The 57188-nt window shown below is 67.3% G+C and carries 47 protein-coding genes, 1 tRNA gene and 1 pseudogene (2 of these 49 only partly in view); 18 read left to right on the top strand and 31 right to left on the bottom strand.

The window, feature by feature from the left end:
- The 6 genes in view from IM543_20205 to IM543_20180 are tightly spaced (at most 53 nt apart) and all read left to right on the top strand, a layout consistent with a single transcriptional unit that may run on beyond the window.
- Positions 1-523 carry the 3' end of an NAD(P)H-dependent oxidoreductase subunit E gene (locus IM543_20205; protein ID QOY93833.1) on the top strand. 1211 nt of this gene lie to the left of the window's left edge, so only the last 523 of its 1734 coding nucleotides appear in the window; its start codon lies off the left edge, out of view; the stop codon is at positions 521-523.
- Complete coding sequence (gene fdhF / locus IM543_20200; protein ID QOY93832.1) at positions 520-3321, top strand: formate dehydrogenase subunit alpha; 2802 nt, start codon at positions 520-522, stop codon at positions 3319-3321. The genes IM543_20205 and fdhF overlap by 4 nt, the downstream gene beginning before the upstream one ends.
- On the top strand, positions 3318-4232 hold the full coding sequence (locus IM543_20195) for a formate dehydrogenase accessory sulfurtransferase FdhD (GenBank protein ID QOY93831.1): 915 nt from the start codon (positions 3318-3320) through the stop codon (positions 4230-4232). Before fdhF ends, IM543_20195 begins: the two co-directional genes overlap by 4 nt.
- Positions 4232-4939, top strand: coding sequence for an ABC transporter permease (locus tag IM543_20190; GenBank protein ID QOY93830.1), 708 nt, complete (start codon positions 4232-4234; stop codon positions 4937-4939). Before IM543_20195 ends, IM543_20190 begins: the two co-directional genes overlap by 1 nt.
- On the top strand, positions 4936-5601 hold the full coding sequence (locus IM543_20185; protein QOY93829.1) for an energy-coupling factor ABC transporter ATP-binding protein: 666 nt from the start codon (positions 4936-4938) through the stop codon (positions 5599-5601). Before IM543_20190 ends, IM543_20185 begins: the two co-directional genes overlap by 4 nt.
- Positions 5602-5654: 53 nt before the next feature.
- Positions 5655-6461, top strand: a complete 807-nt coding sequence (locus tag IM543_20180) for an extracellular solute-binding protein (GenBank protein ID QOY93828.1) — start codon at positions 5655-5657, stop codon at positions 6459-6461.
- A 24-nt stretch (positions 6462-6485) separates the two neighbouring features.
- Here the strand turns inward: IM543_20180 and IM543_20175 are convergent, their stop codons facing one another.
- The 4 genes from IM543_20175 to IM543_20160 form a co-directional block, all read right to left on the bottom strand.
- A complete protein-coding gene (locus IM543_20175) occupies positions 6486-7952 on the bottom strand; it encodes an AAA family ATPase (protein QOY93827.1) in 1467 nt (488 codons plus the stop codon).
- A 12-nt stretch (positions 7953-7964) separates the two neighbouring features.
- Positions 7965-8378, bottom strand: a complete 414-nt coding sequence (locus tag IM543_20170) for a hypothetical protein (protein QOY93826.1) — start codon at positions 8376-8378, stop codon at positions 7965-7967.
- Positions 8379-8458: 80 nt separating this feature from the next.
- Entirely contained in the window at positions 8459-9361 is a 903-nt protein-coding gene (locus IM543_20165; protein ID QOY93825.1) for a hypothetical protein, read from the bottom strand.
- Positions 9362-9538: 177 nt separating this feature from the next.
- Entirely contained in the window at positions 9539-10270 is a 732-nt protein-coding gene (locus IM543_20160) for a cytochrome b/b6 domain-containing protein (protein QOY93824.1), read from the bottom strand.
- Positions 10271-10358: 88 nt separating this feature from the next.
- Between IM543_20160 and IM543_20155 the strand changes: the two genes are divergently transcribed.
- Positions 10359-12647 carry a heavy metal translocating P-type ATPase gene (locus IM543_20155; protein QOY93823.1) on the top strand — a complete coding sequence of 763 codons (2289 nt, stop codon included), beginning with the start codon at positions 10359-10361 and terminating at the stop codon, positions 12645-12647.
- A gap of 3 nt (positions 12648-12650) precedes the next feature.
- Here IM543_20155 and rng read toward each other — a convergent pair whose 3' ends face one another.
- From rng to IM543_20110, 9 genes are all read right to left on the bottom strand, one after another.
- Positions 12651-14123 carry a ribonuclease G gene (gene rng, locus IM543_20150; protein QOY93822.1) on the bottom strand — a complete coding sequence of 491 codons (1473 nt, stop codon included), beginning with the start codon at positions 14121-14123 and terminating at the stop codon, positions 12651-12653.
- 210 nt (positions 14124-14333) lie between these two features.
- Positions 14334-14951 (bottom strand): septum formation inhibitor Maf, encoded by a 618-nt coding sequence (gene maf / locus IM543_20145; protein QOY93821.1) that lies wholly within the window; start codon positions 14949-14951, stop codon positions 14334-14336.
- Positions 14952-14965: 14 nt separating this feature from the next.
- On the bottom strand, positions 14966-15436 hold the full coding sequence (gene rlmH, locus IM543_20140; protein QOY93820.1) for a 23S rRNA (pseudouridine(1915)-N(3))-methyltransferase RlmH: 471 nt from the start codon (positions 15434-15436) through the stop codon (positions 14966-14968).
- 7 nt (positions 15437-15443) lie between these two features.
- Positions 15444-16139, bottom strand: a complete 696-nt coding sequence (gene rsfS, locus IM543_20135) for a ribosome silencing factor (protein ID QOY93819.1) — start codon at positions 16137-16139, stop codon at positions 15444-15446.
- A complete protein-coding gene (locus IM543_20130; GenBank protein ID QOY93818.1) occupies positions 16139-16897 on the bottom strand; it encodes a nicotinate-nucleotide adenylyltransferase in 759 nt (252 codons plus the stop codon). Before IM543_20130 ends, rsfS begins: the two co-directional genes overlap by 1 nt.
- Positions 16795-17718 (bottom strand): oxygen-dependent coproporphyrinogen oxidase, encoded by a 924-nt coding sequence (gene hemF, locus IM543_20125; protein ID QOY93817.1) that lies wholly within the window; start codon positions 17716-17718, stop codon positions 16795-16797. Before hemF ends, IM543_20130 begins: the two co-directional genes overlap by 103 nt.
- A gap of 88 nt (positions 17719-17806) precedes the next feature.
- Entirely contained in the window at positions 17807-19078 is a 1272-nt protein-coding gene (gene purD / locus IM543_20120; GenBank protein QOY93816.1) for a phosphoribosylamine--glycine ligase, read from the bottom strand.
- Between the two features lie 14 nt (positions 19079-19092).
- Complete coding sequence (locus tag IM543_20115) at positions 19093-19818, bottom strand: YebC/PmpR family DNA-binding transcriptional regulator (GenBank protein ID QOY93815.1); 726 nt, start codon at positions 19816-19818, stop codon at positions 19093-19095.
- Positions 19819-19962: 144 nt separating this feature from the next.
- Positions 19963-20736 (bottom strand): DUF2182 domain-containing protein, encoded by a 774-nt coding sequence (locus tag IM543_20110; protein ID QOY93814.1) that lies wholly within the window; start codon positions 20734-20736, stop codon positions 19963-19965.
- A 222-nt stretch (positions 20737-20958) separates the two neighbouring features.
- Here IM543_20110 and IM543_20105 point away from each other — a divergent pair, with 222 nt between their 5' ends.
- The 3 genes from IM543_20105 to IM543_20095 are packed head-to-tail and all read left to right on the top strand — an operon-like array spanning position 20959 to position 23290.
- Positions 20959-21891 carry an EamA family transporter gene (locus IM543_20105; GenBank protein ID QOY93813.1) on the top strand — a complete coding sequence of 311 codons (933 nt, stop codon included), beginning with the start codon at positions 20959-20961 and terminating at the stop codon, positions 21889-21891.
- A complete protein-coding gene (locus IM543_20100) occupies positions 21888-22301 on the top strand; it encodes a methylglyoxal synthase (protein QOY93812.1) in 414 nt (137 codons plus the stop codon). The genes IM543_20105 and IM543_20100 overlap by 4 nt, the downstream gene beginning before the upstream one ends.
- Positions 22302-22312: 11 nt before the next feature.
- Positions 22313-23290, top strand: a complete 978-nt coding sequence (locus tag IM543_20095; GenBank protein QOY93811.1) for a quinone oxidoreductase — start codon at positions 22313-22315, stop codon at positions 23288-23290.
- Positions 23291-23428: 138 nt separating this feature from the next.
- Here IM543_20095 and IM543_20090 read toward each other — a convergent pair whose 3' ends face one another.
- Positions 23429-24070: a DUF4136 domain-containing protein gene (locus IM543_20090; GenBank protein ID QOY93810.1), complete on the bottom strand. Its 642-nt coding sequence runs from the start codon at positions 24068-24070 to the stop codon at positions 23429-23431.
- Positions 24071-24254: 184 nt separating this feature from the next.
- Here IM543_20090 and pepN point away from each other — a divergent pair, with 184 nt between their 5' ends.
- From pepN to IM543_20075, 3 genes are all read left to right on the top strand, one after another.
- On the top strand, positions 24255-26903 hold the full coding sequence (gene pepN, locus IM543_20085) for an aminopeptidase N (protein QOY93809.1): 2649 nt from the start codon (positions 24255-24257) through the stop codon (positions 26901-26903).
- 145 nt (positions 26904-27048) lie between these two features.
- Positions 27049-28050 carry a class 1 fructose-bisphosphatase gene (locus IM543_20080; protein QOY93808.1) on the top strand — a complete coding sequence of 334 codons (1002 nt, stop codon included), beginning with the start codon at positions 27049-27051 and terminating at the stop codon, positions 28048-28050.
- A 97-nt stretch (positions 28051-28147) separates the two neighbouring features.
- A tRNA-Thr gene (locus IM543_20075) sits at positions 28148-28223 on the top strand.
- Positions 28224-28411: 188 nt separating this feature from the next.
- On the opposite strand, the pseudogene IM543_20070 reads toward IM543_20075, so the two are convergent.
- The 3 genes and pseudogenes from IM543_20070 to IM543_20060 form a co-directional block, all read right to left on the bottom strand.
- Positions 28412-30474, bottom strand: a pseudogene (locus IM543_20070) (TonB-dependent receptor).
- 44 nt (positions 30475-30518) lie between these two features.
- The gene (locus IM543_20065; protein QOY93807.1) at positions 30519-31964 is read right to left on the bottom strand and encodes a PepSY domain-containing protein; all 1446 of its coding nucleotides are present in this window, start codon (positions 31962-31964) and stop codon (positions 30519-30521) included.
- Positions 31965-32310: 346 nt separating this feature from the next.
- Entirely contained in the window at positions 32311-32667 is a 357-nt protein-coding gene (locus IM543_20060; GenBank protein ID QOY93806.1) for a DUF2946 domain-containing protein, read from the bottom strand.
- Positions 32668-33183: 516 nt separating this feature from the next.
- Here IM543_20060 and IM543_20055 point away from each other — a divergent pair.
- On the top strand, positions 33184-34029 hold the full coding sequence (locus IM543_20055; GenBank protein ID QOY93805.1) for a hypothetical protein: 846 nt from the start codon (positions 33184-33186) through the stop codon (positions 34027-34029).
- Between the two features lie 101 nt (positions 34030-34130).
- Here the strand turns inward: IM543_20055 and IM543_20050 are convergent, their stop codons facing one another.
- The 3 genes from IM543_20050 to IM543_20040 all read right to left on the bottom strand — a co-directional run bounded on the left by IM543_20050 (position 34131) and on the right by IM543_20040 (position 39179).
- Positions 34131-34637 carry a hypothetical protein gene (locus tag IM543_20050; GenBank protein QOY93804.1) on the bottom strand — a complete coding sequence of 169 codons (507 nt, stop codon included), beginning with the start codon at positions 34635-34637 and terminating at the stop codon, positions 34131-34133.
- 230 nt (positions 34638-34867) lie between these two features.
- The gene (locus IM543_20045; GenBank protein QOY93803.1) at positions 34868-37990 is read right to left on the bottom strand and encodes an efflux RND transporter permease subunit; all 3123 of its coding nucleotides are present in this window, start codon (positions 37988-37990) and stop codon (positions 34868-34870) included.
- Between the two features lie 13 nt (positions 37991-38003).
- The gene (locus IM543_20040; GenBank protein ID QOY93802.1) at positions 38004-39179 is read right to left on the bottom strand and encodes an efflux RND transporter periplasmic adaptor subunit; all 1176 of its coding nucleotides are present in this window, start codon (positions 39177-39179) and stop codon (positions 38004-38006) included.
- 177 nt (positions 39180-39356) lie between these two features.
- Between IM543_20040 and IM543_20035 the strand changes: the two genes are divergently transcribed.
- Positions 39357-40448, top strand: a complete 1092-nt coding sequence (locus IM543_20035; GenBank protein QOY93801.1) for a DUF1800 family protein — start codon at positions 39357-39359, stop codon at positions 40446-40448.
- Between the two features lie 197 nt (positions 40449-40645).
- Here IM543_20035 and IM543_20030 read toward each other — a convergent pair whose 3' ends face one another.
- The 9 genes from IM543_20030 to IM543_19990 form a co-directional block, all read right to left on the bottom strand.
- Entirely contained in the window at positions 40646-41398 is a 753-nt protein-coding gene (locus IM543_20030) for a 2OG-Fe dioxygenase family protein (GenBank protein QOY93800.1), read from the bottom strand.
- Positions 41399-41448: 50 nt separating this feature from the next.
- Positions 41449-43515 carry a TonB-dependent receptor gene (locus tag IM543_20025; GenBank protein ID QOY93799.1) on the bottom strand — a complete coding sequence of 689 codons (2067 nt, stop codon included), beginning with the start codon at positions 43513-43515 and terminating at the stop codon, positions 41449-41451.
- Entirely contained in the window at positions 43515-43967 is a 453-nt protein-coding gene (locus IM543_20020) for a hypothetical protein (GenBank protein QOY96775.1), read from the bottom strand. The genes IM543_20025 and IM543_20020 overlap by 1 nt, the downstream gene beginning before the upstream one ends.
- 65 nt (positions 43968-44032) lie before the next feature.
- A complete protein-coding gene (locus tag IM543_20015) occupies positions 44033-46462 on the bottom strand; it encodes a M1 family metallopeptidase (protein ID QOY93798.1) in 2430 nt (809 codons plus the stop codon).
- A gap of 117 nt (positions 46463-46579) precedes the next feature.
- Positions 46580-48946: a M1 family metallopeptidase gene (locus IM543_20010; GenBank protein QOY93797.1), complete on the bottom strand. Its 2367-nt coding sequence runs from the start codon at positions 48944-48946 to the stop codon at positions 46580-46582.
- Between the two features lie 131 nt (positions 48947-49077).
- A complete protein-coding gene (locus tag IM543_20005) occupies positions 49078-50226 on the bottom strand; it encodes a HupE/UreJ family protein (protein ID QOY93796.1) in 1149 nt (382 codons plus the stop codon).
- Positions 50226-51401, bottom strand: a complete 1176-nt coding sequence (locus IM543_20000; protein ID QOY93795.1) for a hypothetical protein — start codon at positions 51399-51401, stop codon at positions 50226-50228. Before IM543_20000 ends, IM543_20005 begins: the two co-directional genes overlap by 1 nt.
- 68 nt (positions 51402-51469) lie before the next feature.
- Positions 51470-51745, bottom strand: coding sequence for a hypothetical protein (locus IM543_19995; GenBank protein QOY93794.1), 276 nt, complete (start codon positions 51743-51745; stop codon positions 51470-51472).
- A gap of 12 nt (positions 51746-51757) precedes the next feature.
- On the bottom strand, positions 51758-53251 hold the full coding sequence (locus IM543_19990) for a DUF4331 domain-containing protein (protein ID QOY93793.1): 1494 nt from the start codon (positions 53249-53251) through the stop codon (positions 51758-51760).
- Between the two features lie 213 nt (positions 53252-53464).
- Here IM543_19990 and IM543_19985 point away from each other — a divergent pair, with 213 nt between their 5' ends.
- Positions 53465-54058, top strand: a complete 594-nt coding sequence (locus IM543_19985; protein ID QOY93792.1) for a sigma-70 family RNA polymerase sigma factor — start codon at positions 53465-53467, stop codon at positions 54056-54058.
- On the top strand, positions 54055-54756 hold the full coding sequence (locus IM543_19980; GenBank protein ID QOY93791.1) for an anti-sigma factor: 702 nt from the start codon (positions 54055-54057) through the stop codon (positions 54754-54756). The genes IM543_19985 and IM543_19980 overlap by 4 nt, the downstream gene beginning before the upstream one ends.
- 12 nt (positions 54757-54768) lie before the next feature.
- Here the strand turns inward: IM543_19980 and IM543_19975 are convergent, their stop codons facing one another.
- Together IM543_19975 and IM543_19970 are read right to left on the bottom strand one after the other, a co-directional pair.
- Positions 54769-55608 (bottom strand): phytanoyl-CoA dioxygenase family protein, encoded by an 840-nt coding sequence (locus tag IM543_19975; GenBank protein QOY93790.1) that lies wholly within the window; start codon positions 55606-55608, stop codon positions 54769-54771.
- A 118-nt stretch (positions 55609-55726) separates the two neighbouring features.
- The gene (locus IM543_19970; protein QOY93789.1) at positions 55727-56785 is read right to left on the bottom strand and encodes a hypothetical protein; all 1059 of its coding nucleotides are present in this window, start codon (positions 56783-56785) and stop codon (positions 55727-55729) included.
- A 233-nt stretch (positions 56786-57018) separates the two neighbouring features.
- Here IM543_19970 and IM543_19965 point away from each other — a divergent pair, with 233 nt between their 5' ends.
- A protein-coding gene (locus IM543_19965; GenBank protein QOY93788.1) for a hypothetical protein crosses the window boundary here: on the top strand, positions 57019-57188 show its 5' portion. The gene runs 1324 nt beyond the window's last position; the window shows 170 of its 1494 coding nt (coding positions 1-170); it begins with the start codon at positions 57019-57021; its stop codon lies off the right edge, out of view.

Here is a 57188-nt window from a genome sequence, read left to right as displayed (position 1 = left end):
CGGCCTGCGTTCGTTCTCGGTCTCGGGCCGGGTGCGCGCACCGGGCGTCAAGCTGGCCCCGGCCGGCATCACGATCAGGGAACTCATCATCGAGTACTGCGGCGGCATGCAGGAGGGCCACGACTTCTACGCCTACCTGCCGGGCGGCGCCTCGGGCGGGATCCTGCCGGCCAGGCTTGGCGACATTCCGCTCGACTTCGACACCCTGCAGCCCTACGGCTGCTTCATCGGCTCGGCCGCCGTGGTGGTGCTGTCGAACCGGGACAGCGCGGTGGCGGCCGCACGCAATACCCTGGCCTTCTTCAAGGACGAGTCCTGCGGCCAGTGCACGCCCTGCCGCAACGGCACCGACAAGGCGCTCGCGCTGGTCGAGCAGCCGCGCTGGGACACCGCGCTGCTGGGCGAACTGTCGCAGGTGATGCGCGACGCCTCGATCTGCGGCCTGGGCCAGGCGGCGCCGAATCCGGTCGACTGCGTCATCACCTACTTTCCGCACGAACTGAACGGGACGGTGCAAGCATGAACGCTCCGATCCCCTGCATTTCGTTCGAACTCAACGGCCGCAGTGTCGACGCGCTGCCGCACGAGACCCTGATCGAGGTCGCCGAGCGCGAAGGCATCGACGTGCCGCGCCTGTGCTACCAGGAAGGCATGGAGGCCGCCGGCAACTGCCGCGCCTGCATGGTGGAGATCGATGGCGAGCGCGTGCTGGCGCCGTCCTGCTGCCGCCATCCTTCGGCCGGCATGCGGGTCAGGACCGACAGCCCGCGCGCCGTCGCCGCCCAGAAGATGGTGCTGGAACTGTTGCAGGCCGATATGCCCGAGGCCGAATACACCCGCAAGAACGAAGTCGACCTGTGGGCCGACAGGCTCGGCGTTGGCAAGCCGCGCTTCGCGCCGACGCGTCGCCAGCCGCAGGCGGACCGGACGCACGCCGCGATCAGCGTCAACCTGGACGCCTGCATCCAGTGCACGCGCTGCGTGCGCGCCTGCCGCGACGAACAGGTCAACGACGTGATCGGCCTGGCCTTCCGCGGCCAGGACAGCAAGATCGTGTTCGACCAGGACGACCCGATGGGCGCGTCCACCTGCGTGGCCTGCGGCGAGTGCGTGCAGGCCTGCCCGACCGGCGCCCTGATGCCGGCGCGCGGGGTGGCGCTGAACATCCCCGACCAGCAGGTCGATTCGGTCTGCCCGTATTGCGGGGTCGGCTGCCAGCTGACCTATAACGTCAAGGACAACAAGATCCTGTACGTCGAAGGACGCGACGGCCCGGCCAACCAGGGGCGCCTGTGCGTCAAGGGCCGCTACGGCTTCGACTATGCCCACCATCCGCACCGGCTCACCAGGCCGCTGATCCGCCGCGCGGGCATGCCCAAGAGCGGCGACTTCAGCATGGACCCGTCACGCGTGCTGGACGTGTTCCGCGAAGCGAGCTGGGAAGAAGCGCTGGCCCTGGCCGGCGGCAGGCTGGCCGCTATCCGCGACGCCCACGGCGGCGCGGCCCTGGCCGGCTTCGGCTCGGCCAAGGGCAGCAACGAGGAAGCCTACCTGTTCCAGAAGCTGGTGCGCACCGGATTCCGCACCAACAATGTCGACCACTGCACCCGCCTGTGCCACGCCTCGTCGGTGGCGGCCCTGCTGGAAGGAATCGGCTCGGGCGCGGTGTCGAACCCGTTGATGGACGTGACGCGCGCCGAGGTGATCGTGGTCATCGGCGCCAACCCGACCGTCAACCATCCTGTGGCCGCGACCTGGATCAAGAACGCGGTGAAGGAGGGGGCGAAACTGATCGTGATGGACCCGCGCCGCTCCGAGCTGGCGCGCCACGCGCACCGCTACCTGCAGTTCAAGCCGGACACCGACGTCGCGCTGCTCAACGCCATGATGCACGTGATCGTCGGCGAAGGCCTGGTCGACCGCGACTTCATCGCGGCCCGCACCATCGGCTACGAAGACCTGGCGAACAACGTCGCCGGCTACAGCCCGGAAGCGATGGCGCCGATCTGCGGCATCGATGCCGAGACCATCCGCTACGTGGCGCGCCTGTATGCCACTTCCAGGGGCTCGATGATCCTGTGGGGCATGGGCGTGTCGCAGCACGTGCACGGCACCGACAATGCGCGCTGCCTGATCGCGCTCAGCCTGATGACCGGCCAGATCGGCCGCCCCGGCACCGGCCTGCATCCGCTGCGCGGCCAGAACAACGTGCAGGGCGCATCCGATGCCGGCCTGATCCCGATGATGCTGCCGGACTACCAGCGGGTGGACAACCCGGCCGCGCGCGCCCGTTTCGAGCAGGCCTGGGGCGCCACCCTCGACCCGACGCCGGGCCTGACGGTGGTCGAGATCATGGACGCCATCGATGCCGGCCAGGTACGCGGCATGTACATCATGGGCGAGAACCCGGCCATGTCCGACCCCGACGCCAACCATGCGCGCGCCGCGCTGGCCGCATTGGAGCACCTGGTGGTGCAGGACATCTTCCTGACCGAAACCGCCTACCTGGCCGACGTGATCCTGCCCGCGTCCGCCTTCCCGGAAAAGACCGGCAGCTTCACCAATACCGACCGCCTGGTGCAGCTGGGCCGCCAGGCGATCGACCCGCCGGGCGAGGCCAGGCAGGACCTGTGGATCATCCAGCAGATGGCGAACCGGCTCGGCCTGCCGTGGCGCTACGGCCATGTGTCGGACGTGTTCGACGAGATGCGCCACATCATGCCGAGCATCGGCGGCATCACCTGGGAACGCCTGGAGCGCGAGGGCGCGGTGGTCTATCCCTGCATGCACGAGGGCGACGCCGGCCAGCCGGTGGTGTTCGAAGACTGCTTCCCGCGCGAGGGCGGCCGGGCGCGTTTCGTCCCGGCCGACATCATCCCGGCCGACGAGCGTCCCGACGCCGCGTACCCGATGATCCTGATCACGGGCCGCCAGCTCGAGCACTGGCATACCGGCAGCATGACGCGGCGCGCCACGGTGCTCGACGCGATCGAGCCCGATCCGGTGGCGCTGGTGCATCCGCTCGACCTGGAACGCTTGGGCATCCAGCCGGGCCAGCCGGTCACGATTGCCTCGCGCCGCGGCGAGGTGGTGTTGTACGCGCGGGCCGACGACAGCTCGCCGGTAGGGGCGGTCTTCGTACCCTTCTGTTATTACGAAGCGGCGATCAACCGCCTGACCAATGCGGCGCTCGACCCATTTGGGAAAATTCCTGAATTCAAATACTGCGCCATCCGGCTCACCGCCGGCGGCGAAGTGGCCGCACAGGGAAGCTATGGTGGCGGCCAAATCCTCGCAGGCATGGCACAATTGGCAACATGAATTGCTCCGATCCCCTTCGCCCCCTGGCAAGCGCCGCACGCTACCGCCCGGTCCTGTCCGAGGCGCAAGCCGGCCTGACGCACGAGGTCACGGCGCTCGACGAGCGCGGCCGCCGCTCGACGATCCAGATTCCGGCCGAGCGCCCGCTCACGGTCTACGTCGACAAGCGCGAGATCGTCACCCTGATGACCCTGGGCGGCGCGCCCGAGGCGCTGACGCTGGGCTACCTGCGCAACCAGCGCCTGGTGCGGGCGTTGGAGGACATCGTCTCGGTTCAGGTCGACTGGTCGGTCGATGCGGTGGCGGTGGTCACGCGCCATGGCATCCTCGATGTCGAGGAGCGCACCGCGAAGAAGGTCGTTACCACCGGTTGCGGGCAGGGCTCGGTGTTCGGCGGGCTGATGGACGAGGTCGACCAGATCGCGCTGCCGCCCGGCGCGCGCCTGCCGCAGTCGGTCGTCTACCGCATCGTCGAGACCATCCGCACCCAGCAGTCGATCTACAAGCAGGCTGGCTCGGTACACGGCTGCGCGCTGTTTTCAAGCACGGGCGAGCTGCTGTATTTCGTCGAGGATGTCGGCCGCCACAACGCGGTGGACGCCATCGCCGGCCTGATGTGGCTCGACGGCGTGGAGGGCGGCGACAAGGTCTTCTACACCACCGGCCGCCTGACTTCCGAAATGGTCATCAAGGGCGCCCAGATGGGCATTCCCTTCCTGCTGTCGCGTTCCGGCACCACCCAGATGGGGCACATGGTGGCCGGGAAGGTCGGCATGTCGCTGCTGGCGCGCTGCTCGGGCAAGCACTTCCTGCTGCTGGCCGGGCACGAGCGGCTGGTGTTCGACCCAAGCCTGCTGGAGCCGCTGAATGCACCGTTTCACACGCCCCCCAGTGTCTCCAAGCCGGCCTGATGCCCTTGCTGGACGCCACCACGCACGCCTTCGCCCTGCTGTTCTCGGGCGACGCAGCCCTGTGGCGCATCGTCTGGGTCTCGCTCAAGACCAGCATCCTGGGGCTGCTGCTGGCGGCGCCGCCGGCGGTCCTGCTCGGCTACGCGATCGCCATGCACCGCTTCCGCGGCCGGCGCGTCGTGGTCTGGCTGGCCCAGGCCGCGCTGTCGCTGCCGACGGTGCTGATCGGCCTGCTGCTCTACCTGCTGCTGTCGCGGCGCGGGGCGCTGGGCGGGCTCGAATGGCTGTTCACCCAGCAGGGCGTGATCCTGGGACAGATGGCGATCGGCTTGCCGGTGCTGCTCGCCTTCACGCTGGCGGCGGTACAGGCGGCCGACCCGCGCTATGCCGAAACCGCGATCGTGCACGGCGCCTCGCGCTGGCGCGTGATGCTGACCGTGCTGCACGAGGCGCGCTACGGCGTGATGGCGGCCGTGATCAGCGGCTTCGGCCGGGTGATCTCGGAAGTCGGCTGCGCGCTGATGGTGGGCGGGAACATCGAAGGGCAGACCCGCACCATCACCACCGCCATCGCGCTGGAGACCAGCAAGGGCGAGTTCGCGCAGGGCATCGCGCTGGGCATCGTGCTGGTGTCGCTGGCGCTCCTGATGAATGGCGCACTGGTGCTGCTGCAGGGCGAGGCCCACACCGCCGGAGGACGCTGGTGAGTGCCGACCACACTGCGCTGCTGACCCTGCACGGACTGCGCAAGCGCCACGGCGAGCGCATCCTGTTCGAGATCGACACCCTGGCGATCGCGGCGGCCACGGCCTATGTGCTGACCGGCGCGAACGGCGCCGGCAAGTCGACCCTGCTGCGCATGCTCGCCGGCCTGGAGCGCTGCGAGGCCTGCACGGTCGACTTCGACGGGCGCAGCATGCCGCTCCATCCGTATCCCGGGGAACTGCGCCGCGCCATCGTCTTCGTGCACCAGCACCCGATCATGTTCTCGACCAGCGTCTTTCATAACATCGCCTATGGCCTGCTGGCGCGCGGCGAGCGCCGGCGCAGCGTGGCTCCCCGGGTCGAGGAAGCGATGCAATGGGCCGGCGTGGCGCACCTGCGCGACAGCGATCCCGCGCGCCTGTCCGGCGGCGAGAAGCAGCGCGTGGCGCTGGCGCGGGCCCGCGTGCTGCAGCCGCGCCTGCTGCTGCTGGACGAACCCACCGCCAACCTCGACGGCCCGGCGCGCGAGCAGGTGATGGCCTTGATACCGACCCTTCTCGACCGCGGCGGCAGCGTGGTGATGGCCTGCCACGACCGCGACCTGATCGGGCTGCCCGGCATCCATCGCCTGAAGCTGCGCGACGGGCGCCTGGAATACCGCTGATAGCACTGTTACCGCTGATACCACGGCTACCGCCGACAACCAAGGAGAGTTCCATGCAACGCCGCATCTTCACCACGCTGCTGATCTGCGCCACCCTGGCCGCGCCGCAGGCAGGAGCCCAGGATGTGATCCGCCTCTCGACCACCACCAGCACCGAGAATTCCGGCCTGCTCAAGGCGCTGCTACCGGACTTCGAGGCCAGGACCGGCACCAAGGTGCACGTGATCTCGGTCGGCACCGGCAAGGCCCTGGAGCTGGGCAAGAACGGCGACGTCGACGTGACCCTGGTGCATGCGCGCCAGCTGGAAGACAAGTTCGTGGCGGAGGGGTGGGGCGTCGATCGCCGCGACGTGATGTACAACGACTTCATCGTGGTCGGCCCGGACAGCGACCCGGCCGGCATCAAGGGCGGCAAGGATGTCATCGCGGCCTTCAGGAAGATCGCCGCCAGCGGCAACAAGTTCATCTCGCGCGGCGACAATTCCGGCACCGACGTGATGGAAAAGGCTTACTGGCAGCAGGCGGGCACCAGGCCGGCCGGCGCCAGTTATGTGTCGGCCGGCCTGGGCATGGGCGAGGTGCTGAACATGGCCTCCGAAATGCGCGCCTACACCCTGACCGATCGCGCCACCTACGGCGCCTACCGGGCCAAGACCGGCCTGGCGGTGCTGGTGCAGGGCGACAGGCGCATGTTCAACCCCTACGGGATCATCGCGGTCAATCCGGCCCGGCACAAAGGCGTGAACTACGAAGGGGCCAAGCAGCTGATCGACTGGATCACCTCGCCGGAAGGACAGGCGAAGATCGCCGCCTTCAAGCCGGAAGGCGAGCAGTTGTTCTTCCCGTCGGCGGCGCGCTAACCTGCGCCCCGCGCGGGCCGGGCGCTAGCGCTCGCCGGGCTCGCGCATCCTTGCGCTGCCGTGCAGCACGCCGTCGAAGGGCGCCGGTTCGGTGCCGATGACGATGCCGTCGTCGGTGATCTCGAAGCTGCGGAAATCGCGGCTGTGGCGCGAGCCGCGCACCTTCACCACCGAAATCACGGTGTGCAGCCGGCACTGCGCCTCGACGTAGCGGTGCAGGACGATGGCGTCGACCAGCACGCCGCCACCATGGGCGCCCAGGCGCAGTTCCTGGTAGCTGTCCGGGACTTCGCTGGTCATCATGATGGTCACGCCGTTCGCGCGCAGGACCGTGGACAGGCGATACAACGATTCGCGGAAATCGTTGCGGTCCTCGGGGCCGAGGGCCAGCTCGAAACCCGCCAGCGAATCGAGCACCACACGGGTGGCGCCGACCGCCTCGATGGTCCCCAGCAGTTCGTGCATGATCTCGTCGAAGGACAGGTCGAGCTCGCGCACGCCGATCATGGCGACCTGGCCGGAACGCACCAGGGCGTCGAGCTTGAGGTTGCTCATCTGGTCCGGACTGCGCTCGAACATCGCCACCACCCCGGTTTCGCCACTGGCGGCGCCGCAGGCCAGGAATTCAGTGGCCAGGACGGTCTTGCCCGAGCCGGTCGGGCCGGCCACCAGCACCGAATACCCCTTGGGAATGCCGCCGCCGAACATGTCGTCGAGCGCCGCCACGCCGCTCGAGAGCCGCTCCACGGGTGGGCGGGCGGCGTCCCTGGCGGGCGCTTCGATCCTGGGGATGATTCGCGGAAAGATCCGGATGCCACCCTCATCGATGCGCAGGGCGTGCAGTCCGGGGCGCTGCTTCTGGCCGCGCATCTTGACCACCTGGATCTTGCGCGACATCGCATTGCGCTCCATGAGCTGGTCGAGCCAGACAATGCCGTCGGCCACCGTGAAGATCGGGTTGCGGTGCGCTTCGCCCCAGGTGTATTCGCCGATCAGGAAGCTGGTCGCCTTCCAGGTGGTCATGTGCGCCACCAGGCGCTGCACGAAGGTCTGGAGCGCGGCGGCATCCTGGTCGTCGCCGCGCGCGCCTTCGACGAAGGAGCGGAAGGAGTCGATGAACACCAGGCCCGGCTGGTGCAGGCGCACTTCTTCCAGGATCTGGGCCAGCACGCCGTCGTAGTTGCCGGTCTCGACCTGCTGCGCGAGGCTGATGAAGTTGACCGTATCGCCGACCTTGTCGACATCGAAGAAGCTGAACTGCTGCTGGTAGCGCAGCATCTTGATGGGCGGCTCGCCCATCGCGGTAAAGAACAGGGCCTTGCGCTCGGGACCGGCCAGTTCGAACATGAGCTGCTGGGCGAAGGTCGTCTTGCCGCTGCCGGGCGTGCCCCCGATGATGTTGAACGATAGCGCGGGCAGACCACCGCCGAGGATCGTGTCCAATCCAGGGATGCCGGTCGCCAGCGGGCGCAGGTCGGGTAGGTCGGTCATGCAGCGGTTCTCCTAAATATTCTTGTGTGTATCGTTCGGCGCGAAGGCCGCGTGCAGGAAGCGGCTTGCCAGGCGCTCGCCGATCAGCTCGGCAAGCTCGGCGACATAGGTCCTGAGCAGCACGCGGTTGACTGCCACGACCTCTTCCGGTGGCTGTTCGTGCAGGCGGCGCATGAAGGCGCCAAAGGTAGCGTGGGCGTCATGCGAATCGTCGAGCCCGGCGAGGTCCTGCAGCCATGGAACATTCCGGGCATGGCCGAGCAGGCTGCGGTCGAACAGCAGGTGGGTGCTCAGCGGGCCGACCAGGGGACGAAATTTCGCGAACATGCATTGCCAGACCTGGTCGGCGGCGTCGGCGTTGCCCGGTCTGCCATTGGGACTCAGGCGGTCCGTGATCAGGGCAAGCAGCTCGGTCGATATAGGCATGGTGTTCGGGCAGCAGCTGCTGTGGCCGCCGGTGCTCCGGCGTCGCGTTCAGGTCCGGACGGAAAGATGAGTTCAGCGCATCATTCTATCGCATCGCGGGGCGGCGCAGGACCCTGTCGCGGCGGTGCCGCCGGAACCCGCATCGTCACCGTGGTGCCGCGCGAACGCTCGCTGGCGATGGCCAGTTCGCCCCCTTGGGCGGACAGGCGCTCTTCCAGGCCGAGCAGGCCGTAGCAACTGGGCCTGCGTGCTGCCGTGGTATCGAAACCGATGCCGTTGTCGCGCACGCTCATTGCCAACATATCGCGCTCCAGGTGCAGGCGCAAGGCGACGCGGCTTGCCAGCGAATGGCGAAACACATTGTTCAGGCACTCCTGCACGCCCCGGCAGAGCGTCAGCAGGATTTCCTCGTCCAGCTCGAGCTTGCCGATGGCGCTGTCCAGCTCGAGCTGGCATGCGATGCCGCTGTTGCGCGTGAACTTGCGGGTTTCCATCTCGAGCGTGGCTGCCAGGCCGAGCTCGAGCCCGGCCGGGCGCAGCTCGCCGAGCAGGTGTTTTACCGTGCGCAAGGTAATGTCGACGTTATCGAGCGCGGCCCCGACCCATTCGTGCAGGCGCGGGAAGCGCTGGCCGGTATGCTGGTGCAGCATGACGATATCCATGCGCAGCGCCAGCAGGTTCTGGCCGACCGCGTCGTGGATTTCCTCGGACATGCGCTTGCGTTCGGCTTCGCGGTGCGCCAGCTGGTGCGCCAGCAGGTCGTGCAGCTTCCGTTCGGATTCCCGCAAGGCCGCCTCGGCACGCTCGCAGGCGAAAATCTTCTCGACCAGCGCCTGGTTGACCAGCATCTGGTCCTGGGTCAGCCGTTCGGCGACAGCCGCCAGTTCGGCGTGGTGCGCGGGGACGCCGCCGTCCCGGCCTTCATCACGCATCTGGCGCCGGCCCTGCGCCTTTCCATCGGGCCTGAAGGAGTGTGTCATCATGTCGGGGCACCCGGGGAGCAACGATGAACATGAAGAAGAACCGCTAACTGTACAGACGCTAAGGAAGTCGGGCCGGCATGTCAAGAAAAAATATTGCGCGACGGTGGCTTGCCCGGCACGCACCCGGGCGCGGGCCCGATGGCCGCCTCCGCGGCGCTTGACCGGCCGCGGCTTGTCTCAGCCCTCGTCGTCGCCGGCGTCGTGCCTGGCGCTTGGCGCCGCGCGTTCGGCGGGCTGGCCCGCGCCGACCGGGTCCTGCGACTGCAGCCACCAGAAACCGAGCACCGCGAGCAGCACGACTGCCGCGACACCGCGCCGTGCTCCCCGGATGCCGTCCCGCGGCCTGCCGGTCTTGCGTCCGCCGATCATGGCCTTGACTAGGTTTTCGTGGTGCAGCCAACTGCTGAGCAGGACCGCCGCCACGTGGATGCCGACCACCGCCAGCATGAGCGTGGCGAGTACTTCATGCACCTCTTCCATCGTGTGGCCGCCGTAGCCATGCCAGTGTGCCCAGCCGGAGAGCGCAACCAGGAGGGTCAGGGCCAGCATGGTCACGATGGCGACTGCCCCCGCCGGGTTGTGGCCGGTGTAGTGTTCCGGCTTGCCATGCACGAGTGCGCGGAAGTAGCGCAGCACGCTGCCGGGGCCGCGCACGAAATCGCTGAACCGCGCGTAGCGCGTGCCGACCAGGCCCCAGGCAAGGCGGAAGGCGACCAGCCCCGCCATGGTGTAGCCGAGGGTGACGTGGACCAGGCGCCAGCCATCTTCCTCGCCGGTCAGCCAGGCGCCGGCGAACGCGAGGACCATGAGCCAGTGGAACACGCGAACCGGCGCATCCCACACCAGGACCTTGCCGTGTGCGGCCTCGGCTTCGGGCGCTTCGGTTTGGAAATGCTGTCTTGCTGTCATGTTCTTCTCCCAATTAGGTTAGCATCGTGGACGGGCCGTATTGACACCGGCGGGCGTGTGCTGGATCCTCGCCTAAACAGATGAATCCATGATTAAGCCGACAAAACGCACGCTCAATCTGTTTCAGTTCGCCTTCTCCTGCGTGGCGCTGGCGCTGGGCGGCGTGCTGTTCCTGCTCGGGCTTCGCGCCGCGGCTGGCTGGGCCTGGACCGCAGGGGCCGGCGTCGTGCTGCTGGGCGTGCTGGTCGAGACCGCCGTCACCTTGTGGCGCAGGCAACTGGGACTCGACCTGCTTGCCCTGGTCGCGCTGGTCGGGGCGCTGGCGCTCCAGGAAACCCTGGCGGCCGCGGTGATCGCACTGATGTTCGCCAGCGGGCGGGCCCTGGAAGACTATGCCGAAAAGCGGGCCCGGGACGACATGTCGGCCCTGCTCGGAAGCGCCCCCAGGCAGGCCAACCGGTATGAAGGCGGGGGCGTGGTGCAGGTGCCGCTGGCTGCGGTCCAGCCGGGCGACCGCCTGCTGATCCGGCCCGGCGAGACGGTGCCGGTCGACGGCAGGCTGGAGGCCGGCGCCACGGTGGACGAGTCGAGCCTGACGGGCGAAGCCTTGCCGGTCACGTATGCGGCCGGCGCGGTGCTGGGCAGCGGGGTGGTCAACGCCGGCAACGCCTTCGACATGCTGGCGACCAGCACCGCGGAAAACAGCACCTTCACCCACATCGTCCGCCTGGTCGAGTCGGCACAGGCGTCGAAGGCGCCGGCGGCGCGCATGGCCGACCGCTACGCCCTCCTGTTCATTCCGCTGGCCCTCGGCATCGCCGGCTTGTCCTGGCTGCTGACCGGCGATCCGGGCCGGGCCCTGGCGGTCGTGGTGGTGGCCACTCCCTGTCCGCTGATCCTGGCGGTGCCGGTGGCGCTGGTCAGTGCGATGTCGCGCTGTGCCCAGCGGGGCGTCCTGGTCAAGCATGGCGCCGCCCTCGAGAAGATGGCGCAGGTGCACACGATCTTCTTCGACAAGACCGGAACGCTCACCGGCGGCAAGGCCAGGCTGGTGGCGATCGCCAGCGCGCCATCCATGCCGCCGCAGCAGGTGCTGGGGCTGGCGGCGTCGCTGGAACAGCTTTCCACCCATGCGATCGCCCAGGCCGTGGTCGGCGCGGCCAACGAACGGGGGCTGGTGCTGTCCACCCCGCGCGACGTGGACGAGGCGCCGGGCGCCGGCCTGTCCGGCCGCGTGGACGGCCGGGAAGTGCGGGTCGGCAGCTACGACTACGTGGCCGGAAGCGCCGCGCCGCCCGGCTGGTCGGCGGGCATCCTGGAACGCGCGGCCTACGAGGGCTCCGCCGTGGTCTGCGTGGCGGTCGACGGCGGCTTGTGCGGCGTGCTGCGGATGGCCGATGAGATCCGGCTGGACACGCCGCGCGCCCTGCGGCTGCTCAGGGCATCCGGCATCGGCAAGATCGCCATGCTGACCGGCGACCGCAGCGCGGTGGCCGAGACCATCGCCCGGTCGATCGGGATCGATACGGTCCTGGCGGGGCAGACACCGGCATCCAAGCTCGATGCCATTGCGGCGGGCAGACGCGATGGGGTGACGATGATGGTCGGCGACGGCATCAACGATGCGCCGGCCCTGGCCGCGGCCGACATCGGCGTCGCCATGGGCGCGCGCGGCGCCGCCGCCGCGGCCGAATCGGCCCAGGTGGTATTGCTGGTCGACCGCCTGGATCGCCTGGCGTTCGCGGTACGGATCGCGCAGGGAGCGCGCAGGATCGCCCTGCAAAGCGTGGTGGCGGGCATGGGCCTGTCGCTGCTTGCCATGCTGGTCGCCGCGTTCGGCTACCTGCCGCCGGTCTATGGCGCACTGCTGCAGGAACTGATCGACGTTGCCGTGATCGTCAATGCGCTACGGGTGCTGCGCATTCATGCCGCACCGACGGCGCATACCATGCCGGCCGACCAGGTCGGCCGGCTGCGCGAGGAACATGCCGCCTTGCTGCCGATGGTCGAGAGAATCGGCCGCCTGGCGGACGAGACGGACAGCCTGTCCACGGCGGCACTCAGGAAGGAAATTGCGCTGCTCGATGCCATGCTGCGCAAGCATCTGCTGCCGCACGAGTCGGACGACGACGTCAACTTGCATCCGCAACTGGCGCGCCTGATCGGCGGCGCCGATCCGATGGCCGCGATGAGCCATACGCATCGTGAGATCTTTCGCCTCGGCCGTGCCGTCGAGCGTTTCGCCAGTACGGCATGGCGCGATGAAGAGGACGGCGCATCCCGCAGCGAACTGCGCCGCACCCTGTATGCGCTCGACGCGATCCTGCGCCTGCATTTTGCCCAGGAAGAGGAAATCTACGACGGCCTGTCCGCGTGAACCCTACATCAGGATCACGTCGTACTGCTCCTGGTGATACCCCTTTTCCACCTGCAGCGAGATGCGCTTGCCGATGAAGTCGCCCAGCATGGCCAGGTGCTGCGATTCTTCTTCCAGGAACAGGTCGATCACTTCCTGCGAGGCGACGATGCGGAATTCGCGCGGGTTGAACTGCTTGGCTTCGCGCAGCAGTTCGCGCAGGATCTCGTAGCAGATCGTGCGCGAGGTTTTCACTTGGCCCTTGCCGGAGCAGGCCGGGCAGGGCTCGCACAGGATGTGGGCCAGCGACTCGCGGGTGCGCTTGCGCGTCATCTCGACCAGGCCCAGGGCCGAGAAGCTGCTCACCGACACCTTGGTGCGGTCGCGCGCCAGGGTCTTCTTGAGTTCCGCGAGCACGGCGTTACGGTGCTCGTTGTTCTCCATGTCGATGAAGTCGAGGATGATGATGCCGCCCAGGTTGCGCAGGCGCAGCTGGCGCGCGATGGCGTGCGCCGCTTCCAGGTTGGTCTTGAAGATCGTGTCGGCAAAGTTGCGTCCGCCCACGTAGCCGCCGGTGTTGACGTCGATGGTCGTCATCGCCTCGGTCTGGTCGACGATCAGGTAACCGCCGCTCTTGAGGTCGACACGGCGCCCGAGGGCGCGCAGGATTTCTTCTTCCACGCCGTACAGGTCGAACAGCGGGCGCTCACCCAGGTAGTGAGTCAGGCGCGCCAGCACGCTCGGGGTGAACACCTGCGCGAACTCGACCAGCATGTTGTAGTTTTCGCGCGAGTCCACCTGGATGGTGGCGGTCTCGTCGTGCACGAAGTCGCGCAGCACGCGCTGCGCCAGGTTCAGGTCCTGGTAGAGCAGGGTGGTCGGCGGCCGGGTGCGTGCGCCCTGGACGATGGCGCCCCAGGTCTTGCGCAGGTAGTCGACGTCGGCGGCCAGGTCGGCGTCCGATGCTTCCTCGGCCTGGGTGCGCACGATGTAGCCGCCCTTTTCTTCCTTGGGCAGCAGGTTTTGCAGGCGGGTGCGCAGGTGCTCGCGGTCGGCTTCCTTCTCGATCTTTTGCGAGATGCCGATGTGATGATCCTGCGGCAGGTAGACCAGCATGCGGCCGGCAATCGAGATCTGGGTCGACAGGCGCGCGCCCTTGGTGCCGATCGGGTCCTTGATGACTTGCACGGTCAGCACCTGGCCGTCGAACAGCAGCTTCTCGATGGGTGTCGGCGGGCTCGAGGCGGCGTTGCCGCCGTCGTGGCTGCGCGCCTCCCAGATGTCGGCCACGTGCAGGAAGGCCGCGCGCTCCAGGCCGATGTCGATGAAGGCCGACTGCATGCCCGGCAGCACCCGCACCACCTTGCCCAGGTAGATGTTCCCCGCCAACCCGCGCGTCAGGGTGCGCTCGATGTGCAGTTCCTGCACCGCGCCCTGGAGGATCAGCGCGACACGCGTTTCCTGCGGGGTGATGTTGATGAGGATGTCTTCGTTCATGGCCGGCCGTGCAATATTGTTCAGAGCGACATCATACACGGGGCGGATCATTCCCGGATGGCCGGTGACCGGTTTTCCGTAGGGTGGGCCGGGGCGCGTAGCCGGCTTCGCCGACCGCGCGTTCAACCGTCGCCAATGGTGCTGCGGCGCGTCAATTCATATGTAATTTGAACGCGCGGGCGGGAGACCCGCCCACCCTACGAACAGCGCTTAGATGTTGTAGCCAGCCTTGCGAAGAAGTTGCGCCGTCTCGAACAGCGGCAAGCCCATGATCCCCGAATGGCTGCCCGCGATATGCTCGACGAACAGCGCGGCCAGGCCCTGGATGCCGTAGCCGCCCGCCTTGTCGTAGGGTTCCGGCGTGGCGCAGTAGGCCTGGACCTGCGCCGGCGTGAGCCTGGCGAAGCGCACCTCGGACACCTGGGTGACCTGCTCGGCCACGCGCTCGGCATGGATCGCCACCGAGGTCAGCACCTGGTGGGTGCGCCCGGACAGGCGCTCGAGCATGGCGACGGCCTCGCTGTTGTCGGCCGGCTTGCCGAGGATCTCGCCGTCGATGGTGACGGTGGTATCGGCGGTGAGGATCGGGCGCAGCGGCTGGCGCCGCATCTGCAGCATGTTCCAGGCGAAGGCGCCTTTTTCCTTCGCCACGCGCGCCACGTAGGCGTGCGGGTCTTCGCCCGGCAGCACGTCTTCGCTGACGTCGACGCCGCGCGATGGGTCGCTGCGCAGCATCAGCAGTTCGAAGTCCACGCCGACCTGGCGCAGCAGTTCGCGCCGGCGCGGGCTCTTCGAGGCGAGGTAGATTTTCTTGTCGGTGGGTTTCATCGGTGGCGCGGCATTCAGACGCGGTGGTACGGATGGTTCTGGGTGATCGACCAGGCACGGTACAACTGTTCCGCCAGCATCACACGCACGATTCCGTGCGGCAGCGTCATGCTGGAGATGCGGATCATGCCCTCGGCACGCGCCTTGAGTGCAGGATCGAGCCCGTCGGCGCCGCCGATCAGGAAGGCGGTGTCGCGCCCGTCCTGCTGCCATTGCTCCAGCATCTGCGACAGCCCGACGCTGGTCAGGTCCTTGCCGCGCTCGTCCAGGGCGATGATGCGCACGCCCTTCGGCAGCACCGCCTCGATGCGCTCGCGCTCGAGCGCCATCGCGGTGGCGGCGGTCTTGCTGCCGGAGCGCTCGACCGGCTTGATTTCCTTGAGCACGATGCGCAGCTCGGGCGGCATGCGCTTCGTGTACTCGCCGAACCCGGATTCGATCCAGGCCGGCATCTTGTGCCCGACTGCGGCAATGATCAGCTGCATAAGAAGCTTACTCGGCGGCCTTCTTGACGCGGCGGATCACTTTCTTCACTGGCTCGGCATCCGCCGCGCTTGCAGCACCCGCGGCCGCTTTCGGCGTGCGCTTCGGCGGCTTGGCCTTGGTGGCTTCGACGGCCGCGACTTCGCTCTTGCTCGGCGCGACCTTCACGGTCTTGCCGGTCGGGACCTTCTTGGCGGCCGGTTTCTTGGCGGCGGCGGTCTTGGTGGCGGTGGCGGCGGTCTTGCGCGCTGCCGGCTTGCGCTCCTTGACCGGCTGGGCTTCCGGCTGGTCCTGGGTGGCGGCCAGGTGCTTCGACCTGGTCTTCGGCTCGGCGGCCTCGGCTTCCGGCGTCGACTTGCGCTTGGCCGCGCCCAGCTTGACCGGCTTCTCGCCCCAGATTTCTTCCAGGCGGTAGTACTGGCGGATGGCCGGCTGCATGATGTGGACGATCATGTCGCCCAGGTCGACCAGCACCCATTCGCCGGTGTCTTCGCCTTCGAGGCCGATGACATCGCCGCCTGCCGCCTTGACCTTGTCGCGTACCGAAGCGGCCAGCGCCTTGGTCTGGCGGTTCGAGGTGCCCGAGACGACCGCGATGCGGTCGAACAGGCTGGTCAGGTGCGTCGTGTCGAACAGGACGATGTCCTGGCCCTTGACGTCTTCCAGAGCGTCAACGACGAGGGTTTGCAGTTTCTTGATATCCATTAGCTTTTATATAAGTTATGTTGTTGAATATAGTCTAGCACTTGCGGCGGAAGGAGCGCGCTTACGTCTGCGCCCATTTCCGTTCCTGCACGCAGGGCGTTTCTAATTTGTGTGGCAGAAATATCTACTGCCAGGGTATGGGCAAGGCAGACCTTGCCGTGGGGCGTCGCGCGTACTTCCGCGGGCATCGCCAGCCGCCCTGCGAGTGCCGCAGCCACCGCCGGCGGCAGCTGGTCCTGGTCCAGCGCATAGCCCGGGCGCGCAGCCACGCCCAGGTTTGCGAGCGCGAACAATTCCCGCCAGTCGCGCCAGGTGTCGAGCTTTTGCAACTGGTCGGCGCCCATCAGGAACACGATCGAGGCGGCATTGCCCAGCTCGGCGCGCAGGCCGCGCAGGGTCTCGACCGTGTAGCTGGCGCTGCCGCGCTCGATTTCCTGCAGATCGATGCTCACCTCGAAAGCCTGGCCTGCGAAGGCCAGTTCCAGCATCGCCACGCGCTGGGCGTCGCTGGCTTGCAGGCCGCTTTTCTGCCATGGCCGGGCAGGCAGGATGCGCAACTGGTCGGGGTGCAGCAGTTCGGCAAACAGCGCGGCCAGCGCGACGTGGCCGTGGTGCACCGGGTCGAAGCTGCCACCCAGCAAGGCAACGCAGCGGCTCACGAACCGGGACTCGCTTCCAGCCAGTTCCGGTGGACGAGGAAGTCGGTGTACAGCGCGGCCTCCGGGCTGCCCGGTTCCGGGTGCCAGTCGTAGCGCCATTTCACGACCGGCGGCATCGACATCAGGATCGCTTCGGTGCGGCCGCCCGACTGCAGGCCGAACAGGGTGCCGCGGTCCCACACCAGGTTGAACTCGACATAGCGCCCGCGGCGGTAGGCCTGGAAATCGCGTTCACGTTCGCCGTAGGGCGTGTCCTTGCGCGCCTGCACGATCGGCAGGTAGGCGTCGAGGAAGCCGTCGCCCACCTTGCGCACCATGGCGAAGGCATCGTCGAAGCCGGTCTCGTTGAAGTCGTCGAAGAAGATGCCGCCCACGCCGCGCGGCTCCTTGCGGTGCTTCAGGTAAAAATACTCGTCGCACCACTTCTTGAAGCGCGGGTGCAGGTCTGCACCGTAGGGCGCCAGCGCGTCGTGGCAGACCTGGTGGAAGTGGCGCGCATCATCCTGGTTGCCGTAGTAGGGCGTCAGGTCCATGCCGCCGCCGAACCACCAGACCGGGTCCTTGCCTTCAAGCGTGGCTTCGAAGAAGCGCACATTCATGTGCACGGTCGGCGCGTAGGGGTTACGCGGGTGCAGCACCAGCGACACCCCCATCGCTTCCCAGGCCCGCCCGGCCAGTTCCGGACGTGCGGCCATGGCCGACGGCGGCAGGCTGGCGCCGGTGACGTGCGAGAAATTGCAGCCGCCCCGCTCGAACACATTGCCTTCTTCGATCAGGCGCGAGATGCCGCCGCCGCCCTCCGGACGCTCCCAGCTATCGGCCAGGAAGGGTTTGCCGTCGACGACTTCCAGCGCCGCCACGATGCGGGACTGGAGCTCGAGCAGCCAGGCTTTGATGGCGGAAGGGTCGGGGATGGTCATGCGTGTGGGGTGAGTGGCCGAAAAAATGGGCAGATTGTACACCTGCCCAGGGCGCGGCACTGATAATTGTGGCGAGTGCTGGTGCCGCTTACTTCAGGCCGCGCCAGCCGATGTCGCGGCGGTACTGCGCGCCGTTGAAGTGGATTTTTTCCACCGTCTCGTAGGCCTGCTTCTGCGCCATCTTGACGCTGTCGCCCAGGCCGACCACGCACAGGACGCGTCCGCCACTGGTCTGCAGGCTGCCGCCCACCAGCTGGGTGCCGGCGTGGAAGCTGACGCATTCCGGCGTCTCGGCCGGGATGCCGTCGATGACGTCGCCCTTGCGCGGACTGTCCGGGTAGCCGGCGGCTGCCATCACCACGCCTACCGCGGTGCGGCGGTCCCATTCGAGTTCGACGGCATCGAGCGTGCCGTTGCAGGCGTGGTCGAGCACCGGCAGGAAATCGCTCTTCAGGCGCGCCATGATCGGCTGGGTTTCCGGGTCGCCCATGCGGCAGTTGAATTCCAGCGTGCGCGGGTTGCCTTCGGCGTCGATCATCAGGCCGGCGTACAGGAAGCCGGTGAACACGATGCCGTCCTTGGCCATGCCCTGGATGGTCGGGTTGATGATCTCGCGCATCACGCGCGCGTGCATCGACGGGGTCACGATCGGGGCGGGGGAGTAGGCGCCCATGCCGCCGGTGTTCGGGCCTTCGTCGGCATCCTTCAGGCGCTTGTGGTCCTGGCTGGTCGCCAGCGCCAGCACGTTCTTGCCGTCGCACATGACGATGAAACTGGCTTCCTCGCCGGCCAGGAATTCTTCGATCACGATGCGCGCGCCGGCGCCGGCGTCGCCGAAGGCGTTATCGGACAGCATGTGGTCGACGGCAGCATGCGCCTCGTCGAGGCTCATCGCCACCACCACGCCCTTGCCGGCGGCCAGGCCGTCGGCCTTGATGACGATCGGGGCGCCATTGGCGTCCACGTAGGCGTGCGCCTGGGCCGCATCCGAGAAGCTCTGGTACTTGGCGGTCGGAATGCCGTGGCGCTGCATGAAGGCCTTGGCGAAGTCCTTCGAGCTTTCCAGCTGCGCCGCTTCTTTCGTCGGTCCGAAGATCTTCAGGCCGCGCGCGCGGAACAGGTTGACGATGCCGGCCGCCAGCGGCGCTTCCGGGCCCACCAGGGTCAGGGCGACGCCTTCGGCCACGACGAAGTCGGCCAGCGCCGCCGGGTCGCTGATCTCGACGTTGACCAGGCGCGCGTCGAGCGCGGTGCCGCCGTTGCCCGGGGCGACGAAGACGGTCTGGACGCGTTCGGACTGGGCCAGTTTCCAGGACAGGGCATGTTCACGGCCGCCGGAGCCGACTACGAGGATCTTCATGGGGGGCTTTCGACTTACTCTTCGATGATGGCGTTGGTGTAGACGTCCTGGACGTCGTCCAGGTTTTCCAGCGCGTCGAGGATCTTCTGCATCTTGGCGGCGTCCTCGCCGACCAGCACGGTCTCGTTGTCCGGCTTCATGATGACTTCCGATACCTCGGCCTTGAAACCGGCCTTTTCCAGCGCTTCCTTCACGCCGGCGTAGGCGAACGGGTCGCACAGCACTTCGAAGCCGCCTTCGTCGTCGGCCAGCACGTCGTCGGCGCCGGCTTCGAGCGCGGCCTCCATCAGCTTGTCTTCGTCCACGCCCGGCGCGAACTGGAACTGGCCGACGTGCTTGAACATGAAGGCCACCGAGCCTTCGGTGCCCATGTTGCCGCCGTACTTGTTGAAGGCGTGGCGCACTTCGGCCACGGTCCGCACCCGGTTGTCGGTCAGGCAGTCGACGATGATCGCCGCGCCGCCGATGCCGTAGCCTTCGTAGCGGATTTCTTCGTAGTTGACGCCTTCGAGCTCGCCGGCGCCGCGCTGGATCGCGCGGTTGACGTTATCCTTCGGCATATTGGCGTCGGCCGCTTTTTCGACCGCCAGGCGCAGGCGCGGGTTGGAAGCGATGTCGCTTCCGCCCATGCGTGCGGCCACGGTGATCTCCTTGATCAGGCGCGTCCAGATCTTGCCGCGCTTGGCGTCGGTGGCGGCCTTCTTATGCTTGATGTTGGCCCATTTGCTGTGTCCAGCCATTTCCAGAATTCCTTAGACGGTAGAAAAGCCCGAAAACCTTGGGGCGCATCGCGCTGGCAGTGTTCGAGCTTCCGGTATGCAAGAGTGGCCGATATTCTAGCATAGGCCCCCCTTGCAAAATCGCCGGAGGCGGTGATCAAACTGTCATGGAAACAACAGCCAGGTACCGGCGACGACCATCCCCATCCCGGACACCCAGGCCACCAGCGAGCCTTCCTCGAGCCGCAGTTCGGCCAGGACCAGCAGCGCGACGGCGCCCACGAAGACCGGGTTGCCGGGACCCCCGCCCAGCAGGAGCAGCACCAGCGGCCAATAGCATCCGAGGCACATGCGCCCGTGGCCGGCGCCCTGCCGCAGGGCGCCGGCGATGCCGCTGCGCCAGCCGACCAGCACGCCGGGCAGGGGAGCGCGGCAATGCTGCAGGCTGGCGTGCTTGGCCGGGGTCCACTGCCAGGCGCCGGCCGCCACCAGCGCCAGTTCCAGGGCCGGATGGCGCGCCGCCAGCGCCTCGTCGAGCATGCCGGTGTCGTGCAGCCCCCAGTGCAGCAGGGTGAGCAGGGCCGCGAAGGCGGTCCAGGCCAGCAGGCAGCCGAACGCGAACAGGGCGGTGCCCAGGCGCGGCCATCTCACCGCGGCGCGGCGGCGCGCGAGACGCAGGTAGACGAACACGCCTCCCGCCGCGGCCGGCAGCATCAGGGCCACCGACAGGCCGGTCCACATCGCAAACAGCAGCAGTACCTCGCCGGCCCGCAGCGGCCGCGGCAAGGGCAGGGAGTTGGCGCCACCGGGTGCGGGAAGCGTCAGTGTCGCGCCCAGGAAGGCAAACCAGGCCCAGCAGGCCAGGGCCAGCAGCACCATCCAGGCCAGGCCCAGCGCGAGCGGCCGGGCGGGACGTTCATCGATGCCGGACAGGCTCATTGGGGGCTCCCGCGGCCCATGGCCCGTGTCGGCGGCACGCTTGTCTGCACAAGTCTTGCGCCCGCAAGGGGCCGCCTGTGGCGATGGTTTGACGAGTTCGTCATTCGGTCTCTCCTCGGTGTGGTTGGTGTGGGCTATTCGACAACGCGGAAGCGGCCGCGTTCTGGCCTGCCGATCGGCCCAGCTCCAGCGAACTCGGCGGATCGCTCGTACAATCGTCGGATGAACCAAAGCATTTCCGCCAATCCTGCTGCTCCTTTACCACGTGCGGCCGTCGTCGCCGGCCTGTCGATCGCCGTCGCCGGCGCCGTCCTGTTTTCCACGAAGGCCATCGTCGCCAAACTGCTGTACCGTTACCACATCGACGCAGTAACCTTGATCGCGTTCAGAATGCTGTTCTCGCTTCCGGTGTTTGCCGCCGTCGCGCTCTGGAAGATGCGCACCCAGCCGCCGCTATCGGGCACCGACAGCTGGCGCATCGTCGTGCTGGGCCTGCTCGGCTACTACCTGTCGAGCTACCTCGACTTCCTCGGCCTGCAACACATCTCGGTCGGGCTCGAACGCCTGATCCTGTTCCTGACGCCGACCTTCGTGCTGCTCGCCAACGTGATGATCTTCAAGCGCCGCGTCCGGCCCCTGGAATGGGCGGCGCTGGCGCTGGCCTATTGCGGCATCGTGCTGGTCTTCGTGCACGACCTGGGAGGCGGTTCCGGCAGTACGAAGGGGAGCACAGTGGTCGGCTCCCTGCTGGTACTGGGTTCGGCGATGTCCTATGCCGTCTACCTGCTCGGCACCGGCGAGATGGTCAGGCGCATCGGCTCGCTGCGGCTGGTGGCCTACGCCATGTGCGTCTCGAGCGCCGCCTGCATCGCCCAGTTCTTCGTGCTGCGCCCGGCGAGCATGCTGGTGCAGCCGGCCGGGGTTTACTGGCTCTCGCTCGTGAATGGGGTATTCTGTACTATCTTTCCTGTGTTCATGACCATGGCCGCGGTACAACGCATCGGCGCCGCGACCGCCTCGCAGGCCGGGATGATCGGGCCGGTGTCGACGCTGTTCCTCGGCGCCCTGATCCTGGGCGAGCCGGTCACCGGGGTGCAGCTTGCCGGCACCGGTCTCGTACTTGTGGGGATTTACGCTCTCTCGCTTAAAAAATGACGCCACCTAAACGACAAGCACGGATTGCGCTCATCGCGCACGACAAGAAGAAAGACGACATGATCACCCTCGCCGGCGAGTACCTTGATTTCCTCAAGGGCTGCACGCTGTCGGCCACCGGCACCACCGGTGGGCGCCTGGCCAACGAGCTGGGGCTCGCGGTCGCGCGCAAGCACTCGGGTCCGGTCGGCGGCGACCTGCAGATCGGCGCCCTGCTGGTCGACGGCGAGATCGACTGCGTGATCTTCCTGCGCGACCCGATGACGCCGCAGCCGCACGAACCCGACATCAACGCCCTGGTGCGCGCCTGCGACGTGCACGACATCGCCTGCGCGACCAATGTCTCGACCGCGCGCCTGGTGCTGTCGCAACTGATGCAGTCGGCGACGGCGGCCGGCGCGCAGGGCTGAGGAGCAAGCCGATGCAGACCAGAGCCATCCGTATTGCCGCCCTCGGCGGCCCCGAGGTGCTCGAGTTCGTGGACGTCGAGGTCGGCGAGCCGGGGCCGGGCGAGGCGCGCGTACGCCACCACGCCATCGGGCTGAACTACATCGATACCTATTACCGCAGCGGCCTGTACCAGATGGCGCTGCCTGCCGGACTGGGCCAGGAAGGGGCCGGGGTGGTCGAGGCGGTGGGCGAGGGCGTGACGCACGTGGCGCCGGGCGACCGGGTCGCCTACGCCGGCGGTCCGCTGGGCGCCTACAGCCAGGTACGCGTGATGCCGGCCGATCAACTGGTGCAGCTGCCGGAGTCGATCTCGTTCGAGCTGGGGGCCGCCATGATGCTGCAGGGCCTGACGGTGCAGTACCTGTTCCGCCAGACCTATCGCTTGCAGCCGGGCCAGACCATCCTGTTCCACGCCGCGGCCGGCGGGGTCGGCCTGATCGCCTGCCAGTGGGCGAAAGCCCTGGGCGTGCACCTGATCGGCACGGTGGGGTCGGAAGAAAAGGCGGCGCTGGCGCGCGCCCATGGCGCGGCCCATGTCATCAACTACAACACGGAAGACGTGGTGCAGCGGGTGCTGGAGATCACGGGCGGCGCCAGGGTGCCGGTGGTCTACGACTCGGTCGGCAAGGACACCTTCGTCCGCTCGCTCGACTGCCTGCAGCCGCGCGGCCTGATGGTCAGTTTCGGCAACGCCTCCGGCGCGGTGCCGCCCTTCTCGCTGAGCGAACTGGCCGCGCGCGGCTCCTTGTACATCACGCGGCCGACGCTGTTCGCGTATGCCGGCACCCGTCCCGAGCTGGAAGCCATGGCGGCGGACCTGTTTGCCATGGTGGAGAGCGGCCAGCTGAAGATCGAGGTCAAGCAGCGCTTCGCGCTGGCGGACGCCGCCGAGGCGCACCGCGCGCTGGAAGGGCGCCGCACCACCGGCTCGACGGTGCTGCTGCCATGAGGGACACCAGGAACGACGACGGTGACGACGGCGCGCCGAAGTTCGGGCGCCTGCTGATCGTACTGGCCCTGGCGCTGGCCGTGATCGTGGCGCTGACCTTCGGTTCGGAGGCGTACTTCACGCCTTAGGGCGGACAGATCAGCCGTTCTGCTGCTTCAGCTCCACCCTGCGCGCCACGCCCGACGGCCCCGGGAAGCCTTCGAAGGCGCTCTGTACCAGCGCCGGCATCACGGCCGGGGTCGACAGCCGGCGGCTGGTATTGTGCACGGTCGCCTCGAACAGGCGCTTGCCGTCGGCCGCCGACTTGATCCCGATCTGCAGTTCGCGGCGGTACTGGTGCTCGATCGAGACCTGGTAGGCCGGGCTCCAGAACGGATCGTAGAACGGGCTGTACCAGCCGCCCCAGTACGGGCGGCGGAAACCGCGGTAGGCGAAGCGCGGCGCCATCGGGCCCCACATCGGCTGGTAGAACGGCGAGATCGGCTCGATCACGCGCACCGGCACGTCGGTGGTGGTAAAGCGCATCGATACCGTCAGGGCAGGCTTGCCGCCCCCGGCATCGCGAAAGCCCAGGCGCGCCAGCTGGCCGCGCACCAGGTCCTGGTAGGCGCGGTATTCCAGCGTGTCGTCGTGCGCCGGCGGCGCTTCGAACACGTAGCTCTTGTCCTCGATCTGCGCCGGCCACTGGTGGAAGGTGGTGACATCGCTGCGGATCGTGGTGGCGCATCCCGTCAGCAGCATTGCGAACACCGCTCCGGCGGCGATCATCAGGCGTTTCATTGCTTTCTCCCTGGTCTGGACGTACTTTTCCGATCGTTTACATTACTGCCTGTTCATAAACTTGCGAAAATTATTTACACGTGCTTACTGCTTCCACATTCTGATACATACGGAAACGTAGCAGGCACCGGAAAATCTTGTTGGTAAAATAAACACTTCAACCCACTGTCTTTTCGGACTCCCTATGCGCACCGATACGCCCCAGACGATTTACCGGAGTGACTACACCCCCCCGAGCTATGTGGTGGATACCGTGGAACTCGGCTTCGACCTCGATCCCGCCCGCACGGTCGTGGCCAACCGCATGACGGTGCGGCGCAACCAGGATTGCCCCCACCAGCGCACGATCGAGCTGCACGGCGAGGACATCGAGCTGGTGGCGCTGCGCATGAACGGCCGCACACTGCAGAGTGGCGAATATATCATCGGCAACAATGTCCTTACCATCCCGAATGCGCCGGAAGAAGCCACGCTCGAGATCGAGACCGTCTGCGTGCCGGAGCAGAATACGACGCTGAGCGGCCTGTACACTTCGAACGGCAACTTCTTCACGCAGTGCGAAGCCGAGGGCTTCCGCCGCATCACTTATTTCCCGGACCGTCCGGATGTGATGGCGAAATACACCGTGATGCTGCGTGCCGACAAGGAGCGCTATCCGGTGCTGTTGTCCAACGGCAATCTGCTGGAAGAGGGCGACCTGGGTGACGGCCGCCACTACGCCAAGTGGGAAGATCCGTTCAAGAAGCCGTCCTACCTGTTCGCGCTGGTCGCCGCGCGCTTGGTCTGCCAGGAAGAGCGCTTCCGCCTGGCGGACGGCCGCGACGCGCTGCTGCAGGTATGGGTGGAAGAGGGCAACCTCGACAAGACCGACTACGCCATGCAGTCGCTCAAGCACAGCATCCGCTGGGACGAGGAACGCTACGGCCTGGAACTCGACCTCGACCGCTTCATGATCGTCGCGACTAGCGACTTCAACATGGGCGCGATGGAAAACAAGGGCCTGAACATCTTCAACACCAAGTTCGTGCTGGCCAATCCGCGGGTGGCGACCGACATCGACTTCCAGGGCATCGAGGCGGTGGTGGCGCACGAGTACTTCCACAACTGGACCGGCAACCGCGTCACCTGCCGCGACTGGTTCCAGCTGTCGCTCAAGGAAGGCCTGACGGTGTTCCGCGACCAGGAATTCACCGCCGACATGATCGGCACCGACAGCGGCCGCGCCGTCACCCGCATCGACCAGGTACGCACCCTGCGCCAGGCCCAGTTCCCCGAAGATGCCGGCCCGATGGCGCACCCGGTGCGCCCGGACTCCTTCGTGGAGATCAATAATTTCTATACCGTCACGGTGTACGAAAAGGGCGCCGAAGTGGTGCGCATGTACCAGACCCTGCTGGGGCGCGACGGCTTCCGCAAGGGCATGGACCTGTACTTCGAGCGCCACGACGGCCAGGCCGTCACCTGCGACGACTTCCGCCTGGCGATGGCCGACGCCAATGGCCGCGACCTGCGCCAGTTCGAGCGCTGGTACGACCAGGCCGGCACCCCGGAACTGCGTTTCGAGACCCGCTACGACGAGGCGGCCCAGACCTATGCGCTGACCCTGTTCCAGTCCTGCCCGCCGACCCCGGGCCAGCCGCAGAAGCGCCCCTTCCACATCCCGGTGGCGGTCGGCCTGCTCGACTGCGAGGGCCGCGACATGCCGCTGACCGTGGACGGCAAGGACATGGGCAGCACCGCCGTGCTCGAGCTGAAGGAAGACCAGCAGACCTTCGTCTTCAGCAATGTGACGGAGCAGCCGGTGCCGTCCGTCCTGCGCGACTTCTCGGCGCCCGTGATCTTGCGGCACGGCTATAGCGACAGCGACTTGCTGCACCTGTTCAAGCACGACAGCGACCCGGTCAACCGCTGGGAAGCGGGGCAGCGCCTGGCAATGGGCCGCCTGCTCAAGCTGACCGGCGAGGCGCCGTCGTCCAACCGGCTGAGCCTGGACGACACCTTCATCGAGGCGATGCGGCGCATGCTGGTCGATGCATCGCTCGACCCGGCCTTCCGCGAGCAGGCCCTGCTGCTGCCGTCCGAAACCATGATCGCCGAACAGCTCGACACCGTCGATCCGCTGGCCGTGCACATGGCGCGCCAGTTCATGCGCGCCAACATCGGAGCGCGCCTGCGCGATGAGCTGCTGGCCCAGTACGAGGCCAACCGGACCCCGGGCCCGTACAGCCCGGACGCCGCGTCAAGCGGCCGTCGCGCCCTCAAGAACCTGGCGCTGTCCTACCTGAACGCGGCCCCGGACGCCGAGACCATCGCGCTGGCGCTGCGCCAGTGCCAGGAAGCCGACAACATGACCGACCGCGCAGCAAGCCTGAGCGCCCTGATCCACGCCCGGGCACCCGAGGCCGAAGCCGAGCTGGCCCGCTTCTACGACGAGTTCCAGGGCGAAGCGCTGGTGGTCGACAAGTGGTTCGCGATGCAGGCCTCGGCGCCGACCACCGACATCGCCAAGATCCGCGAGCTGATGCGCCACCCGGCCTTCAACCTGCGCAACCCGAACCGGGCGCGCAGCCTGATCGCCAACTACTGCATGAACAACCCGGTCGAGTTCCATGCGCCGAACGGCAGCGGCTACCTGTTCTGGGCCGAGCACGTGACCCTGCTCGACGCCCTCAACCCGCAGGTCGCGGCCCGCCTGGCGCGCGCCATGGACCGCTGGCGCCGCTACACGCCGGAACTGCAGCAGCACATGAAGACCGCGCTGCAGCAGGTGGCGGGGCAGCAGCGGCTGTCGAACGACGTGCGCGAGATCGTGACCAAGGCCCTCGCCAACTAATACGGTAGGGTGGGCGGGTCTCCCGCCCGCGCGTTCAGCTCCCGCATGAATGGATGCGGCGTGTGTTTTCACACACGGTTCGAACGTGTGGGCGGACAAGCCGCCCACCCTGCGAATAAATTCAAACCCAAACCAAAGGAAGTTCATGAAACGCGTCAGTCTTACGCAGTACCTGGTCGAGGAACAGCGTCTCCACCAGACCATCAATGCCGAACTGCGCCTCCTGATCGAGGTCGTGGCGCGCGCCTGCAAGCGCATCAGCTATTCGGTCAGCAAGGGGGCGCTCGGCGAAGTGCTGGGCAGCGCCGATACCGAAAACATCCAGGGCGAAGTCCAGAAGAAGCTCGACGTGATTTCGAACGAGATCCTGCTGGAAGCGAACGAATGGGGCGGCCACCTGGCGGCGATGGCCTCGGAAGAGATGGAAACCATCCGCCAGATCCCGAGCCGCTATCCGAAGGGCGAGTTCCTGCTGATGTACGACCCGCTCGACGGCTCGTCCAACATCGATGTCAACGTCTCGATCGGCACCATCTTCTCGGTGCTGAAGGCGCCGGAGGGCATGAAGGATCCGACCGAGCAGGACTTCCTGCAGCCGGGCACCCAGCAGGTGGCGGCCGGCTATGCCGTCTACGGCCCGCAGACCATGCTGGTCCTTACCACCGGCAACGGCGTGCATTGCTTCACCCTCGACCGCGAAATGGGTTCGTGGGTGCTGACCCAGAGCGACATGCAGATCCCGGAGGCTACCCAGGAATTCGCGATCAACATGTCGAACAAGCGTCACTGGCATCCGCCGGTGCAGCGCTATGTCGACGAAATACTGGCGGGCAGCACCGGCCCGCGCGGCAAGGACTTCAACATGCGCTGGATCGCCTCGATGGTGGCCGATGTGCACCGTATCCTGAACCGCGGCGGCATCTTCATGTACCCGGCCGACATGCGCGATCCGGGCTCGCCGGGCAAGCTGCGCCTGATGTACGAAGCCAATCCGATGGCCATGATCGTCGAGCAGGCCGGCGGCGCCGCCACCGATGGCCGTGGGCGCATCATGGACATCCAGCCGACCAAGCTGCACCAGCGCGTGCCGGTGTTCCTGGGCTCGAAGAGCGAGGTCGAACTGGTGACCAGCTACCACGCGGCGTGATTTTTTTTGTAATTTATGGCTGAGTGCCGAGTCGGACTAGCACCTTGTCGACGTTGTTTGCTAGAATACGGCTCTTCGTCGGGTTTGCCCGCGTAGAGCCGCTGTAGCTCAGTCGGTAGAGCAGCGCATTCGTAATGCGAAGGTCACCAGTTCGATTCCGGTCAGCGGCACCAAGAATTCAGTAGCAAGATCAAAGGTTTACATGTTTCGGCATGTAAGCCTTTTTTTTCGTGTTCGCGGTCGGGGAGCGTGCGCGTGGCCGCGGCATGTCGACATCGGCGCCGGTTGCAGCTGCGTCGTGCACACCCGCCCCCGCATGACGGGGGACAGGCGTGGCGAAAAATCCACTTGATGCATGCTGCTAATAGCGCATACGGGCACCAAAGTACATCGAGCGCGGCTCGCCCGGCGAGAGGATGGCGGCGCCAGGTGCCGAAGTCGAGGTAACGCTGTGGCGCGCGATGAAGTCCTTGTCGCCGGCATTGCGCAGCTCCGCATAGACTTCCCAGTTGCGCGTCGCGTAGCCGGCGCGCAGCCCCCACAGGGTATGGGAGGCGATGTCGTAGCGGTTGGCGAAGTCGGCGTAACGCTTGCCGACCAGGTCGATGGTCGGGCCGGCGAAAGCGCCATTGGCGTTGCGGTACAGCGCCTCGGCGCGCAGGGCGTAACGCGGCGCCGCCGGCAGGCGATTGTCGCCCCAGCGCTTGTCGCCGTCGAATGAGAAGCGGTTCAAGGTCAGGTTGAGCAGCGGCTCGATCCGGTGCGCGCCGGCCTGGTCCAGCGGGAAGCTGGCGCCGACCAGCGCCTCGAGGCCGGCGTGGATGGTCTTGTCGATGTTCGAGGACAGGGCGGTGCCGGGCGCGCCCGGGTCGTCCACCGACAGGATCTCGTCGCGGATGCGGGCGTAGTAGAGCGCCGCCTCCCAGTGCCAGTGGCCGCGCCCGATCGCCTGCCGGCCGCGCGAGCCGATCTCGAGGGAGGTGCCCTTCATCGCGTCCAGGGTCTGGTCGTTGCCGCTCTCCTGGTCGTCCATCTGGTAAGTCGTCGGCGCCTCGTACAGGCGGCTGAGGTTGGCGAACAGCTGGGTCTCCGGCGCCAGCTGGTAAATCAGGCCGGCGCGTGGATTGATGCTGTCGAAGCTGGCCTTCGGATTGCGCAGCGCGCCGGTGGCGACCGCCAGGTTGCGGATTTCCCGGCGCGCGGAGACGGCCTGCGCGCCGTAGACCGCGCTCCAGCGCGGCGCGAACTGCCAGCGGTCCATCAGGAAGGCTTCGGTGGCGCGGGCGTCATTGTCCACGCGCGTGGCCAGCGCGGTGCGGCGTCCGCCGTCGTTGCCGTAGTTGCCGCCCTCGACCTCGGTACGACCATGATTCAGGCCCGCCAGCAGCTCGTGCGCGCCGCGCCGCAGCTGGTAGCGCAGCGAGAGGCCGGAATTGCGCTGCTCGGTGTCGATCAGGAGGCTGAAGAAGGGGCTTTGCACGATCGGGTGGTAGAGCTGCTGGGTCTCGTACGAGAAGCCGACGCTCAGGCGGCTGGCGGCATCGATGTCCCAGGTGGTCTTGTTGGCGAGGCGCGCGGTGTCGACGTTCCACTGGTAGTGGCCGGCCGCGGCCGCCGCTTGCGCCTGGCGCGGATTGCGCCGCCACTGTTCGCGGGTGAGGACACCGGGCAGTTCTTCGTCGTTCCTGACGTAGTCGAGGTAGGGCGCGTGCGCACGGTGCCGCTCAGCTTCCAGCCGGCATTGGCGTTGAGCGCGCGGCGCTGCTGGCGGTTATGCGCGCGATAGCCGTCGCGCTCCTTGGCTTCGAGCGACAGCAGGCCGTCGAACTCGCCGGAAGCGCCGGCCGCCGTGACGCGCCCCTGGCGCTGGCCGTGGCTGCCGCCGTTGAGGAACAGCTCGAACGCGGGCGAATCGAGGCCGGTGCGCGAGATGTAATCGATGGCGCCGCCCAGGGTGCTGGCGCCATAGGCCAGCGCATTGGCGCCGCGCGCGACCACGATGTGGCTGGCGCCGAGCGGATCGACGAAGCGGTTGTGGTTGTTGCCGTCGGCGGCCGTCACCGGCAGCCCGTCCTGCATCAGCTTGACGCCGCTGTTGTCGTAGTCTACCGCGTCCAGGTTGGAGCCGCGGATCGACAGGAAGCTGGCGTCGCTGCCGGAGCTGCTGGCCGCCCACACGCCGGGGACGAAACGCAGCATGTCCGCGGTGTTGGCGACGTTGCGCTGCAGAAGCTGGTCGCGCTCCAGTACGGTGACGGCGCCGGGCGTGCGCGCCTGCTCGGCCGCGAGTTCCTTCTTCGATTGGTCCGGCGCCTGGCCGGTGACCACCACCGCGGGCAAGGAGTCGGGTTCTTGCTGGGCGAAGGCCGCGACATGCAGGCCGAGGAGCGCGGGGATGAGGCTGAGGCGAAGTGCGTTGTTCATGATGTACTCGTTGTATGGATAAATGAATCGTCTGGATGCCGTATTCAGGATGCGTGTGGTAACGCGGGCGGCGCGCGCCAGCGGCTCCAGGCCGCGTCGAACAAGGCGGCCGCCAGCATCGAGGCGCCCAGCAGCGGGAACACCAGGCCCAGGCAGGCTGCGATGGCGATCACGCCGAGGGCGAGGCGGTCGCCATCCTTGCGTGCCGGCGCTCCCAGGCGGCCGGCGGGCCGGCGCTTCCACCACATCGCCACGCTGCTGACGCACAGCAGCATCAGGGCCAGGCAGCCGGCCAGCATCAGCAACTGGTTCGGCAGTCCGTACTCGAGGCCCTGGTGCACGCCGATGCCCCAGTCGGTGATCCTGGCCACTGCGCCCACGTCCCGCGGCCCGATGTCCTGCAGCAGCTTGCCGCTGTACTGGTCGAGGTGGATGACGCGCAGCCCCGCGTCGGCGCTGCGCAAACGAATCGCGCTGTAGACGCCCTCGGGGCCGCCCGGCAGCACCAGCCGGTAAGCGTCCCGCAGCCCGGCGGCGGCAAAGGCCGCGGCCGCGCGGTCGATGCCGATCGTTCCCGGCCGGGGAGGGCCGGCATGCGCCGGCATGTCATGGGCCGCGTGACCGCGGTGGATATCCGCCGGTGGCGTCGAGGCCGGCATCGCCTGCCGCTCCAGGCTCCAGGGCACCTCGCCTAGCGTGCCCATCGGCACGGTCGAACGCGGCGCGCCGAACCAGACGCCGACCGGCGTGCCAAGGCCATTTGCCGTCAGCCAGCTGTTGACCTGGGAACCCCAGACCAGCGACCACGGCATGCCGGTCAGGGCAAGGAACAGGATCACCACGGCGGCCAAGGCGCCGGTGACGGCGTGCAGGTCACGCCACCAGAGCCGGCCGCTGGCCTGCGGGCGGATGCGCAACACGCCGGAGCTGCGTCCGCGCGGCCACCACAGCCAGGTCCCGCTCAGCACCAGCACGATGACCCAGCCGGCGACGATCTCGACCAGCGCGTTGCCGACCTTGCCGGCGACGGTGAGCGAATGGATGCGCTTCACAAGAGGCATCAGGCACTCGGCCTCGACCAGGCTTCCAAGCACCGCGCCGCTGGCCGGGTCGAGGAACACCTGGCGCACGGCGCCATCCCGCGTTTGCACGTCTACCTGCACCGTATGGCGGGCATCCGCCGGCCAATACAGGGCGCGGGCGACGCCGGGTTCGGCGCGCAGGGCCCGATCGAGCAGCCGCCCCGCCGGCAGCGCGGCCGTCACGGCGGCGGACGGCGGCGGGCGCAGCAGCAGGTCCGCGTGGACGACATCGTCGATCTGCTTGTTGAACAGGTAGACCGCGCCGGTCAGTGCCAGCAGGAAGATAAAGGGCAGGCAGAGCAGTCCTGCATAGAAATGCCAGCGCCAGACCCGGCGGTACAGGGTCGATGTGGCTGGCGCGGCGCCCGAGGGAGCGGGAGGCGGTCTTCCCGTCGATCCGGGCCTCATTGGAGGCCCTGGCCCAAGGCCGGTCGGTTCGGGAGCATCCCGGGGTGGCCAGTGCGGTCGGACCGACGGGCGGGCATGGTGTGAAGCCGAAGACGCTCGCACGCGCCTGGCATGAGCGTGCGCACGAGCAGGCCGGCCAGTACAAGCTGGCGGCCCGGGAAGAAACATTGCATATGAATTATCCGGTCGAGATGCGGGCGCCTCGTAACCAGGTGCGTGCATGCACGCGGCCTGGAACATCGAGGCGATGCGCAGGAGAAACTTTTAATCGCGCGGCCGGCAACCCTCTACCAACAGGCAAGGGGGCGGTTCCAGCGCAGGACGGAAAGCTTCGCCTGGGAGAAGCTCAAGCGTGGGGCGGTGGCCCGCGGGCGGGCAGGGGCGCGCCGATCAGCGCCGAGATATGCGCCGCCATGACGCCATCAGGGCGCGCGACCGCATGGGTCGGAGCGGGCAGGTGGATGGTGGAGGCCGGCGGCGGTGCGGTCGCCGGCAGACAGAGCGGGCAATCGATACTCGGCGCCTTTGCAGCGACAAGTTTGCCATCCGCATCCAGCACGACGGCTTTGCTGCCCTCGTGGGAGCAAAGCAGCACCAGCGTCTGTGGCGCGATCACTGGCGCCGCCACCGCGACACCGAACGTGAGCATGAACCACGCCAGGACGAGGCGGGTCAGGGTCAGCGATGTGCGGAGGATGTGCATTCTGAAAATTTTGAGGCAGCTTGGTCCTTCTGTCAACCAAGGCATCGGGGCGCTTTCACGGCCGGCTCGTACAAGCATGGCGTCCTCCGGAGCCACGGCTCGCCGGTGAGCGGGCATGACGATCCACACCATGACGCGGGTCGGTGAAGCGAGCACGGTGTCGGCTTGCAAAAGATGGATGGCACAGCTCTGTTAGGCAACGCACGGTCCCAGGTGCCCGGATATTGTATTTTTTGTATCGCGACGCAGTGTCCGATACTGCGCGCACTTTCGGACCGCCACAGGCGACCGCCCACGAAGCGACGACGATCGCGTCTGCGCTAACGGTGGAACTTTGTGCTGGCTCTGGGTCTCGCCGACAGGAATGTGACCTTGAGCAAGAAATAAAGTTCGACCTTGAGATAGCGCAGGCAATCCTCGTCCCTCGCTCCGTTTGGGGCGGAATCGAGGAAAAATGTGGTGAGAGTCGGGTATCGGTCTAATCGCGTTGGTCTACATTTTTACGAGGGATACATCATGGATAATCAGAAATCTACCGAGGGAAAAGGCAGCGACGCAAGCCGCGAGGTTGCAGGTTCGAGCATTGGTAAAAGCCAGAATTCCGGTCTGAACCAGGGCAGCAGCGCATCGAGCAGCAGCCAGAGCGGTTCGTCGGGCAGCCTCGGCAGCACCAACGCCTCGCCAAGCAGCGCCAAGCCTGCCACCAGCGGCAGCAGCGGCTCCATCGGCGGCACCAGCAACGCAGGCAGCCTGCAAAGCGGTTCGCAGAGCTCGGGCAACCTGGGCACCAGCTCCAGCACCGGCAGCCTGCAGAGCGGCTCGACGGGTTCGAGCGCAGCCGGCAGCAGCGGCAGCCTGGGCAGCTCGACCGGCGGCAACAGCGCGCTGGGCACCAGCGGCAGCACCACGGGCAGCAGCCTCGGCACCACCGCCAGCAGCAGCGGCAGCATGGGTGGCGCCAGTGCACAGTCCTCGGGTTCGTCGTCCTCGGGCGGCGACCAGTCGCAGTCGCAGGGCGGCATCAAGGGCGCCATGGCCAACATGTCGCCGGACAAGGCACATGAAAAAATCGACCAGCTCGCACAAGGTGCGCAACCGCTGGTCGACCGCCTGGTCAACACCGCACACGCCGGCGTCGACCGCCTGAGCGGCATGCTGAGCGGCGCATCGGAAAGCCTGGGCCAGCGCAAGGGCCAACTGGGCGAGACCTACCAGAACTACTCGGTCAAGAGCACCGAGTACGTGAAGACCAACCCGGGCACGGCCCTGCTGGTCGCAGCCGGCGTCGGCTTCCTGCTGGCCAAGCTGCTGGGCGGCTCGAACACCACCGAGCGCAAAGAGTACCGCTACTACCGCGACTGATCGGCCTTAGCCATTTAGTCAGCAACCCGGCAGGCTTCGGCCTGGCCGGGTTTATTTTTGCCTTTTTTTCCGCTTCTTTCCCGCTTCTTTCCCGCTATTGCCTACATGATGTCGCCGAGGGCCTGTTCGGCGCGTTTCCTGGCGGCGGGGTCGGGTGTCGGAAGATGGACCTCGAACCACAGCACGCCTGGCGCCGGCGCCCCTGCGCCAAGGGCCAGGACGTAGAACACCGGCTGGCCGTCCGCCGCGGTGGCCATGTACGCCACCTGGTGATACCTGGGCGGCCGTGGCGCGAGCGCAGCACCCGAGGGAATCGTGTATTTGAGCGTGCTCCCGCTCGGCAGCGACAGCACATTGCGCATCGTCGCGTAGCCGCCGATGCGCGTCGCTGTCCGCTTCAGCTGTGCGGCGGTCGCCGCCGGGGCATCTCGTTCGCCAGTCGCGAACATGGCCGCGGCGGCGTCGAAGCGCTGCTGTTGCAGGGCACGCACGAAGCGATCGGCGTGCAGGGGGATCTCGCTGTCAACGGGAGCGTCAGCGGCAGCGGCAGGGAAGGAGAGTGCCAGGCATGCGGCAAGCACGCAGGCTTGCCTGAGGAGGGAATTCATGTTCGCGGAACTTCCGGGGTGTCGATATGACCGGCAAGGATACACGGGCGGCCATCGCCAAATTGCTCACAATCCCACGGCCGGGATACGGCACGCCATCATGAAGCTTGCGTAGGGTGCGCGGGAGGCGCATTGCTGTGCCGCCCTGGGTTGAACGCGCGGGCGGCGTTCACGCCGTGGGCTGCCCGCCATGCCGGGTCGAGCCGCCCACCCTACGAACCTGGGCAGGTCTACTTCACCGCATCCGACGCCGGCTCCTTCACCGGCGCCTGCACCGGCTTGCCGCGCAGCCGGCGCCCCGTGCGCTTCATGAAGTGCTCGAAGTCGTCGACATAGGTGAACACCGCCGGCACCACCAACAGGCTCAGCAGCGTCGAGGTGATCAGGCCGCCGATCACGGCAATCGCCATCGGCGCGCGGAAGCTCGGGTCGCCCGACAGGCCGAGCGCCAGCGGCATCATGCCGGCGCCCATGGCGATGGTGGTCATCACGATCGGGCGACTGCGCTTGTGGCAGGCGTCGACCAGGGCGTCGAAGCGGTTCATGCCGGCCTCGCGCGCCAGGATCGCGTAGTCCACCAGCAGGATCGAGTTCTTGGTCACGATCCCCATCAGCATGATCAGGCCGATCATGGTCGGCATCGACAGTGCGCTCTGCGTCAGGAGCAGGGCCACGAAGGCGCCGCCGATCGACAGCGGCAGCGCGGCCAGGATGGTCACCGGCTGCATGAAGTCGTTAAACAGCAGCACCAGCACGCCATAGATGCACAGCACGCCGATCAGCATCGCCACGCCGAAGCTGGCGAACAGCGCCTGCATTTCCTGGGCGTCGCCCAATTCCGCGATCTGCACGCTGGGCGGCAGCTTCTGGAACACCGGCAGGGCGCGCGCCTCCTTGTTGACATCGCCCAGCGAGCGGCCCTGCAGCTCGACCTCGAGCGTGACGTTGCGGGTGCGGTTCAGGCGGTCGATCTGGGCCGGGCCGCTTTCCATCGTGATGGTCGCGACATTCGCCAGCATCACCGGGCCTTGCGCGCCCGGCACCGTCAGGCGGCCCAGGGCATCGAGGTCGGCGCGCACCGCATCCGGCAGCTTGACCCGGATCGGCACCTGGCGTTCGGCCAGGTTCATCTTGGCCAGCGAGATGTCGTAGTCGCCGGCGGTGGCCACGCGCACCGTTTCGCCGATGGCGGCGGCGGTCACGCCCAGGTCGGCCGCGCGCGCGAAGTCGGGACGCACGATGATCTCCGGGCGCACCAGCGACGCGCTGGAGCTGACGTTGCCGATGTTCTGCAGCGTGCGCAGCTCGCGTTCGGCTTGGCGCGCGGTGGCGGTGAGGGCGTCCGGATCTTCGCTGCGCAACACCAGCTGCATCTTGGTGCCGGTGTCGTTGGCGCCGACGTTGAAGCGCGCGCCCGGAATCAGCGACATCTTTTCGCGCAGGGCGCGTTCGATGCTCGACAGGCCGACGTCGCGCTCGTCGCGGTCGGCCGTGGTCACGGTCAGCACCGCCCGGCGCGCCTCGGCCGCCGCCCCGGGCGCGAAGGCATCGCCGCTGGAGCCGCCGCCGATCGAGCTGAAGATGCCTTTCACGCCCGCCACCTGCATCGCCGCCAGGCGCGCCTGCTCGGCCACCGCGTAGGTCTCGGCGAGCGTCGAGCCGGGCGGCAGTTCGACCGTGATCAGGGTCTGCGAGCGGTCGGCCGGCGGCACGAAGCCGGTCGGCAGCAGCGGCACCAGGGCGATCGAGCCGATGAAGAACAGGGCGGAAACGATCGCGGTCACCATGCGGTGGCGCAGGCACCACTGCATCGCCGTCATGTAACGGCGCATCAGTCGGCCGTCCTTCTCTTCGCCGTGGTGCCTGGACGGCTTGAGGAGGTAGGCCGCCATCATCGGCGTGAGCAGGCGCGCCACCATCAGCGACGCGAGGATGGCGATCACCGCGGTCCAGCCGAACTGCTTGAAGAACTTGCCCGGGATGCCACCCATGAACGCGGTCGGCAGGAACACGGCGACCAGGGCGAAGGTGGTGGCGATCACCGCCATCCCGATCTCGTCGGCCGCTTCCAGCGCCGCCTGCATCGGGGTCTTGCCCATGCGTAGGTGGCGCGAGATGTTTTCGATTTCGACGATCGCATCGTCGACCAGCACGCCGATGACCAGCGCCAGCGACAGCAGGGTCACCATGTTGAGCGTGTAGCCGAACAGGTACTGGCCCAGGAAGGCCGGGATCACCGACAGCGGCAGCGCGGCCGCGGCCACCAGGGTGGCGCGCCAGTCGCGCAGGAACCACCACACCACCAGCACCGCCAGCACCGCGCCCTCGTACAGCATTTCCATCGAGGCGTCGAAGTTTTCCTCGACCGGGGCCGAGTTGTCGATCACTTCGCGCAGCACGACGTTCGGGTGCTCCTTCTGCAGCTCGGCCACGGCGGCGCGCGCGCCCTCGGCGACCTCGACCTCGCCCGCGCCGCGGGTGCGGAAGATTTCGAAGCCGACCACCCGGCGCCCATCCTGCAGGGCGACCGCGCGCGGTTCGGCGACAGTATCAAGGACGGTGGCGATCTGGCCGAGGCGCACATGGCGCCCGTCCGACAGCGGGATGTCCAGTTGCGCCAGTTCCTGGGCCGATTGCACGGTGGCGATGGTGCGCACCGACTGCTCGGCGCCGTTCACGTCGCCGCGGCCGCCCGGGCTTTCGCGCTGCACGTTGCGCAGCTGGCGCGAGACGTCCAGCGCCGATACCTGCAGCGCCGCCATGCGCGCATCGTCCAGGATCACCTGGACTTCGCGGCTGACGCCGCCGACACGCTTGACCGAGCCCAGGCCCGGCACGCTCAGCAGGCGCTTGGCGACGTCGTTGTCGACGAACCAGCTCAGCTGCTGGGCATCCATGGCGCTGCCGGCCGTCTTGCTCGGCTCGGCGGTGAAGGTGGCCACCACGCGCCCGGCGGTGGCCGCCTTGGTCACGCTCGGCTCGCGCATCTCGGGCGGCAGGTCGGCGCGCACCCGCGCCACGGCGTCGCGCACGTCATTGACCGCCTCGGACAGGTCCTTCTCGAGGATGAACTCGACGGTAATCGTGGCCACGCCGTCGAGCACCGTCGTATAGATGTTCTTGACGCCCTGCAGGGTGGCGACCGAGTCCTCGATCTTGCGCGCCACCTCGGTTTCCAGCTGGGCCGGCGCGGCGCCTTCCAGGGTGGCGGCGACGGTCACGATGGGCAGTTCAATGTCCGGGAAATCCTGGACCTTGTTGGCCTTGAAGGCCAGCAGCCCTGCCAGCGTGAGCAGGACGAACAGCATGATCGCCGGGATCGGGTTGCGGATCGATAAGGCGGAAAAATTCATGATTCTGCTCCGCTCAGCGCGCCAGGACCGTCGGCGTTGCCTTGCCGGCGGTCGTCGCCGCCGGAGCGGCCACCTTGCGCACCAGATCCCCATCGTTCAGGAAGCCGGCGCCGCCGACCACGATCGGGGTGTCGGCCGCCAGCCCGTCGACGATCTCGATGCGCTCGCCCAGGCGGCGTCCGGTCTTGACCTTCAGCTGGCTCACGTGGCTGTCGGGCTTGAGGCGGAACACATAGCTGAAGCCGTCGCGCACGACCACCGCCTGCTGCGGCACGGTCAGGGCGCGGGTCTGGCCCAGGTCGAAGCGGCCCCTGGCGAACATGCCCGCCTTCAGCGGCGCATTGGCGGACAGCGAGGGCGGCAGGTCGACGTACACCAGCGCCAGGCGGGTTTGCGGGTCGACGGTCGGCGCCACGGCGCGCACCTTGCCGACGATCTCCGAGCCGCTGGCGGCTTGCACGGCCGCGCGCATGCCCGGCTTGATGCGTCCCAGGTCGTTCGAGGTGACCTCGGCGCGCCATTCGAGGCGGCCCTGGCGGATCATGCGAAACAGTTCGGTGCCGGCGCCCACCACGGCGCCGACGGTGGCGCTGCGCGCCGAGATGATGCCGCTGTCCGGTGCCACCACGGTGGCATGGCGCAGGCGCAGTTCCTGCTGGGCCAGCGTGGCCTTGGCGGCGTTCACCCGCGCCTGCGCGGTGCGCTCGCCGGTGAGCAGCTGGGTCACCTGCTGTTCGCTCAGCGCGCCGGAGCTGCGCAGGGCACGCGCACGGCCGGCGTCGGCCTTGGCGGCGCTGGCGTTGGCCTGCGCTTCCTGCAGCGCGGCCCTGGCCTGGTCGACGTCGGCGCGTACCGTGTCGCTGGCGAACACCGCCAGTGTTTCACCCTTCTTGACCACGTCGCCCACATTCACCCGGACTTCGCTCAGGCGCAGGCCGTTCGATTCGCTGCCGATGACCGCTTCCTGCCAGGCGGCGACGCTGCCGTTGGCGGTCAGGCCCAGCGGCAGGGTGGTGGCGGATGGCTGGCCGCTGGTCACCGTGAGGGCCGGGGTCGGCGCGGCAGGCTTCTCGTCCCTGGCGGTGGCGCGCTGCGGCACCGCCAGCGCGAGGGCAAAGCACAGGGTTGCGCCGGCGGCGGCGACCAGGGGAAGCGGGACATTCAGGGGAAGGCGGCGGATGGTCGGCATATTCTTCGGTAGGCTTCGTTCGGTAGGCTTCGGTTCAAGCTGTTAAGTGTAGCAAAAGCGCAATGGGACGTACGCGATTCGCGTGCCTGGCCGCCGCTCGCCTCGCAGATGCGGGGCACTTACAAACATTTACCAGATGGCCTGGCGCAGTGCACGGCGCGGGTATATAACAAGGCCATGCAGATCCCGAGCTTCCGATCGCGCCGCGCCCTGCTGGCATCCCTGGTCTTGTCGACCTTGCCGGTCGTGTCCGTGGCCGGCCTCCCGCAGGCGCAGGCCGGCAGTCCGATGGACGAGGGCCTGGCCCTGCACCTGCTGAACCGGCTGGGATATGGCCCGCGCCCGGGCGAGCTGGCGCGGGTGCGGGCGCTGGGCGCGGCGGCCTATGTCGACGGCCAGCTGGCGCCGCCACCCTTGCCGCCGCGGCTGGCGGCGCGCCTGCGCGAGCTGGAGCACCCGGCGGCGGCGGCGGGCGAAGCACGCCTGTTGCGCGCCATCGCCAGCCCGCGCCAGCTGGAGGAAGTGCTGGCCAATTTCTGGCTGGGCTGGTTCGCGGCAGGGCTGGACGGGACAGCCGCCGAAGTTGCAAATGTCGCGAATGTTGCGAATGGCGCGAATGGCGCGAATCTCGGACCTGCCGCCTTGCGCCCGCACGTGCTGGGCCGTTTTGCGGCATTGCGGCAGTCGATGCATGGTCAGGGCCGGCCGGGCCGCAGCGAAGACGAGGCATTGCGGGCGTTGCTGCGCCAGTTCGTCCGCGCGCCCTCGGCCGGGCTGCACCGGTCGCTGGCGCGCGTGTGGAAGTCCACCGGGGGCGACCAGCGCCTGGTGCTGCGTGCCCTGTTCGGCAGCCGCGAATTCGTGGCGCCGGCGCAGTGGAACAGCAAACACAAGGATGGCTTCCGCTTCGTCGTCTCGGCGCTACGGGCCTCGGGCGTGGCGGTGGAAAACGTGGCGCCGCTGGCGCAATGGCTGCGCGGTCCGCTGTCGCCGGCCGCCGCTGCTGATTTCGTGGAGCGGCTGGCGGCTGGCCGGCTGGCGCTGGCAATGGCGCCGCCGCGGGCGGAGCGCCAAGCGTCCTCGGCGCCGCCGCTGCGCGCCCGTCTTCCGGGCGAGGCAGCGCAGGGGAGTGTGGCCCAGCCGGGACCGGTGCTGATGGAAGCGCCGACGCCCTCGGCCGCGGCAATGGCGGCCGCGGCGCGCAGTGTGCCGGCAGACCCGGGCCGCCTGCGCGTACTGCTCCTCAGTGAAGACTTCCTGCGCTATTGATGGCAGGAAGCGAATATTGCGCAGTGCAACAAAACGCTCGGAGCGACCGTCGCTTCAAATGTTCCCTGGACGAGTGCGCTACGTATTTCTACGGTATTGCAGTGCACAATAAATCGCGCTATATTGGAAGCGTCTCCTCCAGTTTTCTCCGAAAATTGGATTATCGCCCGCTTGCCGCAAGGTCCGCGGGCGTTTTTTTATGCGATCTCGGCGCCCTGGAACGAACCCGCACGCCAGGTCAGCACCAGCGTGTCGCGGTGCCCGTGGTCGTCCAGCGGCTGGATCGGCGTGGATTCGTGGATGACGGCGGCGTCGTCGAGCAGCAGCAGGGTCCAGGGTTCGAGCATCGTGAAACGCTTGCCCGCCGGCCCGTCGGCGTCGAACACCCGGGTTTCGCCGCCCTTGATGCCGCTGCGGTCGATCAGGATCACGGCGACGAAATCGACGCCGTCACGGTGCGCGCCTTCCGGGGTCGGGCGGCCGATGCCGTCGGCGGTATCGATACGGAACTGGTGTGCTTCCACATACCAGGTGCGGCGCCCGCGCACCCCGGAACAGACCTCGCCGAGCGCGCGCAGCAGGCGGCTCCAGGCGGGATTGGCGATCGTCTCGCTCTCGATCGGCGCAAACAGGCGGTGCATGCCGCCGTGCAGGGCGTTGTACTCGACCGGCTGCCAGTGTGCGCGGTGCGGCACCTGCACCAGGGCGTGACCGTCGTCGTCGCTCTCGTCGACGAAGCAGGAATGGCGGCGCCGGCGGTAGCGGCCGCCGTCCTTCAGGTAGTCGTCGCGTTCGAGCCGGTCCCAGCTCGGCACCAGCGACTGCAGCTGGTCCAGCGTGCAGCCGGCGAGGCGGGCGACATCGTCGGGACGCAGCAGGGCATAGCCCTCGCTACTCAGGGCTTGCGTCAGCTGCGACGGCGCGGTGTAGGGAAGTTCAGGTGGTGTCATCCGGCTAGCGTAGCATTTTTCCACCCTCGCTTCATGACTATGGGCAATTCCTACCAGGTCTTCGTGAAGCTGAGGCGGAAGGAGCGCGGCTCGATCGGATGGAAATGGATGTCGTCGACGGCTTCCGTTTCGTTCGCCAGGCGCGACGCATAGTAGTAATCGATCGCCGAATCGCGCCGGTTGCCCAGGTTGAAGCCTTCCAGTTCGATGCGCATGTCCTTGCCGATACGGTAGCCGATGCGCCCGTTGAGCGTCATGCTGGCGCGCGAGCGCACGCTGTCGTCCTCGATCAGCGGACGCGGGCCGAAGTAGCGCAGGCGCAGCGCACCCGACCACGCCCCTAGACGGTCCACCGTCAGGCCGAGCTGGGCCACGCCTTCGACCGCGCCGGGGATGCGGTCGTCCGGATTGCCGCCGCGCGAGCGCGCCCGTGCGTAGGCCGCGTCGAAGTTCAGGCTCAGCCACTTGTTGGCGCGCACACTGTTGGATAGTTCGATGCCGTAGCGGCGGCTCGGGTCGCCCGCTTCGGTATTGCCGGCATCGCCGATGTAGCTCAGTTCGGAATCGAAGTCCAGGCGGTACACCGCCAGCGTGGTTTCCGTCTTCGGGATCGCCACCGTGCGCAGGCCCAGCTCGATGCCGCGCGAACGCACCAGACCCGGCGTGCGGTCCACCGGATCGAGCGTCTTCGGGTCGACCGTCGCCACCGTGCCGCGCGCGTCGTTGCTGTGGAAGCCGTGGCCGACATTGAAGTACAGCTCGGTGTGCTGCCAGGGCCCATAGGCGATGCTCAGCGAGGGCGTCAGCAGGGAATCGCTGGCGCGGCCGGCATTCTCCGGGCGGTCGCCATCGACGCGGAAGCGGTAGGCATTGGCGCGCACCCCGACCACGGTGCGCAGCGACTCGCTCCACCTGGTCGGGTTCTCCAGGTAGATGGCGGCGCTGCTCTCGACGATGTGGTCCTCGCGCGTGGTCGCCAGGCGCCGCCGCGCGCGGGTGTCGTACAGACCGTTGAAGATGTTGTCGTTCTGGACCTGGAAGCCGACGGTCATGTCGGAGGCCATGCCCTTGTCGCTGCTGTCGCTGCTGCGGAACAGGTGCCAGGTATGGCTGCCGTCCAGGCCCGCCGTCACGCGGCGGTCCGGCTGGGCGAACTGGTCGCCGTTGACCGGATCGTTCAGGAAGTAGGTGAAATTCGAATACAAATCGAGGCGGTTGCGGATCACGTAGGCGCTCAGGCCGGTGGCCTGGTTGTCCAGCGTGCGGCGCCAGCTGCCCGAGATGCTGGTGCGCTCGGCCTCGCCGCCGTCGCTCAGGTCGATGGCGTCGAAGCGCCCCAGCCGGCCGCTGGCCAGCGCGCGCGACGGGATCTGGTCGGTGGCGTTCCAGTGGCCGCGGTAGTGCATGGCGCTGACGGTCCAGCCATTGTTGGCGTAGCCACGGCTGTAGCGCAGCACCGCATTGATCTTGCGGTAGCCGTCCGGGCGGGTCCACGGGCCGTCGTTCTTCAGCAGCTCGAGCGCGTACAGCAGGTGGCCGCCGGCCAGCGCGGGCGAGCCGGCGAGCACCGTGCGCCCATAGTTGTCCTCGCCGAGCGTGACCGACGCCAGTGGCGCCACCAGGCGGTTGGCATAGGCGATGGTCGTCTTGCCGGCCGAGGAAAAATCGCCTTCCGTGGCCGAATACGGGCCCTTGCGGTAGTCGAGGCGGGTGACGATCTCCGGGATCAGGAAATTCAGGTCGGTCCAGCCCTGGCCGTGCGCATGGCTGCGCTGGTTGACCGGCATGCCGTCGACCCAGGTGGCGAGGTCGGTGCCGTGGTCCAGGTTGAAACCGCGCAGGTAGAACTGGTTGGCCTTGCCTTCGCCGCTGTGCTGGCTGGCGATCAGGCCGGGCGTCGCTTCCAGCAGCTCGCCGGGACGATATACGGTGCGCTGCGCCAGCTCCTTGGCGCCCACGCTGCCCGAGCTGGCCGAATCGGTCATGCCGATCTGGCTGATACGCGAGCCCTCCACCAGCACGCGCTGCAGGACGAAGTCGTCGGCGGCGGCAGGCAGATGGACGAATAGTGCGGCAATGGCAAAGGCGAGCCGGGTGCGAGCGGAAGGAATGGGCATCAGGGTCGATTCTCCTGTGTCGGCAGCGCGACGGCGGCCTGGGTGAAGGTGAGGGAGCGGATCTTGCCCGCGTCGTTCAGGTTGACGGTGTTGACCTGCTCGGGCAGGAAGTCCACCAGCATGGCCTGGTGGATGGCGGCGGTCTTCGACAGTGGCGCGTTCTCCAGCTCCTGGTAGATGGTGACGCTTTGCGAGTCGGCCGTCATGCCGACCCAGCGCACCGGCAGGCGCGCCCCGTCCTGCCCCTTGAGCCAGAAGCGGCCCTCGACGTATTGCCGCAGGACCGCCTGGTCTTCCGGATCGGTCAGGTCGAACTGGCGTCCGTAGGTGTTCATCAGGAGCGCCTCGATGTCGTGCGCCATGTAGGTATGGACGATCTCCGTGCTCTTGGTGCGCGGGTTGTACGCGACCTCGGTGATCCCCATGTGGAAGCGGTGCGCATCCGCCGCCATGCTCAGGCTGAGCAGGGCGGCGGCGAACAGCGCCTTGAAAGAGGGCTTCAGGTGGAGCATCATCGTTACTCGGCTTCCTTGGCGGCATTTTCAGCCGCATTTTCAGCGGCTTTGGGCGCCTTCGGCGGCGCCAGCTTGGTATTGAAGTCGCGCATCAGGTTGTTGGCCGGTTCACGCGCGGACTTGAACAGTTCCAGCCGCGACGGGGTCGGCTTGGCCGGCCAGGCGTTGTTGCTCACGTCGATGTCGGCGGTTTCCCAGTACGGGTCCTGGGTCAGGCCGACGATCTCTTCGTCCGTGATGAACAGCTTGGTGATCTTCCTGGGCGAGTAGCGCCATACTTCGGCCGGGATGCGCTCGATGGTTTTCTTGCCGCTCCTGGTCGTGATTTCCACGATCAGCGGGGTCACCAGGCCGCCCTTGTTGGAAAAGTCCACCAGGTACAGGTGCTTGCCTTCCTTGAGCAGGGCCTTTTCCCAGTCTTCCAGGCCGGCCACAGTCTCGTTGAACTTGTTGCGGTCCTTGTTGGTGACGGTGAACTCGTCGTGCTCGTTGTAGAAGTCGCGCAGTTCCGGGAAACGGTCGACGCGGCGCTGCATGCCCTTGTTGCGCTGGTCGGTGAGCGAGATCGGCTCCTCCTGCTTGCGGGCGCGCGCCCAGGCCTTCTCGACTTCCGGGTCCTTGCTGCTGACGGTGTATTCGGTAACGCCGTCCACGCTCACGTCCACCGCATCGGTGGTGTAGAACCAGCCGCGCCAGAACCAGTCGAGATCGGTGCCGGAAGCGTCTTCCATGGTGCGGAAGAAGTCGGCCGGGGTCGGGCGCTTGAACTTCCAGCGCTCGGCGTATTCCTTGAAGGCGAAGTCGAACAGTTCGCGGCCCAGGACGGTCTCGCGCAGGATGTTGAACGCGGTGGCCGGCTTGGCATAGGCGTTGTTGCCGCGCTGGACGGTTGACTCGGCATTGGTCATGACCGGCACCTGGTTGGTGCTGCGCATGTAGTCGACGATGTTGCGCGCTTCGCCGCGGCGCGATGGATAGTTCTCTTCCCAGGCTTCCTCGGCCAGGAACTGCAGGAAGCTGTTCATGCCCTCGTCCATCCAGGTCCACTGGCGCTCGTCCGAGTTGACGATCATCGGGAAGTAATTGTGGCCGACTTCATGGATGATCACGCTGATCAGGCCATACTTGGTGCTCTTTGCATAAGTGAGTTCGCCGGTCTTCTTGTCCTTCGCCGGGCGCCCGGCATTGAACGAGATCATCGGGTACTCCATGCCGCCGATCGAGCCGTTCACCGAGATCGCGATCGGGTAGGGATAGTCGAAGGAATACTTGTTGTACTGCTCGATGGTGTGGATCACGGCGGCCGTCGAATAGCGCTCCCACAGCGGATTGCCTTCCTTCGGATAGTAGGACATCGCCAGCACGTCCTTGTCGCCGCTCTTGATGCCCTGGGCGTCCCAGATGAACTTGCGGCTCGAGGCAAAGGCGAAGTCGCGCACGTCGCGCGCCTTGAAGTGCCAGGTCTTGGTGGCCTTGTTCTTGGCAGCCGAGCGCAGTTTTTCAGCTGCTTCGGCTTCCGCCTGGGTGACGATGAGGACCGGCTTGTTCGCAGACCGTGCCTGGCGCAGGCGCTCGCGCTGGACGCCGGTGAGCACCGCGTCGGCGTTCTGCAGTTCGCCGGTGGACGCCACCACATGGTCGGCCGGGACGGTCAGCTGCACGTCGTAGTCGCCGAATTCCAGCGTGAATTCGCCGTCGCCCATGTACTGCTTGTGCTGCCAGCCCTTCACGTCGTAGTAGGCCGCCATGCGCGGGAACCACTGGGCAGACAGGTAGATGTCGTTGCCGTCGTCGAATTTCTCGAAGCCGGTGCGGCGTCCGACGACGTTCGCCTCGGGGATGTTGAAGGTCCAGGCCAGGTTGAAGGAGACGCGCGCGCCCGGCTTGAGCGGCTGCGGCAGGTCGATCCGCATCATGGTCTTGTTGACCGTGTGGCGCAAGGCGCGGCCGTCGGCGCCCTGCACGCTGGTGACCTGGATGCCGCCTTCGAAGCGCCGCTGTTCGAGCGTGGCCTTCAGGGTGTCGAACTTGACGCCGTCGCTGCCGCGCGCCTGCCAGGCCTGGCGCGAGGGCAGGCTGGCGATGCGGCGGTTGTCCGAATCGGCGCGGAACATGTTCTGGTCGAGCTGCACCCACAGGTAGGACAGGGTGTCCGGCGAATTGTTGGTGTAGGTGACGGTGCCGGAACCGCTGATGACGCGCTTGTCCTCGTCGAGGGTGGCGCGCAGGCGGTAGTCGGCGCGCTGCTGCCAGTAGCGGTGGCCCGGGGCGCCGGAGGCGGTGCGGGTCTCGGTGGCGGTCGGCAGCAACTCGTCGAGCTGGCGGAACTTGTCGTCGAAGGCCGGCGCGGCAACCGGTGAGGCCGCGGCGCCCAGCGTTGCGCTTGCGAGGAACAGGGCGGCGAGGCTCGCCTGCAGGGACTTCATCTTCATGCGGTTCTTTTAACGAAAATCTTCATCAATAAACAAACGGCAGGGCGCGCAGCCCTGCCGGTCGTGAAAGCGTTCGGCGCGGGCCAGGCCCGCGCCGCATTCCAGCGCAAGCCAGGTTTACTCGGCCTTCGCTGCGTCGTCTTTCTGGCCCGGGGCCTTCAGCTTGGTATTAAAGTCGCGCATCAGGTTGTTGGACGGCTCACGCTCGGACTTGAACAGTTCCAGGCGCGACGGGGTCGGCTTGGCCGGCCACGCGTTGTTGCTCACGTCGATGTCGGCGGTTTCCCAGTACGGGTCCTGGGTCAGGCCGACGATCTCTTCGTCCGTGATGAACAGCTTGGTGACCTTCTTCGGCGAGTAGCGCCATACTTCGGCCGGGATGCGCTCGATGTATTTCTTGCCGCTCTTGGTCGTGATCTCGACGATCAGCGGAGTCACCAGGCCGCCCTTGTTCGAAAAGTCCACCAGGTACAGGTGCTTGCCTTCCTTGAGCAGGGCCTTTTCCCAGTCTTCCAGGCCGGCGACCGTCTCGTTGAACTTGTTGCGGTCCTTGTTGGTGACGGTGAAGTCGTCGTTCTGGTTGTAGAAGTCCTTCAGCTCGGGGAAGCGGTCGACGCGGCGCTCCATGCCCTTGTTGCGCTGGTCGGTGACCGAGATCGGCTCTTCCTGCTTGCGGGCGCGCGCCCAGGCCTTTTCGATTTCCGGATCCTTGGTGCTGACCGTGTACTCGGTGATGCCGTCCACGCTGATGTCCACCGCGTCGGTGGTGTAGAACCAGCCGCGCCAGAACCAGTCGAGGTCCGTACCCGACGCATCTTCCATGGTGCGGAAGAAGTCGGAAGGGGTCGGGCGCTTGAACTTCCAGCGCTCGGCGTATTCCTTGAAGGCGAAGTCGAACAGTTCGCGGCCCAGGACGGTCTCGCGCAGCACGTTCAGGGCGGCGGCCGGCTTGGCGTAGGCATTGTTACCGAACTGCAGGAGCGACTCCGAGTTCGTCATGATCGGCACCTGGTTCTGGGTGCGCATGTAGGGGACGATCGAACGCGGGTGGCCGCGCATCTCATCCCAGTCTTCTTCCCAGGCTTCCTGGGCCAGCGACTGCACGAAGGAGTTGATGCCCTCGTCCATCCAGGTCCACTGGCGCTCGTCCGAGTTGACGATCATCGGGAAGTAGTTGTGGCCCACTTCGTGGATGATCACGCCGATCAGGCCGTACTTGGTGCGCTTCGACCAGGTGAGTTCGCCGGTCTTCTTGTCCTTGACCGGACGCGGGCCGTTGAACGAGATCATCGGGTATTCCATGCCGCCCACCGGGCCGTTCACCGAAATGGCGGTCGGGTAGGGGTAGTCGAACGAGTATTTGCTGTACTGCTCGATGGTATGGATGATCGCGTGGGTCGAGTAGCGCTCCCACAGCGGGTTGCCTTCCTTCGGATAGTAGGACATCGCCAGCACGTCGTTGTCGCCCGACTTGATGCCCTGCGCATCCCAGATGAACTTGCGGCTCGAGGCAAAGGCGAAATCGCGCACGTTCTTGGCCTTGAAATGCCAGGTCTTGGTGCCGGTGGCGCGCCCCTTCTCGGCGGCTTCGGCCTCGGCCTGGGTCACGATCAGGACCGGCTTCTTGGCGGTACGGGCCTGGCGCAGGCGCTCGCGCTGGGCGCCGGTGAGCACGTCGCCCGGGTTCTGCAGTTCGCCGGTGGAGGCCACGATGTGGTCGGCCGGGACGGTGATCCGCACGTCGTAGTCGCCGAATTCCAGAGTGAACTCGCCGGCGCCCAGGAATTGCTTGTGCTGCCAGCCGTAGACGTCGTAATAGGCCGCCATGCGCGGGAACCACAGGGCGATCTCGAACAGGTCGTTCTTGTCGTCGAACTTCTCGTAGCCCGAACGGCCGCCGAGCACCTTCTGTTCGTTGATGTTGTAGTGCCAGTCGAGACCGAACGACACGCGCGCGCCCGGCTTGAGCGGCTGCGGCAGGTCGATGCGCATCATGGTGCCGTTGATGATGTACTTCAGCGGACGGCCGCCGCTGTCGCGCACGTTGCGCACATTGAAGCCGCCGTCGAAGCTGTTCCCCTCGAGCACATTGCGCAGGGCGTCGAACTTCACGCCGTCGGAGCCGCGCGTTTGCCAGGCCTCGCGCGAGGGCAGGGTGGCGGTCTTGCGGGCGGCCGAATCCGGCTTGTAGATGTTCTCGTCCAGCTGCAGCCAGAGGTACTTCAGCGTGTCAGGGGAATTGTTGTGATACGTGATGGTGCCGGAACCGGTGAGCGAACGCTTGTTCTCGTCGAGCGTGGCGCGCATCGTGTAGTCGGCGCGCTGCTGCCAGTAAGCGTGGCCCGGCGCGCCGGACGCGGCGCGCACGGACGTCGGCGTCGGCAGCAGCTCGTCGAGCTGGCGAAACTTGTCGTCGAAGGGAGGAGCGGCGAAAACGGTGGCACTGAGGCACAGCGCGGCTAGTCCGATGGGCAGACGTATCATATATCCCCTGGGATTTTAATTAATATAGGAAAAAGTATTCTAGCTTTACCTATTATCAGTTGCTCAGGGGATTTGTAAAAAAGCTGATACATGATGCATATGTACGCGCGGCGCAAGCCCTGCGCCGCGCCTCATGCGAACACCGCGTTCCAGGCCGGCAGCTGCAGGTCCAGGGCACGTTCCAGCAGCCAGACGGCGGCCACCAGGGCAATCGCGACCGACCCACCCAGCATCACGACACGCCGGTAGAACAGGCCCTTGCGCAAGACCCAGGCGAGCGGCAGGAACAGCGCGACGATCGCCAACTGGCCGAGCTCGACGCCCACATTGAAGCCCACCAGCGACAGCAACAGTGCATCCTGGGGCAGGCCGAGGTCAGCCAACACGCTGGCGAAACCGAAACCGTGCAACAGGCCGAAACCGAAGGCGAACAGTACGCGTCCGCGCTGGTACAGCGGGCGCAGGTTGTTCAATGCCGCGACGATCACCGAGGCCGCGATGGCCGATTCGACCAGGCGCGAGGGCAGGGCCAGCACCCCGAGCGCGGCCAGGGTCAGGGTCAGCGAATGCGCCAGCGTGAACGCGGTGACGACCCGCAGCACATCCATTCCCGCACTGCGAAAGCCTTCGCGCCCCACCCACTGGCGGTCGCGGTAGAGCAGCACGGCCGGCAGCAGCAGCGACAGCAGGAACAGGATATGGTCGATGCCGATCCAGATGTGCCAGACGCCCTGGCGGGCATACTCCAGGAACTGGCGCCCGCCCGAGGGTTCGGCCAGGCGCAGTTGCGGCTGCGCGTTGTCCGGGCCGAGGATGGCGCTGGCGGTGGCTTCGCCGTGGCGCAGGGCGAGCAGGCCGCGGTGCTGCGGGTCGAGTTCGGCCAGCAGCGTGTAGCCGACCGTCAGGGTTTGCACCGGCGCCGGGCAGGCGCCGCGCAGCATCAGCACCGTGTAGGCGCCGTCGGTATGGCTGTCGACCAGTTGCCCGGTGACCTCCAGCGGACAGGCCTTGCCCTCCGCGGACAGCTTCAGGTGGGTGAGTGCATAGGCAGCGATTGCCCCATGGCGGGCGCGCACCTCGTCCCAGGTGAGGGCGCCATCGCCATCGGCATCCAGGCCGACGGCCAGCTCCAGGTCGCGCAGGGCGATGTCCCAGCGGCCGTCGATGCGTGCGCCGTCGACAGCCAGGTTCAGGTAGCTGTCGCTGGCCTTGTGGGCGTGGGCGGCGGGCACCCACAGCAGCGCCGCCACGGCCAGCAGGGAGGCAAGCAGGCCGCGCATCACGTGGCGGCTCCGCGGCGCGGCGCGACGGCTTCGAGACTGCGGTCTTCCAGTTTGCTCCGGCCCAGCCAGTCGCGCACCAGGCGCGCGGCATCGGCGTCGCCGCTGGCGGCGGCGGCGCGCGCCAGGATGCGCAGGTCGGCCGGTTCCTTCTGCACCGCCCAATTGAGCTTGGCCAGGCGCACCGCCTCGGCCGGATCGCGGGCCAGCGCCAGCGCAAAACGCGCCTCCTCGCGCCGGTGCACGGTATCGCCGCGGCGCCGCGCCGCTTCGAAGCGTGCGCGCAATGCGGCGCTCTGGCCCGCGGCCTCGTCCGCGTCGAGGGCGGACAGGGCGAGCGCATGGCGCAGCAGCAGGGCATCGGCCTGGGTACGGTCTTTCACCAGCGGCAATACTTCGCGGGCGCGGCCGCGTTCGAGCAGGAAGTCGGCGTAGGCCGCCAGCAGGTAGCTGTCCTGCGGGTCGGCCCGCAGGGCCGCGCGGAAATGGGTCTCGGCCGCGGCGTACTCGCCGAGCCGCTCGGCCATCTCGGCCAGCAGCGTGCCCGACCAGGCGCGCAGCGGCGCCGGCGCATCGGCGCGGGCGGCGAGGGTGTGCGCCAGCCTGTCGTAACTGGGTCGGGCCTGGCCGCTGACGCTGCCGACCGCGGCCAGGCAGGTTTGCAGCACCAGGTCCGGCGCGCGTCCGAACAGGCGCGCGCAGCTGCTGCGGGAGCCGGCATAGTCGCCGGTCACCAGCAGGATGGTGGCGCGGGTCAGCCAGGCCTGGGCGTTGCCCGGGTCGCGCCGCACCACTTCGTCGAGGTCGGCCAGCGCCTCGCCGAACGCATGGGTGCTCTGGGCCAGGGTGGCGCGCAGCACCAGCACCTCGGCCGGGGCGCGTTCGCGCGGCAGCTTCCACCAGGGCGCAAGCGCGGCCTGGGCATAGCCGAGGTAGCGCGGATCGCCGTCGCGGCGCGCCAGCTCGATGCAGCGCCGTGCGAGCGCGGATGCGCGCGCCAGGTCGCGTGGATTGGCGGCCAGCGCGGCGCGCAGCTGCGCCAGTTCACGCTGCACCGGGTCGAAGCGCGCAGGCAGGCGTTCCAGTACCTGGCTGCCGCTGGACGGGATGTAAGGCGCCGCGGCGGCGCTGCAGCTGAGCAGCACCGCCAGCAGCACGGGGGTGATCTTCGTCATCTTCACGTCATCCTTGCTGTAGGGACGACGGGGCCACGCCTGGCGCACCCCGTCGTCTTCGGCTCACGTCAGCTCGACGGCAGCGGTTGCGGCTCCGTGTCTTCGGGCGTGGTCGGCGTGATGCCGTCGATGGAACCCGGCTCCTCGTTGTCGAGCAGCGAGGCCACGCGCGCGGCGACCAGCGAGAAGAACGAATCGGCTGCCGGCGGCGGCGGATTGGTGCCGGTCGGCGGAGGTGGCGTACTCACGTGTTCGCGTTCGTTGCTGCCGCCGCAGGCCCCGAGCAGCAGGGCCAGCGACACCAGCAGCGCGCCGTTGCGCATGCGGTGGATCGTGGAAGTCATGGCGTTCTCCTCTTACTGGTTGCCCGGCAGCGGGGCGTTCAGGTAGGGGAAGGCCGGCTTGAACGATGCCGCGGTCTTGCGCACGCCGTCGGTCAGGGCCAGGCCGCCGGCCGGCGCATCGGATGGCTTGCAGCCCACGCCGAGTGCATCGTTGGCGCCGGTCAGCACGCACAGGGCACCCATCGACACGCGCAGCGCGATGTCGGTGACGTCGTCGGCCGGACGGCGGCCGTTCGGGAAGCCGGCGTTGTCGCCTGCCGCCACGCCCAGCGGATTCTGCGCCGCCAGCGCGGTTGGCGCGATGCTGGTGTTCAGGCGCAGCATTTCGGAAGCCACCACGTTCTTCGGCTGGTTCACGCCCGGCAGGCCTTTCAGGAAGGCGGTGACCAGGTCGTTGCGCGGGAAGTTGGTCGGCGCCTTGGCGGACGGGAACAGGGTCTCGATCAGGGCCGGCAGCACCGGGTTGGTGACGTAGGTGAGGAACTGGCCGTCATCCTTCGGTTTCGAGGCGTTGAAGCGGTCCTTGTCGTCCATGCCGATGATGACTTCGTTCACCAGCGGCATGCCCAGGCGCGAGACCTGGGCCCAGGCGCCGCCTTCCTTGACGGCGTTGTTCAGGCCGCTGCCCGGGGTCGGGTTGATCAGGCGACCCTGGCGCATGCTGGCGGTGGCGTAGGCGCCGATGACCGGTTCACCGGCGCCGGCCACGCAGGCGATCGGCACTTCGAGCGCGATCGCGCTGACGTTCTTGTTCTCGAGGTCGTTCTTGTTGCCGTTGACCTCGGCGCCGAGCGGGTTCAGGTTGATCAGGTCGAAGGTCTTGCCGACCGCGATGTAGAACGGTTCCTTGCGCTGCCCGACGAAGACGCGGCCGGTGCCGCAACCGGGGATGTTGACATCGTAGATGTGCTGGTTGGCGTAGGCTTCGTAGCCGCCGGCGCCGCTGAAGGTCTTCTCGCCGATGTTGTCGACCGGCTTGTCGAATTCGCTGGCGCCACCGGTGCCGGCCAGGCGGGTGCGGGTGCCGCTGCGGCGGTCGCCCTTGACCATGTCGATGGTGTAGGTTTCGCGCACGTTGAGCGAGGCCGGATTGACGCCGCTGATGGTGTTCGAGTTGATCAGCGGGATCAGCACCTGCTTGCCGCCCACGGTGAGGGCGGTGCGCTTCGACGTGTTCTTGAAACGGAACTGGAAGCTGATGTCTTCCTTGGCATCGCCGTTGTTGTCGACGTGGATCTCGTACAAGGCGTTGTTATCGAACTGGTAGAAGTTCGGGCCGCCCTGCGGATCCTGGAAGGGGATGAAGTTGGCAATCATGGTCACGTAGCCTTCGCGTCCCGGGGCGTAGCTGCGGAACATGTAGAAGTCGGTGCCGTCGACCTTCGGCGCATTGGTCAGGAACGGAGCTTCGCGATGACTCGAGGCAGCGGCGGGCAGGGCCAGCGCGGCCAGCGCGGCGCCCGACAGGAGGGCGAGGGCCCAGGGGTGGTGCTTACCAGATTGCATGATGATCTCCTCTTGAATGTTGTGGTCCCCTCTAGGGGCTATGCGAACTTGCCGCGACATCAACTTGCTTTTGCACGGCTGCCTGGTCATATACGCAAGCCGCGCCCGATCGGATTCAACTTATTTTTCTTGCATTGCCCCGGTGGAAACATGCTAAGTTGCTAGCTCTCTTGGCAAAGCTGTCAAAAAAATCCGAACTCGCGAAGGTATTCCGTGGTCCAGCCCTCAAATTCGCTAAATCCATTACAACTGAATACGTGGTTACGTGGCGCCGCGCAGAAAGACGCGCTCGCTTTCCGGGAGCTGTACGAAGCCAGTTCGCCCCGGCTGTACGGCCTGGCGCTGCGCATCCTGCGCCGGCGCGAGCTGGCTGAAGAGGTGCTGCAGGAAAGTTTTGTTTCGATATGGAATCACGCGAGTGACTACCAGGCCAGCCTGTCGGCGCCCATGACCTGGATGACGACCATCGTCCGCAACAAGTCCTTCGACCTGTTGCGACGCCTGCGGCTGGAGGTCGAGACCGGCGGCGAAGACTTCGACGACAGGGTGCTGGCCAGCCTGCAGGATCCGGCCACGAATCCTGCCGATGCGCTCGAACTGAGCAGCGAAGCAAAGGCGCTGGCGGTCTGCATGTCCGCGCTCGAGGAAAAGCACCGCACGGTGGTCGGACTGGCCTTTTTTCACGACCTGTCGCACAGCGACGTGGCGCGGAAACTGGCGCTGCCGGTGGGCACCGTGAAAACCTGGATCCGGCGCAGCCTGGCGCGCTTGCAGGCCTGCCTGAGCGACGGCGGGAGGGCGGCATGAAACTGCGCGGCAAGGACATCCTGCGCGAGCGGCTCGCGGGCGCTTACGTGCTGGGCACGCTGCGCGGTCACGCGCGCCGCCGCTTCGAGGGCTACATGCACGACGACGCCGCGCTGCGCCGCACGGTCGCCGAATGGAACGAGCGGCTTGGCGCCATGGCCGAATTCGTCCCCGCACGCACGCCGCCCATGCAGGTCTGGCGCGCGATCGAGCGGCGCCTTGGACTACGTCCGAAGGCGCCGGCCTGGCAGTTCTGGCGCCACGGTTCGCTCGGCTACTGGCGCACCCTGGGCGTGACGTCCAGCATGCTGGCCGCGCTGCTGCTGGTGGCGGTCATGCAGGATCGCCGCGAGCCGGTCGTCAGCGACATCGCGACCCTGACCGACGAGCAGTCCCGTACCGCACTGCTGGTGCTGGCCGACCGCGATCGCGAACGCCTGGACGTGCGCCTGGTCGAGGCGCAGCCGCTCGCGCCGGGCAAGGTCCTGCAATTGTGGGCGGTGCCGGAACAGGGCAGGCCGCGTTCGCTCGGCCTGCTGGAAGGCGGCCGCCGGCTGTCCTTGCCGCTGACGCGCCAGGCACTGGGCGCCGACGTGGCGCTGCTGGCGGTCAGCCTGGAGCCGGCCGGCGGCTCGCCCAGTGCGGAAGGGCCGACCGGGCCGATTCTCTACAAAGGCGGCTGGGTGAGGGTGATGTAAGACCTGATCGATTCAGTCGAAGCCGCGGACCGGGAAGTCCGCGCTGCGCTGGATCCAATTGCGCGGCGAGTAGGCGGCGCGGCCGTCGGTGGCGTGCAGCGTGAACGCATGGCGCGACACCGGCGAGCGGTTCGGCGCGCTGTAGTGGGGCAGCAGGCCGTGGAAGCAGACCAGGGTGCCGGCTTTGGCTTCCAGCGGCACGGCGGTACTGTCATCCGGCCACGGCATGGCATCCAGCTTCTCCATGGTGATGGTGTCGCCGTCGCGCAGGAAGCGTTCGCGCAAGGGGCCGCGGTGGCCGCCCGGCTCGGCCCACAGGCAGCCGTTGTCGATGGTCGCATCTTCCAGCGCGAACCAGAAGGTGGTGACGGTGATCGGGTCGCTGTCGAAGAAGGTGGCGTCCTGGTGCCAGCGCACTTCGCCGCCGATGCCCGGCTGCTTGAAGATGTACATCGATTGCCAGGCCTGCGGCTGCGCCAGGCCCAGGTCGCGCGCTACGGCGGCCAGTTTCGGGTCGCGCGTGAAAGCGTCGAACACCGGATCGAGGTCGTGCATGGCATGGCCGATCTTGTTGATCGACAGGGCCTTGGCCTGGCGCAGCCGGCCGTCCGGGCCAAACGCCTCTTCCTCGAAGAAGCAGCGCACCGTGTTGTCCGAGCCGAGGAACCAGGCGTCGCTGGCGCGCTCCTGGTCCTTGGTGGTGAAGATGGCGCGTGATTGCGCAGGATCGAAAGCGTCGACGATCTCCTCGGCCCGCCGCCGCAGCGCGGCGATCTCGTCGAGGGGCTTGAAACCGGGGAGGACGAGGAAGCCGTCGCGCTGGTACTGCGCGCGTTGTTCTGGTGTCAGCATGGTGAGCTTAGGGCAAAGAATGGATTGTAGCGTCCATTATCCCTCTTCCGGATACGACCGAGCCTCCAGGCGAGCGAAGATGCCAACTCCGAGAAACAGGGAGGAGCGGCGCCGCCGCTCAGCCCTCGCACATCCACTGGCCGTTTGCGAAGACACGCTCCTCGCCCAGGTACACCGCATCGGTCACCGCGAACACGTCGATGTGGTAGCGCGCGTCCTTGCGCTTGAAGCCCGGCTTCGGGTAGACCCCGTGCTTGGCTCCCAGCGACAGGTGGATGCCGCACATGCGCTCGTAGGTGCCGATGTCGTCCACCCGGCGCTCGCGCGTGAAGGCGCGGTTCAGGCCGAAGCCCAGTTCGCGCACCCAGACCTCGCCTTCGTCCAGGGTGATCTTGTCCAGCACCTCCTGGAAGGCCGGGGTCGCGTTCTCGGTGCCCACTACGCGTCCGCGTTCGATGATCAGGGTCACCGGGACGTCGGGGCGGTTCGAACGGTAATTGGTGTCGCCGAAGACGTGCACCTGCACCCGGCCGTGCACCGCTTCCAGGTCGAGCGCTTCGGTGAATACCTCGCCGATCGGGAACTGGCCGCCCACGTTGTGCATCTCGCTGTAGTCGCCCACGTTCAGCTTGGCCGGCTCGAAGGGCGAATCGACATGCAGGGTCTCGCCGCCGCCGACCACGCGCCCATGCGGCGCGGCGTCGATGCGGGCCTTGAGTGCGCGCCCGGTGCCGCGGAAATAGGCCGGGTCGTAGGCCAGCGCCTCGATGTAGTGCTCGGACTGCACGCCCGGCATGCGCGACAGGTGCACGTGCTCGATCACTTTCAGTCCGAGCTTGAACAGCTCGACCCGGATCCGGAAGCCGTCGAGGCGGAAGTTGGTGGACTGCACCAGCACCACCAGGTCCCTGGCCGCCATCGCCCGGAAGGCCGCCAGCAAGGCCTCGGGCGTGGCGCTGTCGACATCGATGAACGTCGCATCCGGGAGGTTGCGGCGGTAGCCCTCGGTCAGTGCCCGCGACAGCGCAGTGCGCTCGTCGTAGACAACCAGCGCCCGGTGATCCGGTCCGTGTTCGAGGGCGACCGCCAGGATGGCGCGCAGGTGCGCGCTGGCTGCGTCGACGGCGTGCGAAGGGAGGTCGTCCTGGAGGACAAGGGGCGAATCCGAAGTATGCATGTTGAGTGGAAATGGATGACAAATCGGCGCCATTATACGTACGTTGGCCGGAAGTTCCCCGCATCAGCCCGTTTTTGTCTCATCTATTGATCCTTCAGGTGTCAAGACACGCTACCCGCTGTACGGCGCGCCGCGCGGCAGTGGCCGGCGCTATGATTTGAGCAACAGCAAGAGGAGCAGCGACGACCTCGACAGGCTAGATTTGGGTCAATAACTTCGGCACAAGGCGACGAATGGCATACAGATGGGAAACGCCTGCCAGTGTCTGGCAGGAGGACGAACGAAGCGGGCAGTTCGCACTGCTGGCCAGCGAAGGGCTGGGCCGCATCGACTGGCAGGCCCATGCGCCCGGGGGGCTGCCCGCGCGCCTGCGCGACATTGCGCGCCTGCTCGGCGCGTCCTT

The sequence above is a fragment of the Massilia sp. UMI-21 genome (assembly GCA_015277795.1).
In the GTDB taxonomy this organism is placed as follows: domain Bacteria; phylum Pseudomonadota; class Gammaproteobacteria; order Burkholderiales; family Burkholderiaceae_D; genus Telluria.
The sequence above is the reverse complement of the archived record's forward strand: the minus strand, read 5'-3'. Positions and strand labels throughout refer to the sequence as shown.

Coding starts and splice junctions, on each gene's coding strand:
- fdhF (QOY93832.1), top strand. CDS start 520: ATGAACGCTCCGATCCCCTGCATTTCGTTCGAACTCAACGGCCGCAGT.
- IM543_20195 (QOY93831.1), top strand. CDS start 3,318: ATGAATTGCTCCGATCCCCTTCGCCCCCTGGCAAGCGCCGCACGCTAC.
- IM543_20190 (QOY93830.1), top strand. CDS start 4,232: ATGCCCTTGCTGGACGCCACCACGCACGCCTTCGCCCTGCTGTTCTCG.
- IM543_20180 (QOY93828.1), top strand. CDS start 5,655: ATGCAACGCCGCATCTTCACCACGCTGCTGATCTGCGCCACCCTGGCC.
- IM543_20175 (QOY93827.1), bottom strand. CDS start 7,952: ATGACCGACCTACCCGACCTGCGCCCGCTGGCGACCGGCATCCCTGGA.
- IM543_20170 (QOY93826.1), bottom strand. CDS start 8,378: ATGCCTATATCGACCGAGCTGCTTGCCCTGATCACGGACCGCCTGAGT.
- IM543_20165 (QOY93825.1), bottom strand. CDS start 9,361: ATGATGACACACTCCTTCAGGCCCGATGGAAAGGCGCAGGGCCGGCGC.
- IM543_20160 (QOY93824.1), bottom strand. CDS start 10,270: ATGACAGCAAGACAGCATTTCCAAACCGAAGCGCCCGAAGCCGAGGCC.
- IM543_20155 (QOY93823.1), top strand. CDS start 10,359: ATGATTAAGCCGACAAAACGCACGCTCAATCTGTTTCAGTTCGCCTTC.
- rng (QOY93822.1), bottom strand. CDS start 14,123: ATGAACGAAGACATCCTCATCAACATCACCCCGCAGGAAACGCGTGTC.
- maf (QOY93821.1), bottom strand. CDS start 14,951: ATGAAACCCACCGACAAGAAAATCTACCTCGCCTCGAAGAGCCCGCGC.
- rlmH (QOY93820.1), bottom strand. CDS start 15,436: ATGCAGCTGATCATTGCCGCAGTCGGGCACAAGATGCCGGCCTGGATC.
- rsfS (QOY93819.1), bottom strand. CDS start 16,139: ATGGATATCAAGAAACTGCAAACCCTCGTCGTTGACGCTCTGGAAGAC.
- IM543_20130 (QOY93818.1), bottom strand. CDS start 16,897: ATGGCGCTACGACTGGCACCCGGAACCGGGCAGCCCGGAGGCCGCGCT.
- hemF (QOY93817.1), bottom strand. CDS start 17,718: ATGACCATCCCCGACCCTTCCGCCATCAAAGCCTGGCTGCTCGAGCTC.
- purD (QOY93816.1), bottom strand. CDS start 19,078: ATGAAGATCCTCGTAGTCGGCTCCGGCGGCCGTGAACATGCCCTGTCC.
- IM543_20115 (QOY93815.1), bottom strand. CDS start 19,818: ATGGCTGGACACAGCAAATGGGCCAACATCAAGCATAAGAAGGCCGCC.
- IM543_20110 (QOY93814.1), bottom strand. CDS start 20,736: ATGAGCCTGTCCGGCATCGATGAACGTCCCGCCCGGCCGCTCGCGCTG.
- IM543_20105 (QOY93813.1), top strand. CDS start 20,959: ATGAACCAAAGCATTTCCGCCAATCCTGCTGCTCCTTTACCACGTGCG.
- IM543_20100 (QOY93812.1), top strand. CDS start 21,888: ATGACGCCACCTAAACGACAAGCACGGATTGCGCTCATCGCGCACGAC.
- IM543_20095 (QOY93811.1), top strand. CDS start 22,313: ATGCAGACCAGAGCCATCCGTATTGCCGCCCTCGGCGGCCCCGAGGTG.
- IM543_20090 (QOY93810.1), bottom strand. CDS start 24,070: ATGAAACGCCTGATGATCGCCGCCGGAGCGGTGTTCGCAATGCTGCTG.
- pepN (QOY93809.1), top strand. CDS start 24,255: ATGCGCACCGATACGCCCCAGACGATTTACCGGAGTGACTACACCCCC.
- IM543_20080 (QOY93808.1), top strand. CDS start 27,049: ATGAAACGCGTCAGTCTTACGCAGTACCTGGTCGAGGAACAGCGTCTC.
- IM543_20065 (QOY93807.1), bottom strand. CDS start 31,964: ATGAGGCCCGGATCGACGGGAAGACCGCCTCCCGCTCCCTCGGGCGCC.
- IM543_20060 (QOY93806.1), bottom strand. CDS start 32,667: ATGCACATCCTCCGCACATCGCTGACCCTGACCCGCCTCGTCCTGGCG.
- IM543_20055 (QOY93805.1), top strand. CDS start 33,184: ATGGATAATCAGAAATCTACCGAGGGAAAAGGCAGCGACGCAAGCCGC.
- IM543_20050 (QOY93804.1), bottom strand. CDS start 34,637: ATGAATTCCCTCCTCAGGCAAGCCTGCGTGCTTGCCGCATGCCTGGCA.
- IM543_20045 (QOY93803.1), bottom strand. CDS start 37,990: ATGAATTTTTCCGCCTTATCGATCCGCAACCCGATCCCGGCGATCATG.
- IM543_20040 (QOY93802.1), bottom strand. CDS start 39,179: ATGCCGACCATCCGCCGCCTTCCCCTGAATGTCCCGCTTCCCCTGGTC.
- IM543_20035 (QOY93801.1), top strand. CDS start 39,357: ATGCAGATCCCGAGCTTCCGATCGCGCCGCGCCCTGCTGGCATCCCTG.
- IM543_20030 (QOY93800.1), bottom strand. CDS start 41,398: ATGACACCACCTGAACTTCCCTACACCGCGCCGTCGCAGCTGACGCAA.
- IM543_20025 (QOY93799.1), bottom strand. CDS start 43,515: ATGCCCATTCCTTCCGCTCGCACCCGGCTCGCCTTTGCCATTGCCGCA.
- IM543_20020 (QOY96775.1), bottom strand. CDS start 43,967: ATGGCGGCGGATGCGCACCGCTTCCACATGGGGATCACCGAGGTCGCG.
- IM543_20015 (QOY93798.1), bottom strand. CDS start 46,462: ATGAAGATGAAGTCCCTGCAGGCGAGCCTCGCCGCCCTGTTCCTCGCA.
- IM543_20010 (QOY93797.1), bottom strand. CDS start 48,946: ATGATACGTCTGCCCATCGGACTAGCCGCGCTGTGCCTCAGTGCCACC.
- IM543_20005 (QOY93796.1), bottom strand. CDS start 50,226: ATGCGCGGCCTGCTTGCCTCCCTGCTGGCCGTGGCGGCGCTGCTGTGG.
- IM543_20000 (QOY93795.1), bottom strand. CDS start 51,401: ATGACGAAGATCACCCCCGTGCTGCTGGCGGTGCTGCTCAGCTGCAGC.
- IM543_19995 (QOY93794.1), bottom strand. CDS start 51,745: ATGACTTCCACGATCCACCGCATGCGCAACGGCGCGCTGCTGGTGTCG.
- IM543_19990 (QOY93793.1), bottom strand. CDS start 53,251: ATGCAATCTGGTAAGCACCACCCCTGGGCCCTCGCCCTCCTGTCGGGC.
- IM543_19980 (QOY93791.1), top strand. CDS start 54,055: ATGAAACTGCGCGGCAAGGACATCCTGCGCGAGCGGCTCGCGGGCGCT.
- IM543_19975 (QOY93790.1), bottom strand. CDS start 55,608: ATGCTGACACCAGAACAACGCGCGCAGTACCAGCGCGACGGCTTCCTC.
- IM543_19970 (QOY93789.1), bottom strand. CDS start 56,785: ATGCATACTTCGGATTCGCCCCTTGTCCTCCAGGACGACCTCCCTTCG.